At 41.0% G+C, this 48,999-nt stretch carries 39 protein-coding genes and 5 pseudogenes (1 of these 44 only partly in view); 27 read left to right on the top strand and 17 right to left on the bottom strand.

Translation table 11 applies throughout. The features are described 5' to 3' along the window. Positions 1-35 precede the first annotated feature (35 nt). The 6 genes and pseudogenes from QUD05_RS02670 (at position 36) to sigB (ending at position 7,788) form a co-directional block, all read left to right on the top strand. Entirely contained in the window at positions 36-680 is a 645-nt protein-coding gene (locus QUD05_RS02670; RefSeq protein ID WP_289794644.1) for an acetyltransferase, read from the top strand. An 88-nt stretch (positions 681-768) separates the two neighbouring features. After that, positions 769-915, top strand: a pseudogene (locus tag QUD05_RS02665) (IS5/IS1182 family transposase); the annotation flags it as partial. 30 nt (positions 916-945) lie between these two features. Beyond that, positions 946-1,122, top strand: coding sequence for a hypothetical protein (locus QUD05_RS02660; RefSeq protein WP_289794643.1), 177 nt, complete (start codon positions 946-948; stop codon positions 1,120-1,122). A gap of 210 nt (positions 1,123-1,332) precedes the next feature. Continuing rightward, a complete protein-coding gene (locus QUD05_RS02655) occupies positions 1,333-3,030 on the top strand; it encodes an efflux RND transporter periplasmic adaptor subunit (protein ID WP_289794642.1) in 1,698 nt (565 codons plus the stop codon). A 287-nt stretch (positions 3,031-3,317) separates the two neighbouring features. Next, entirely contained in the window at positions 3,318-6,473 is a 3,156-nt protein-coding gene (locus QUD05_RS02650; protein WP_289794641.1) for an efflux RND transporter permease subunit, read from the top strand. A gap of 316 nt (positions 6,474-6,789) precedes the next feature. Further along, entirely contained in the window at positions 6,790-7,788 is a 999-nt protein-coding gene (sigB, locus tag QUD05_RS02645; protein ID WP_289794640.1) for a sigma-70 family RNA polymerase sigma factor SigB, read from the top strand. Between the two features lie 29 nt (positions 7,789-7,817). Here the strand turns inward: sigB and QUD05_RS02640 are convergent, their stop codons facing one another. The 3 genes from QUD05_RS02640 to QUD05_RS02630 all read right to left on the bottom strand — a co-directional run bounded on the left by QUD05_RS02640 (position 7,818) and on the right by QUD05_RS02630 (position 12,012). Further along, complete coding sequence (locus tag QUD05_RS02640; protein ID WP_289794639.1) at positions 7,818-8,435, bottom strand: hypothetical protein; 618 nt, start codon at positions 8,433-8,435, stop codon at positions 7,818-7,820. An 84-nt stretch (positions 8,436-8,519) separates the two neighbouring features. Continuing rightward, entirely contained in the window at positions 8,520-9,194 is a 675-nt protein-coding gene (locus QUD05_RS02635) for a cation diffusion facilitator family transporter (protein WP_289794638.1), read from the bottom strand. A 343-nt stretch (positions 9,195-9,537) separates the two neighbouring features. Beyond that, on the bottom strand, positions 9,538-12,012 hold the full coding sequence (locus QUD05_RS02630; protein WP_289794637.1) for a heavy metal translocating P-type ATPase: 2,475 nt from the start codon (positions 12,010-12,012) through the stop codon (positions 9,538-9,540). A gap of 129 nt (positions 12,013-12,141) precedes the next feature. On the opposite strand from QUD05_RS02630, the gene QUD05_RS02625 reads away from it, so the two are divergent. The 6 genes and pseudogenes from QUD05_RS02625 (at position 12,142) to QUD05_RS02595 (ending at position 16,753) form a co-directional block, all read left to right on the top strand. Further along, the gene (locus tag QUD05_RS02625; RefSeq protein ID WP_289794636.1) at positions 12,142-12,537 is read left to right on the top strand and encodes an ArsR/SmtB family transcription factor; all 396 of its coding nucleotides are present in this window, start codon (positions 12,142-12,144) and stop codon (positions 12,535-12,537) included. A 380-nt stretch (positions 12,538-12,917) separates the two neighbouring features. Further along, positions 12,918-13,178: pseudogene (locus QUD05_RS02620) on the top strand (cation transporter dimerization domain-containing protein); the annotation flags it as partial. A 152-nt stretch (positions 13,179-13,330) separates the two neighbouring features. Next, entirely contained in the window at positions 13,331-14,458 is a 1,128-nt protein-coding gene (locus tag QUD05_RS02615) for an Nramp family divalent metal transporter (protein ID WP_289794635.1), read from the top strand. Between the two features lie 57 nt (positions 14,459-14,515). Beyond that, positions 14,516-15,711 (top strand): annotated as a pseudogene (locus tag QUD05_RS33910) (ISAzo13 family transposase). Beyond that, positions 15,711-15,983, top strand: coding sequence for a divalent metal cation transporter (locus QUD05_RS02600; RefSeq protein ID WP_502911376.1), 273 nt, complete (start codon positions 15,711-15,713; stop codon positions 15,981-15,983). Before QUD05_RS33910 ends, QUD05_RS02600 begins: the two are co-directional and overlap by 1 nt. Before the next feature lie 86 nt (positions 15,984-16,069). After that, the gene (locus tag QUD05_RS02595) at positions 16,070-16,753 is read left to right on the top strand and encodes a tetratricopeptide repeat protein (protein ID WP_289794634.1); all 684 of its coding nucleotides are present in this window, start codon (positions 16,070-16,072) and stop codon (positions 16,751-16,753) included. Between the two features lie 45 nt (positions 16,754-16,798). Here QUD05_RS02595 and QUD05_RS02590 read toward each other — a convergent pair whose 3' ends face one another. Beyond that, entirely contained in the window at positions 16,799-18,310 is a 1,512-nt protein-coding gene (locus tag QUD05_RS02590; protein WP_289794739.1) for an IS5 family transposase, read from the bottom strand. 575 nt (positions 18,311-18,885) lie between these two features. Next, positions 18,886-19,569 carry a HupE/UreJ family protein gene (locus QUD05_RS02585; protein WP_289794633.1) on the bottom strand — a complete coding sequence of 228 codons (684 nt, stop codon included), beginning with the start codon at positions 19,567-19,569 and terminating at the stop codon, positions 18,886-18,888. Positions 19,570-20,289: 720 nt separating this feature from the next. Here QUD05_RS02585 and QUD05_RS02580 point away from each other — a divergent pair. From QUD05_RS02580 to QUD05_RS02565, 3 genes and pseudogenes are all read left to right on the top strand, one after another. After that, a pseudogene (locus QUD05_RS02580) lies at positions 20,290-23,411 on the top strand (efflux RND transporter permease subunit). A 918-nt stretch (positions 23,412-24,329) separates the two neighbouring features. Further along, entirely contained in the window at positions 24,330-24,659 is a 330-nt protein-coding gene (locus tag QUD05_RS02570) for a DUF190 domain-containing protein (RefSeq protein ID WP_289794631.1), read from the top strand. 9 nt (positions 24,660-24,668) lie between these two features. Continuing rightward, positions 24,669-25,583 carry a cation diffusion facilitator family transporter gene (locus QUD05_RS02565; protein WP_289794630.1) on the top strand — a complete coding sequence of 305 codons (915 nt, stop codon included), beginning with the start codon at positions 24,669-24,671 and terminating at the stop codon, positions 25,581-25,583. Positions 25,584-25,836: 253 nt separating this feature from the next. On the opposite strand, the gene QUD05_RS02560 is transcribed toward QUD05_RS02565, so the two are convergent. The 3 genes from QUD05_RS02560 to QUD05_RS02550 all read right to left on the bottom strand — a co-directional run bounded on the left by QUD05_RS02560 (position 25,837) and on the right by QUD05_RS02550 (position 30,580). Beyond that, positions 25,837-26,808 carry an arsenic resistance protein gene (locus QUD05_RS02560; protein ID WP_289794629.1) on the bottom strand — a complete coding sequence of 324 codons (972 nt, stop codon included), beginning with the start codon at positions 26,806-26,808 and terminating at the stop codon, positions 25,837-25,839. 183 nt (positions 26,809-26,991) lie between these two features. Further along, entirely contained in the window at positions 26,992-28,626 is a 1,635-nt protein-coding gene (locus tag QUD05_RS02555; RefSeq protein ID WP_354666109.1) for a SulP family inorganic anion transporter, read from the bottom strand. Between the two features lie 727 nt (positions 28,627-29,353). Then, on the bottom strand, positions 29,354-30,580 hold the full coding sequence (locus tag QUD05_RS02550; protein WP_289794628.1) for an ISL3 family transposase: 1,227 nt from the start codon (positions 30,578-30,580) through the stop codon (positions 29,354-29,356). Positions 30,581-31,047: 467 nt separating this feature from the next. Here QUD05_RS02550 and QUD05_RS02545 point away from each other — a divergent pair, with 467 nt between their 5' ends. From QUD05_RS02545 to QUD05_RS02495, 11 genes and pseudogenes are all read left to right on the top strand, one after another. Beyond that, the gene (locus QUD05_RS02545; RefSeq protein WP_289794627.1) at positions 31,048-31,863 is read left to right on the top strand and encodes a CemA family protein; all 816 of its coding nucleotides are present in this window, start codon (positions 31,048-31,050) and stop codon (positions 31,861-31,863) included. Between the two features lie 126 nt (positions 31,864-31,989). Further along, complete coding sequence (locus QUD05_RS02540; RefSeq protein WP_289794626.1) at positions 31,990-32,454, top strand: DUF2808 domain-containing protein; 465 nt, start codon at positions 31,990-31,992, stop codon at positions 32,452-32,454. 363 nt (positions 32,455-32,817) lie between these two features. Continuing rightward, entirely contained in the window at positions 32,818-33,306 is a 489-nt protein-coding gene (locus QUD05_RS02535; RefSeq protein WP_289794625.1) for a DUF2808 domain-containing protein, read from the top strand. Between the two features lie 251 nt (positions 33,307-33,557). Next, positions 33,558-34,031: a DUF2808 domain-containing protein gene (locus QUD05_RS02530; protein WP_193915441.1), complete on the top strand. Its 474-nt coding sequence runs from the start codon at positions 33,558-33,560 to the stop codon at positions 34,029-34,031. A 110-nt stretch (positions 34,032-34,141) separates the two neighbouring features. Next, positions 34,142-34,621 (top strand): hypothetical protein, encoded by a 480-nt coding sequence (locus QUD05_RS02525; RefSeq protein ID WP_289794624.1) that lies wholly within the window; start codon positions 34,142-34,144, stop codon positions 34,619-34,621. Positions 34,622-34,696: 75 nt separating this feature from the next. Further along, on the top strand, positions 34,697-35,053 hold the full coding sequence (locus QUD05_RS02520) for a hypothetical protein (RefSeq protein WP_289794623.1): 357 nt from the start codon (positions 34,697-34,699) through the stop codon (positions 35,051-35,053). Positions 35,054-35,110: 57 nt separating this feature from the next. Next, positions 35,111-35,374, top strand: a complete 264-nt coding sequence (locus QUD05_RS02515; protein ID WP_289794622.1) for a hypothetical protein — start codon at positions 35,111-35,113, stop codon at positions 35,372-35,374. Positions 35,375-35,659: 285 nt separating this feature from the next. After that, positions 35,660-37,348 carry an iron uptake porin gene (locus QUD05_RS02510; protein WP_289794621.1) on the top strand — a complete coding sequence of 563 codons (1,689 nt, stop codon included), beginning with the start codon at positions 35,660-35,662 and terminating at the stop codon, positions 37,346-37,348. A 549-nt stretch (positions 37,349-37,897) separates the two neighbouring features. Beyond that, on the top strand, positions 37,898-38,650 hold the full coding sequence (gene rppA / locus QUD05_RS02505; protein ID WP_228042962.1) for a two-component system response regulator RppA: 753 nt from the start codon (positions 37,898-37,900) through the stop codon (positions 38,648-38,650). Next, complete coding sequence (gene rppB / locus QUD05_RS02500) at positions 38,637-40,052, top strand: two-component system sensor histidine kinase RppB (protein ID WP_289794620.1); 1,416 nt, start codon at positions 38,637-38,639, stop codon at positions 40,050-40,052. The genes rppA and rppB overlap by 14 nt, the downstream gene beginning before the upstream one ends. Positions 40,053-40,353: 301 nt before the next feature. Continuing rightward, positions 40,354-41,688, top strand: a pseudogene (locus QUD05_RS02495) (TolC family protein); the annotation flags it as partial. A gap of 23 nt (positions 41,689-41,711) precedes the next feature. Here QUD05_RS02495 and QUD05_RS02490 read toward each other — a convergent pair. From QUD05_RS02490 to QUD05_RS02475, 4 genes are all read right to left on the bottom strand, one after another. After that, on the bottom strand, positions 41,712-42,752 hold the full coding sequence (locus QUD05_RS02490) for a F510_1955 family glycosylhydrolase (RefSeq protein WP_289794619.1): 1,041 nt from the start codon (positions 42,750-42,752) through the stop codon (positions 41,712-41,714). After that, positions 42,749-42,928 carry a hypothetical protein gene (locus tag QUD05_RS02485; RefSeq protein WP_289794618.1) on the bottom strand — a complete coding sequence of 60 codons (180 nt, stop codon included), beginning with the start codon at positions 42,926-42,928 and terminating at the stop codon, positions 42,749-42,751. Before QUD05_RS02485 ends, QUD05_RS02490 begins: the two co-directional genes overlap by 4 nt. Positions 42,929-43,020: 92 nt before the next feature. Continuing rightward, on the bottom strand, positions 43,021-43,335 hold the full coding sequence (locus tag QUD05_RS02480) for a hypothetical protein (RefSeq protein WP_289794617.1): 315 nt from the start codon (positions 43,333-43,335) through the stop codon (positions 43,021-43,023). Positions 43,336-43,431: 96 nt separating this feature from the next. Further along, positions 43,432-43,920, bottom strand: a complete 489-nt coding sequence (locus QUD05_RS02475) for a heavy metal-responsive transcriptional regulator (RefSeq protein WP_289794616.1) — start codon at positions 43,918-43,920, stop codon at positions 43,432-43,434. A 278-nt stretch (positions 43,921-44,198) separates the two neighbouring features. On the opposite strand from QUD05_RS02475, the gene QUD05_RS02470 reads away from it, so the two are divergent. Further along, a complete protein-coding gene (locus QUD05_RS02470; RefSeq protein ID WP_289794615.1) occupies positions 44,199-44,450 on the top strand; it encodes a thioredoxin family protein in 252 nt (83 codons plus the stop codon). A 126-nt stretch (positions 44,451-44,576) separates the two neighbouring features. Here QUD05_RS02470 and QUD05_RS02465 read toward each other — a convergent pair whose 3' ends face one another. The 5 genes from QUD05_RS02465 to QUD05_RS02445 all read right to left on the bottom strand — a co-directional run. Then, positions 44,577-45,455 carry a DUF8832 domain-containing protein gene (locus QUD05_RS02465; protein WP_289794614.1) on the bottom strand — a complete coding sequence of 293 codons (879 nt, stop codon included), beginning with the start codon at positions 45,453-45,455 and terminating at the stop codon, positions 44,577-44,579. Between the two features lie 345 nt (positions 45,456-45,800). Further along, a complete protein-coding gene (locus QUD05_RS02460) occupies positions 45,801-45,995 on the bottom strand; it encodes a heavy-metal-associated domain-containing protein (RefSeq protein ID WP_289794613.1) in 195 nt (64 codons plus the stop codon). Between the two features lie 232 nt (positions 45,996-46,227). After that, a complete protein-coding gene (locus QUD05_RS02455) occupies positions 46,228-46,641 on the bottom strand; it encodes a heavy metal-responsive transcriptional regulator (RefSeq protein ID WP_289794612.1) in 414 nt (137 codons plus the stop codon). A gap of 109 nt (positions 46,642-46,750) precedes the next feature. Next, the gene (locus QUD05_RS02450) at positions 46,751-47,656 is read right to left on the bottom strand and encodes a cupredoxin domain-containing protein (protein ID WP_289794611.1); all 906 of its coding nucleotides are present in this window, start codon (positions 47,654-47,656) and stop codon (positions 46,751-46,753) included. Between the two features lie 11 nt (positions 47,657-47,667). Then, positions 47,668-48,999: the 3' portion of a heavy metal translocating P-type ATPase gene (locus QUD05_RS02445; protein ID WP_289794610.1), read on the bottom strand. 930 nt of this gene lie beyond the right edge of the window; only the last 1,332 of its 2,262 coding nucleotides appear in the window; its start codon lies beyond the right edge, outside the window — the gene reads right to left on this strand; the stop codon is at positions 47,668-47,670.

Here is a 48,999-nt window from a genome sequence, read left to right as displayed (position 1 = left end):
ACAGACAAGAGACTTAACTATTTAGATAAACCTTTATGCTTCCAAAATTGTTGGTATGGGGTGCTTCGGGACATGCCTTAGTAGTGGCAGATATAATCCGATTACAAGAAAACTATGAAATTGTCGGCTTTATTGACGATCTGAATCCACAGCGTCGTGGCGAAAAATTTTGCGGAGCGCCAATTCTTGGGGGACAGGAACAATTAGATATTTATAATAAAAGCATTAAGTACATAATTTTTGGATTTGGTAATTGTCAGGCACGATTAAATTTATCTCAATTAGTTGAGATAAAAGGTTTTACTTTAGCAAATGCTATCCATCCAAAAGCAACAATTGCTGCTGATGTATCTATAGGAGCGGGAGCCGTCATAGCAGCAGGAGCAATAGTTAATTCTCAAGCAAAGATTGGTCAAAATGTGATTATTAATAGTTGTGCGAGTGTTGACCATGAGTGCGTAATAGAAGATGGAGTTCATATTTCCCCAGGTGTTCATTTAGGAGGAAGAGTAACTGTGGGAAGTGGAACTTGGGTAGGAATTGGAGCGACAGTCATAAACAATGTGCGGATAGGTAGAAATACGCTGATTGGAGCTGGTGCGGTTGTCGTCAATGATCTAGTTGATGGTGTCCTGGCATACGGTGTCCCGGCTAAAGTAATAAGAAAAATCGAGTTATAAGAGCTGATTCGTAAACAAAATCTAAAGAGAACTAAATCTGCCTTGACTAAGGTTATAGGCTAAATCGAGTGTAGTTATGTTGTTGTCGATGAGCCGTCTACCTACAATTGAGAATCCGTATCGCAAACCCTACCCAAGCGATTTAAGCGATGCTGAATGGTTAATTCTCAAGCCTCTTCTACCTACACCTAAGGGGTTTGGGCATCCTGTAGAAGTAGATTTACGAGAAATCCTAAGAGGTAATTTAAAGTATTAAATACTACAAATGCTCTTTGAGCAAAGATATAATAGCGTTTTTTGTCGTATTTCTCGTTGCTTTTCCAGTGTTGATGGGTATTGCGATCGCTTCAGGAGTTTTTCGGCTCGTGGTTTGGTGACAGAAATACTTGGTGGAGTGGTTGTTGGGGATATTTCTGGATTAGCATTGCAAGTTAGTGGGTGAGCTTCATTGCTAATCTCTTGTCCTAATTTCATCCCAATTTCATATCTATGTGAAAAACTATTAAGTTAAGTGGTTAAGTTGGCTTCGTGAACAAATTACAAGAGTGAAACCGCTTGCTTGCCAAAAGCAGTTCTCGAAATCCCGCTTAAAAAGTCAACCAACGTCTAAGCACAAATCCAGACCATAGTAACTCAAGGACACAAAATAGCGATGGGAATCTCTAACAGTCTCCAACCACCTACAGTAATTCGTTGTGTTTCCGGCACACTCCTGAGCCTTTTATTACTGACAACTCCCACGGCTGTATTAGCTGGTGCTGGACACGATCATACCGGTGGAAGTTCATTTCAGGGTGGTGGAAGCGAAGCAAGTGGTTCTGTCGAAGTTGATGCCGAAACCGCCCAGAGGCTAGGAATTAAAGTCGAACCAGTGAAACGGCAACAGCTGGCTTTGGGTATTAAAAGTACTGGACAAATTGAAACCTTACCTAGCCAAAAAGTGGAAGTGAATACCCCAATTACAGGGGCAAAAGTGGTTGAATTGTTGGTGGAACCCGGTGCTGTAGTCAAAAAAGGTCAACCCCTTGCCGTTGTTACCAGTCCTGACTTGGTGGAGTTACGGGTTAGTTCCCAAGAAAAACGAGCGGAAGCTATAGCTTCTTTGCAGCAAGCGCAAGCCGATTCCAGATTAGCTCAACAAAATTATCAAAGGTATTTACAAATATCTAACGCCGACATTGCCCAAGCACAAAGCCAGGTAGCGTTTGCTGAAGAAAAATATAATAAGGATTTACAGTTAGCTAATGAAGGCGCTTTACCACGTCGCAACGCGCTCGAATCTCAAACACAATTAGCGGAAGCAAAAGCCAAACTCACCTCAGCTAACAGCAGACGAGATATCATTGAAAGCGAAGCCCAAATGAAACGCGCTCAGTCTGCTGTTCAAGTAGCACAAGAGCGTTTACGTCTTAGTGATTCTGCTTATAATACTAGACTACAACAAATAGGGAACCGTCCCAATGCCAAAGGATTGGTAACAGTGACTGCTCCCATCTCCGGTAAAGTTGCCGATCGCCAAGTTACCCTTGGTCAAACTTTTAATGATGCAGGTGGCACACTCATGACTATTGTCAATGATAGTCGGGTTTTTGCCACAGCCAATATTTATGAAAAAGATTTAGACAAAGTAAAAGTAGGTCAAAGAGTAAGTCTAAAAGTTGCTAGCTTACCAGACCGTACCTTTTCTGGAAAGATTACACAGATTGGTGCGGTAGTACAAGGGGAAACACGGGTTGTCTCAGTACAAGCTGAAGTAAATAACCCAGGCGGACAACTCAAACCTGGAATGTTTGCGGAATTGGAGGTACTAACAAACCAATCATCCGCACCTATTTTGGCGGTTCCTAGCTCGGCTGTAGTCGATGCGAATGGGAAAAAAATGGTCTACGTCCAAAATGGGAATGCTTTCCAATCTGCGGAAGTGACCTTGGGTCAAACCTCTGGGGACATGGTTGAAGTGAAGACGGGTTTGTTTGAGGGAGATGCGATCGTCACCCAACGTGCACCCCAACTTTACGCTCAATCATTGCGGGGTGATAGTAAACCAGAAGAAGAACACAACGAAGAAAGTGGTTCTCATGCAGAAGAAACTGAAGTTAAAACTAACAGTTTCCCACTACCTTTGTGGTTAACAGCAGGTGGAGGAGTAGCACTTGTAGTAGCTGCTTTCATGGGAGGTGCTTTCTGGTCTAATCGTCGTACCCGTTTAGTACCAGCAGGTAATTTAGAGTACGACGGGTTCAATTATGAAACAGAGGTTTATCTCGACAACCACAAGCAACCAACCCTGTCTACTTCTGATAAAAATCTTGAGGAGCATGATCGTCCTCGACATTCAGATGGTGGTTAGTGATTAGCGAAGTTGCAGATAATACCTGAAGTTTGGTTCTGTTAAATTTTCTAACATCAAACCAACCTACAGCAAGACTATTTAGATTGTGAACAGACAGTTTATAAATCTCACGCTCCAGACGTAAAGAGTATAAGAATGTAGTTTGTTCATATCCTATTTAGGAATAGTTCGCTTTGGGCTGATTTGGGGCTTAATGCTAGCAACAGCCACACCTAATATTTAAATTTACTTACTCGTTTATCACGAATAAATAAACCTTTCGTCATTTCTTAACCAAAAACCAAATGATTAGTACAGTTGCTAGATGGGTAATTTCTCGACGCTGGCTTATAGTAATTGCTGCGCTCATTTCCACATTAGTCATCATCTTTAATACCATTCCCAAAATGCCGCTGGATGTTTTTCCAGCCTTTGCACCTCCCCAAGTCGAAATTGAGACAGCAGCCCCTGGACTAGCGCCAGAAGAAATCGAATCTTTGGTGACATTACCAATTGAAAGTGCCATTAATGGAACTCCAGGCTTAACTACCGTTCGTTCCTCTTCTTCAGCCGGACTTTCTGTAGTCAGAGTTGTTTTTGGCTGGGGAACAGATATCTTTCAAGCCCGCCAGTTGATACAAGAACGACTGCAACAAGCCGTAAGCAAGCTACCAGAAGGAGTCGAAACCCCACGAATTGCTCCCACTAGCTCTCCCATCGGTACTGTATTAAAGTACGCCTTGACTGTGGAAGGAGAAGGCAATAATCAATCTGCCACTAAAATCGACCTCATGGAAGTCCGCAGAATTGTTGATTGGCAAGTGACGAATCGCCTTTTAGCAGTTCCCGGTGTCAGTCAAGTACTTGTGTATGGCGGTGATGTGCGTCAGTATCAAGTGTTAGTAGACCTCAACAAACTACAAGCTTTTAATGTATCTTTACAACAGGTAAGTGAAGCTGTACAGGCGGCAAATGTCAATGCTCCTGGTGGCTTTTTAACTACTCCTGATAAACAAACTTTAATTCGGGGAATTGGGCGGATTGAATCCCTTGATGATCTTCAACAATCTGTCATTGTCGCCCGTCAAGGAACGCCCGTCCGCCTGGGAGATGTCGCCCAAGTGCAAATTGGTGGTGCTGTGAAAATCGGCGATGGTAGTTTAAATGGGAAAGATGCTGTTGTGGTGATGGTGAATAAACAACCCCTAGCTGATACTCCCACCGTCACCCGCGCTATTGAAGCCGCAATATCTGAGCTAAAAGCAGGTTTACCGAAAGAAATTAAAGTAAATCAAACCTTCCGCCAAGCAGATTATATCGATACTTCGGTGGAAAATGTCAGGTCAGCCTTGGTGGAAGGTAGTATCATTGCAGCAGTTATCCTCATCCCTTTTTTAATGAATTGGCGGACTCTTGGAGTTGTGCTGTTGAATTTTGCCCTGACCTTTATATTTTCATTGCAAGTATTATCTTTTTTGGGCTTGGGGCTGAATACAATGACTTTGGGAGGATTAGCGATCGCCATTGGTACAGCGATCGATGATGCCATTGTCTATGCAGAAAATGTTTTTCGTTTATTACGACAAAATAAATACTCTCCCAACCCTAGTCCAGTACTGGAAATTGTTTTTGAAGGAGTACAGGAAGTCCAGGAATCTCTGATTGGGGCAACTTTAATTACTATTGTCGTCTTTTCTCCAATATTTGCCCTTGCTGGTGTGGAAGGTCGGATTTTTGGCCTGATGGGTCTTAGTTATCTGGTGGTAGTTGTAGTTTCTAGCTTAGAAGCGCTGCTTGTAAGTCCGGCTTTATGTGCAATTTTATTACCTCACAATAAAATGTCAGTCAGGGAACCCTTTGTACCAAGAGTTTGTAAAAGGATTTATTACCTTTTTCTCGATTTTGCTATCAGAAATTCGGTAATTGTTATTACTGTGGCTGCGGCGGGAATGATAGCAGCAATTATAATTTTCCCAACTTTAGGACGAGCATTTTTACCTGAATTCCAAGAAACAACTTTGGTAAATACTTTAGCACTTTACCCAGGTACATCTTTAGAAGCTACCAATAGTGCTGCTTTTGCTTTGGAAGATAAACTCAAAGACGACCCTAGATTAAAGTATATTCAATTACGCGCCGGACGCGCCCCCAATGATCCGGATGCTGCACCTGTGAATTTGGCTCACCTTGATATTGGGTTGAGTGACAAAGGAATGAAAAATCGCGGAGCTACCGTAGAATGGTTGCGGGAAGAGTTTAACAAAATACCAGGGGCTGCATCCAATATTGGTGGATTTATTGCTCACCGTATTGATGAAATTTTGTCTGGGGTCAGGAGTCAAATCGCGGTCAAAATTTTTGGTTCCGACTTGGAAGAACTTCGCAAGCTTGGAAAGCAAGTTGAAGACGCAATAAAATCTATTCCGGGAATTGTAGATTTACAACTCGAACCACAAATTCCTATTGAACAAATTCAAATTAAGTTTGACCGTGTTGCTGCATCTCGCTACGGTTTAACTATTGGACAATTATCTAATATTATTGAAACTGCGCTCAATGGAAGAGTAGTCTCTCAAGTTTTAGAGAAGCAACAAAGCTTTGATTTGGTTGTGTGGTTGCAACCACAGTATCGCAAAAATCTACAAACAATTGAGAATTTGTTAGTTGATACCCCTGATGGTAATAAAATTCCCTTAGCTAAAGTTGCTACGGTTGCCTATGGCACTGGGCCTAATACTATCAATCGGGAAAATGTTTCGCGTTTAATTGTGGTGTCTGCTAATGCTAAAGGTAGAGATTTGCGCTCTGTAGTGACAGATATTCAAAATAAAGTTAAGGCACAAGTGCAACTTCCTTCAGGTTATTTTATCCAATATGGAGGTCAATTTGAAGCAGAAGAACGAGCTTCACAAAATATTCTGGTTTTCGGTGCTATTTCCTTTGTTGTGATTACAGTACTAATGTATCTTTCTGTGAAATCAATCGCTTCAACAGCAATGATTATGATTAACTTGCCCATTGCATTAGTGGGTGGAGTAATTGCGGTAGCTTTTACAGGTGGAGTTGTTTCTGTAGCCTCATTGGTAGGGTTTGTAACTTTGTTTGGTGTGGCTACTCGAAACGGATTATTATTAGTAGATAATTACACCACAAAAGTTGCGTTAGGGATGTCTTTAAAAGAAGTATTAATTGCTGGATCAATGGAACGACTCAACGCTATTTTGATGACATCTTTAACTTCAGCTTTGGGTTTAGTTCCGTTGATAATTTCAGTGGGGCTAGGGAAGGAAATTTTGCAACCTCTTTCGATTGTAGTGTTAGGTGGGTTGTTTACTTCTACGGCGTTAACTTTGCTGGTTTTACCTGCTTTATATTCTAAGTTTGGTAGGTTTTTGTTACCTAAGCGAAGTGCGGCTGTTGTGGAAAATGGGAAGGTAGTAGGATCTGTGTTGGAAAATTGATTTGGGCGATAGGAATGAAATGTGAATTTTATAGTTTTCACCTTCTAAAACAATCAACTGTCAAAAATATTCCCCCTCCTTCTGATTTGTAAAAATTAACAATATTAAAAGCTTTGATAACTATGTCTCTTGTTTAATGAGCAACTTTACAATTTTTCAAACTTTAATAAATTTAGTAAACCGTCAATAGAAGGTGCTTCAGATGGATCTGGTGAGGAATCTTAGAATATTTCTCATCTCATTAATTTATGTTTATTTATAATTTTTTAAACTTTTGAATTTATTCAATATTGATTCAATGGAGGCTAACCTATTCATGCCTAATTCAGCATCCCAAGTAACTAAACTTAAGAGCAAGAATAACGATTTTTCATCTACAGCAGATATAGTGCGTATCTATCTTCATCAAATTGGACGTATACCTCTGTTAACCCATGAGCAAGAAATTTTTTTTGCTAAACAAGTTCAGCAAATGATGGCAATTATTACTGCGAAGGAAGAAGTATCTGAAAAATTACAGCGTGAACCTACTCTGCAAGAATGGGCTGACAAGATGCAATTGAAAGAAAATGTGCTGCTGCAACAACTAAGTCAAGGACAAATTGCCAAACAGAAGATGATTCAGGCTAATCTGCGGCTAGTGGTATCTATTGCTAAAAAATACCAGAAACGCAATATTGAGTTTCTAGACTTAATTCAAGAAGGTACATTGGGGCTAGAACGAGGGGTAGAGAAATTTGATCCAACTCTTGGATACAAGTTTTCTACTTATGCTTACTGGTGGATTCGTCAGGGAATTACACGAGCGATCGCACAACAATCCCGCACCATTCGTTTACCCATTCACATCGCTGAGAAGCTGAACAAAATTAAGCGTGTTCAACGAGAGTTATCTCAAAAGCTTGGTCACACTGCCGACGTGACTGAAATCGCCCAAGCGCTTAATCTGGAACCCAGTCAGATTCGAGAATGTTTGCAGTTTGCTCGTCAACCTGTTTCCTTAGATATGGGAATTGGGCCTGAGCAGGATACTCAATTGCAGGATATGCTGGAGGATGATGGAATATCTCCCGAACGCTACGCCGAGCGGGAATTACTCTATCAAGACATTCACAACCTATTAGCAAAGCTGACTCCCCAGCAAAAGGAAGTATTAATCTTGCGCTTTGGTTTAGCAGGTGGACACGAACTTACCCTGGTACAGATTAGTCAACGTATGGGCATTTGTCGGGAACGAGTGCGACAAGTGGAACAACAAGCTCTCACACTTCTACGAAGATATGGGGTTAACTCACGTAGCTATCTAGCTGGCTGATGCTCCTTAATTTTGAAAGTTTGTAGTAGTTATTTGACTTTCGTCCTTTGCTTCATCCACCAAAAGGTTCCCAAACCTGCAATCATGACACCGAGCGCCATAGCTCCAGGAAACCATTGATTTCCAGACTTGGTTGACTGACTGGATGGTAATTCTTGCTCAGTTTTTTGATAACTTGTAACTGGTGCTGGTGTCGATGCTGCTACACCACTAGCTACTACTACCTCATACTGCATCTGGAAGGGTTTAAAATTACTTTCGACTTTGGGAGTGCAACCTAACTCTAACTGATAAGCTCCTGTTTTAGGAAAAACAACATCTGCACCAGGAATACCTTGATATCTCTCAACTGAAATCGCTTGCACCGTAGGCTGTAGCACAGGCGAATCTTTCTGTTTACGAGGTTGAGAGTAGACAGCCATTTGGCAATTCGCCTCCGACACTGGCAAGATTTTACCTCCCTTGCGGGTAAGTGCAATCCAGACTCTCGCTGTTTCTCCTGCTTTGGGACTGTGATTTGGTTCAACGTGCCAAGTACCAGCCACATCCCCCGATAGTTGAATGTTATGTGCTAACACTGGGGTGACGAGCAGTGACAGAAATACCGCTCCCATCAAGCTTATATTAATCTTTGATTGGTGTGACATTGTGGTGCATGGCAGCTGGTAGTCGAATTCTTAACTATGGCGATCGCTTCTGTCAAGAGACAAGGTGTCAAACTGAAGCGAACGTCATAGCTTGCAAGTAAGTTGAAACTGCCTCAGACTATCTTTAATTAGAGAAATAGCACTGATGCTCAAAAACAAGGCAACCAGTAAACTAGCTACTGCATCTGCCCATAGCCAATTAAAAAAATAAACACAACCAGCAGCCAAAATTACACCGATAGAACTGCCAGCATCAGCAATCCCATGTAAGAAAACTCCCCGCAGATTCAAATTATGATGACTATGTTTGTGCAATGGTTGGATAGTTAAGCCGTTAATTACTATGCTCAAGGTAGCTACAGCCAGCATGGGTAAGCCTGATACAGGTTGAGGATTTTGAAGACGTTCCACAGCTTCTAAAGCAATGAAACCAGCTAAAGTTACTAAACTCACCCCATTTAGTAATCCTACCCAAGCTTCTATTTGCTGGTACTTAAAATTCGTTTCACCCGAAGATTGACGCTCTGTTAACCAGACTACTAACACTGTCAATCCCAAAGTCACTACATCAGAAAATAGGTGTCCCGAACCTGCTAAAAGTGACAAACTACTATCCCAAAGTCCAACTCCTAATTCTATTAGGAATAGGCTACTTCGCAGCCCTAAAATAACCCAAAGTAACTCTAAGTTTTGTGTACTCTCTACAGCTTTAGTGTAGGGATAGTGGTAATGTCCCAATTTTTGGTTAGTGAAATTCATAATTATTTTTTTTTGCATTCAACGCCTCTAATGCGAAAGTTGAGGAAATTTGAAGAAATGGAACATATTTTAAAAGTAAAAAATGGGATATCTAAGACAATTTAAAGCTACTAAAAGTTTTACTGTCTGTGCATATTGGGTATGTCACCTAATCTGACTCAGCAATAGATATACAGCAGTTTGCAAGTAGGTGAAGTATAAATGCAGGACTCAAAATCAAATATACAAACTTTCTGCCTCCTGCCTCACAACCTGTAAATTTGTACTTCATGCACACGAAAACTGCTGTATCTTTAATTATGGCGTTCGCGTAGCGGCTGCTTTGCAGCATCGCCCGCTAATATTAATCCTTGACAGCCTTGGTTCTAAATAGCCGCATTCCATTTGCAGTAACTAATAAGGAAGTCCCTGTATCTGCTAAAACAGCTACAGCTAACCCAACAAACCCAAAGGTTCCTAATAGCAGAAATAAACCTTTTGTTACTAAAGAAAAGACAACATTCTGTTTAATTACAGATACAGTGCGACGGCTTAGTTCTACTGCATAAGCAAGTCGTCTCAGGTCACTTCCTACGATCACGACATCTGCTGTCTCCAGAGCAATATCTATTCCACCAACTGCAAAACTAATATCCGCAGCAGCAAGCGCAGGAGCATCGTTAATACCATCTCCAACCATACCTACTACTCCTGTTTGACGCAGAAGTTGAATTTCTTCAAGTTTATCTTTTGGTAGCAGTTCTGCCCGGTACTCTGTAATTCCAACTTGCTGGGCAATCTGTTTAGCAACGGCAGTACGATCGCCCGTTAGCATTACTAATCGCTTTAATCCAACCCGCTTCAACTGTCGCAGGGCTTCCGTCGCTTCCAAGCGAATACCATCAGAAAGTGCGATCGCTCCTAATAACCCTTCATTTGTTCCTACCAGCACCGGAATTTGACCGAGTTGTTCAATAGAAGCTAACAAATATTCAGCTTCACCAGATAAGCGAATACCTTGGTCTAAAAACAACCGTTGATTGCCTATGAAGTATAACTGCTCCTTAAAGTTCGCCTGAATCCCTTTCCCAGGTAGTGCAGTAAAGTTAATAGGTGTTTCTAACTCCATCCCTTGATCGTGAGCCTTGGCTACAATTGCCTTGGAGAGGGGATGCTCAGACTGTTGCTCAACTGAAGCTGCAATCAGTAATACCATGTTTGCGCTTACCTTGCCAAGGTCATAAACCTTCTGTACAACGGGTAGTCCTTGCGTAATCGTACCAGTTTTATCAAAAGCAAAAGTAGTCAAACGTCCAGCCGTTTCCAGCGCATTACCCCCTTTGAACAAAACGCCCTTACGAGTTGCTGCACCAATGGCGCTAACAATCGAGACAGGAGTAGAAATTACTAAAGCACAGGGGCAGGCTATTACTAACATCACCAATGCCCGGTAAAGCCAGACGTTGAACGATTGAGCAAATGCCAACGGTGGTATTAAAGCAATGGCGATCGCTGCTAAAATGACTATCGGTGTGTAAACCTCTGCAAACTTATCCACCCACTGCTGCGAGGGTGCGCGGCTTTCTTGAGCTTGTTCCACAAGATTAATAATTTTGGCAACAGTTGTATCGCTAGCAGTGTGAGTAACTTTGACTTCTAAAAAGCCTGTCTGATTCAGTGTCCCAGCAAAGACATTATCACCTGGAGCTTTATCTTCTGGAATTGATTCTCCTGTAATTGGAGACTGATCGATGGCGCTTGCGCCAGAAACAACTACACCATCCAACGCCACACGCCCTCCTGGTCGAATTGTCAAAGTTTCACCTAGCTGAATACTTTCGACGGAAACTGTCACCTCCTGACCATTCCGCTTGACGGTAGCAGTGGGCGGAGTCAAATCCATCAGGGAGCGAATGGCATTGCGAGTGCGACCAAAGGTGAAAACTTGCAGTGTTGTACCAAAAGTGAACAAAAAGACGACTAGCGCCCCTTCAAACCAGTCCCCTAAAATTACAGCCCCAATCACCGAAATCGTCATCAGCAGATTCATATCGGCGCGGCGCAAGCGCAATTCAAATAAACCAGCCCGTGCGATCGGATAGCCAGTAATTACTATGCCGATGCCATAGAAAGCCCGTGCTACCCAAATAGGTAGCGCTAGATTTTGAGAAATTAAGCCCAAAACTAAGCCTATACCTGCAAGTATGACACTCTGCCCCCGGCGATTTTCAATCCAGAATCTCCAGCTTGCCAGGTCTGACTTTTGTTTTGGCTTGTTTATTGGCTTTTCGTGTTGGTGTTCGTACTCACGATCGCTTACGGCGGGCGTTTCGCCATCGCAAGAATCAGTATGATGATGGGAACTTGCCTCAACACCCTCCTCAACTGTATAACCCAAACTTTTAATCCGATCATAAATTGCCGTCTCATTTACCAGTTGCGGGTCATAGGATACTTGCAATCGTTCGCTGGCAAAGCTGACCGATGCTTGTTTTACGCCTATTATCTTCTGCACCCCAGCCTCAATCGTCTTGGCACAGCTGCCACAATCCATCCCGCCGATTTGTAGTTGTAGCATTTTCACAGGAGTTACATCGACGTTATGGTCATGACTCTGTTCAACCGCATAACCCAAACTTCTAATTTGGTCATAGATAGTCTTTTCACTCAAGACTTCTGGGTTATAGGAAATCCTGGCTTTGCCTGTCGTAAAGTTTACTTTTACTTCTGTAACACCATTTAACTGCTGCAAACCGACTTCAATCGTCTTGGCGCAGCTTCCGCAGTCCATACCACCAATTTGCAAAGTTTGGCTTTTGAGAGAAGGAGTTTGAGTCATGGCATTACAACCAAGGCAAAAAAGTTAACTGCCAATATTCTAATACAACAATTGAATAGATGTTCAACTGTACAATACTTTAATTTTAGTTAAAATTGAAAGTGATAACCATTGCCTATACTTAATGCCATGAACAAGCGCCAAAGCGAAGAAGAGTTGGTATTGCTTCAAAATGCAGGCGTACCAAAGTGTGATACCCATTTGGTGCATCTGGATAATGTGCGGTCAATTCAAACACAAATCTTGTCTATAGACAAGGCAAAACAAATGGCAGAAGTCTTTGGAATACTTGGAGATCCGAATCGTCTGCGGCTGATATCAGCTTTGGCCTCCCAAGAATTATGTGTTTGTGATTTAGCTGCATTGATGAAAATGACGGAATCAGCTGTTTCTCATCAATTGCGATTATTAAAAGCGATGCGTTTAGTCAGTTATCGTCGAGAAGGTAAAAATGTTTATTACAGCTTGGCTGACAATCACATCATCAATTTATATTCCTCTTTGGCAGAACATTTAGATGAGTGAAATGAACCAACAATGGCGTATATAAAAATACTTACCAAGCATATAGCGCTGATGAGTGTAGAAAACCAGCCCTTTCAAGGTGATGAAATTTGGAACAAAGGTTAGTGATTTCAACCTTCAAAAAGCGCAAAATCTGAGCAGAGGATTCAAGATGGTAGCACTGAANACACATATCTTCGTTGGTCACTTTGAAAGGGCTAGTGTATAAAACTTGAATTTTGGCGTTTTTACTTAAAACATTTTAGTATAATTTATTACCATCACTGGTTTTAATGGCAACTAATTAGCAAAGTACGGTGACGTAGAGAATGTGACTTATCATGATCTGCGGGATGAGAGTAGCGATCGCTTCCAGCTTCGGCAAAGCAAAAAATATGGATATCTTTGCTACTTATGAAAAGCAGAGTATTCAATTCCATGCCCTAAGAACGCGAGTAGCAGGGGCGCGTAGATTTGTCTCATTCCACGTCTTAGTGCCAGGAGAGTGGTCATGGTATCATGCACTGTGTGAGGAGATAGAGCTAACGATTATGCGATCGCTGCCAGAAACCTATGTCCTTACCCATCTTGAACCATTGGAAGACCCAGTATCGTGGTATGACCAGAACTTAGATAGGACAATTAATATTAGTAGGGATTGAGCCTGAGCAGAATCCGAAGGCTAGGGAACCTACTAGAGCTTAAATTGCAACTTCCCCGCAAGGAAGGAAAAATTTTGCCACTACAGATTGATGTTTAGTCCAGATTTTCTGACATTATGAAAAGAATATGAAAGAATTTCCCTAGAAAATAAATGACTCGCCCCGAAAAGCGCCCCAGTCTCCCTGAAGTTCACCGCAGTATTAAAATTCCCAACAGTAAGAGCTTTTGGCCCAAGATGTTGGCTTATGCAGGGCCAGGGTATCTGGTTTCAGTCGGATATATGGACCCTGGCAACTGGGCAACAGATATCGCTGGGGGGTCTAAGTTTGGCTATACCCTGTTGACAGTAATTCTGCTGTCGAACCTGATGGCAATATTACTGCAATCGCTATGTGTGCGTTTAGGTGTTGCCACAGGACGAGATTTGGCACAGGCTTGTCGAGACTATTTCAATCCAAGGGTGAGCTTTTGTTTGTGGGTACTGTGTGAGATTGCGATCGCAGCTTGTGACTTGGCAGAATTACTGGGAAGTGCGATCGCCCTGCAACTTTTATTCGGTATTCCCTTGCTATGGGGTGTGTGCATCACTGCGCTGGATGTCTTGGTATTGCTATTCCTGCAAAGTAAAGGCTTTCGCTATACAGAAGCTTTGGTAATAATGCTGGTAGCAACCGTAGGCATCTGTTTTACAGCGGAAATTCTCTTCTCCCGACCTGATATGGGCGGAATTTTGTTAGGATATCTGCCTAAAAAAGAAATTTTACAAAACCCAGAAATGCTCTACATTGCCATTGGCATTTTAGGCGCAACAGTAATGCCTCACAACTTATATTTACACTCCTCTATTGTGCAAACTCGTGATTGGCAACCTAATACTGAAAAAAAATGGGAAGCGATTAAGTTTGGTACAATTGATTCAACTTTTGCTCTATCGTTGGCACTATTTATCAACTCAGCCATTTTAATTGTGTCTGCCGCCACATTTCATTTTTCTGGGAATCAAAATGTAGCAGAAATTCAAGAAGCTTACAAACTGCTTTCACCATTATTAGGCGTTAGTGCTGCTAGCGCCATCTTTGGGATTGCCTTACTTGCTTCTGGGCAAAGTTCGACACTAACTGCAACCCTGGCTGGGCAGATTGTCATGGAAGGCTTTTTACAATTTCGCCTTCCATCCTGGTTACGGCGTTTAGTTACCCGTCTGCTTGCTATCATTCCAGCGTTGATTACAATTAGGGGCTTGCAAGAAAATAAAATACCAGTCATTCTAGAAGAATAGGAGGCGCGGATCTGCCCGCGTTTGCTCTGAATTTCTAGAATTGGAATCACAGGGTTCATGCTTACCGACACCATAAAATCTACCTTCAAAGATGCAGCCAAGAAACTAACTGGCAGCTGTAAAAGAGACTTCATGGCAAAAGTTACTGAAGATTACTTCGATAGTTCAGCACGCATTGCAGAAACAGTTTTAGGATGGAATCGCTCCTGTGTACAACTTGGCTTGCATGAACGGCGGACAGGGATAGTCTGTGTGGATAACTATCATGCAAGGGGACGACATAATAGTGTTGAGATTCTGCCCAATTTAGAAGCAGATATTTGTTCTTTGGTAGATGCTCAAGCCCAAGCAGATCCAAAATTTCAATCGACCTTTCTATATGCTCGTATCAGTGCCAGAGCGGTACGAGAAGCATTAATCAGTGAAATAGGTTATGACCACAGTCAATTGCCGTCTCGTCAAACTCTGGGGAAGATTCTTAATAGCTTGGGGTATCGCCTAAAAAAACACAAAAAACAAAGCCCTTGAAAAAGATTCCGCAAACAGATGCCATTTTCGACAATGTGTTTCAGGAAAATCAGGCATCGGATGAGAATCCCAAATCGTTGCGAGTCTCTATCGATACTAAAGCCAAGGTGAAGATTGGCAATCTTTCCAGAGGTGGTAAAGCTCGGACACTGGAAGCAAAAGCTGCGGATGACCACGATACACAGTGGGAGGCAGTCTTAGTTCCTTTTGGCATTCTCAACACACACAGTGAAAAGCTTACGATTTACTTAGGTCAGTCGGCTGAAACCAGTGATTTTATTGTCGATTGTTTAACTGCTTGGTGGTATGAGAATCAACACGATTACCAAGATTATGATGAATGGGTGATTGACCTTGATGGTGGTGCAGCAACTCGCAGTAACCGCACACAGTTTATCAAACGTATGGTTGAACTGTCTCAAGCAATTAATTTAAGAATCCGACTGATTTACTATCCTCCGTACCATAGCAAGTACAATCCCATAGAGAGGTGTTGGGCAGCCCTAGAGAACTATTGGAATGGCGCAATTCTGGATTCGATTGAAGTTGCCATCAAGTGGGCTTCCAATATGACTTGGAAAGGGATTGCACCCATTGTTCACCGTGTTGAAGCAACCTATGAAAAAGGAATCAAGGTTCTCTCACAAGAGTTAGAACACTACCAAACCTTCTGGCAACCTTCCGAAACTCTACCTAAATGGGATATCACAATTTTCCCCGTTTAATTGGTATCTTATTTTCTTGCAAATCCCTTATTATCTTTGGGGAACATAGTACAAGTCGCCTTATAGTTTTAAGTCAAGTTATCCTCAGTTTGCAGTTACCGTTTGCAGTGATTCCTTTAGTGATGTTTACAAGTAACCGTCGCTTAATGGGAGAATTTGTAAATCCTTTGTGGCTCAAATCTCTAGCTTGGCTGGTTGCTATTATTATCGTCGGGTTAAATGTTTGGTTGCTATTACAAAGTATTTTGATTTGGCTGGGTTTCAATCTCTAAATCTCTCGAAACCGCTTAGGATGGATCTAGTTGAGAAAAATCTCGTGTATCTGTCTTGATATATCTATCAAGGAGAAAGTCAAGCCATGAACCATATTCGCAAAGCTGTTGCCATTCTGGGAATAACGAGTAGCGTACTGAGTGGAATACCTGTTGCTGTCCATGCTGCACAGGAAGCACCAACGCGCATCCAACAGATGAATTTTCAGGAATACCATAACCAGGGAGTGCAAAAGCTTGAACAAGGCAACTTCAACGGCGCAATAGAAGATTTTAGTCGGGTAGTACAGTTAAATCCCCGATACTACGAAGGTTTTTGCCTCAGAGGTTTAGCAAAGTCTCAATTAAGAGATTTTAAAGCAGCCGTTAGCGACTTCGATCAAGCACTGCGACTAAACCCCAACCATACAGATGCTTACAACGGTCGAGGAACTGCTCATGCGGAACTAGGAAGTATTGAAGCGGCCATTACCGACTTTAACCAAGTACTAAGAATTGATCCGAAGTCTGTAGATGGTTACTACAATAGGGGCTTTTTGAATTATAGACAGGGAAATCACAAGCTGGCGATCGCAGATTTTACCCAAGCACTACAAATCAACCCTAACTTAGCTGATGCCTACGGCAATCGAGGACTTTCTGAATATGCTTTAGGCGATCGCAAAAGTGCTATTACTGATTTACAGCTTGCTGCAAGTCTGTTTCAACGGCAAGGAGATACTCTTCGGTATAAGCAAACACAAGCTCTCCTTCAGCAGATTCAGCCCTAAGTAGGGCTTGCTGAAAAAGTCATAAAAAAGCAAGATCAGGATTGGTCAGTTATTCAAGCAAGCCCTAAATATAAGTTTTTGTTGTTTTTGATTGGCTAAACCATAATTTTCAATAATATTAGAGGGAAAAAAAGGTGTTATTTTCAAAAATAGACATAAAAAAGTACTCTTAAAGCGTGACAGTTGAGTAGAAAGATTCATTACTAAAAAAGTAATAGCAATTGCAGTTTTAGAAGTATGAGACAGTTTCGCCATCACTCTACCCAGGCTAAATCTTCTTTTAGCTTGTCCAAACTTTCCCTCAATAGAATTACGAATTCTTTCATCTTCTAAAGCTTGCTTCTTTTTTTCCTTACTTACATTGGCTGGAGGTCTGCCTAAAGGGTTTCCACTAATTCTAATACCTCGTTCTTTACACCAAGCTCGATTCTCTCGTGTCCGGTAAATTTTATCAACATGAACGGATTCTGGATAATAGCCAGTGTAGTTTTTAAATGATTCTACTTGTGCTTTTAAGTCTCCTGATTCATTAAAATTATCCCAACTAATATGGTCTAAAAATATAAACCCATCAAAGCAGCTAGCCGACAATTTTGCTCCAAATTCCACGGATTTACCAGCTTTTCCTCGGACAATGGGACGGATATGTGGTTGAGTTAAACTGACGATACGATCATCAATACTTTGTTTTTTATTTTCATATAACCAGAGCATTTGACGATAGACTTCTCCGACTACAAGTAACATCTTATATTGTCTGTTTATTAAATTTTCTAGAGTTGCTCCTGAACTGATTAGCTGGTCAATATGAAATAAGTTTCTTTTAATATATTGAAGCTGTTTTCTTATAGCTTTTCTCCGGTCTTTTTGGGAAACACGACGTTTTTTAGCTACTTCTAGATAATCTTTTCTTGCTACCTGCCGATATGTTCTAGGTTTTTTATCTAATTGACCCAGTACCTGTTCATAAAGAAAGTCTATAATTTTTTCTGTCTGCCTTCTGGCTTGATTTAGTAGCCCTAAATCTGTTGGATAGCTAATATCACCTGGCGCACAAGTGGCATCTAATATTAATTTCCCCAGATTTTTTGGACTAGTTACTTCTTTTTCTGATTCTTCTGTTTTTTTTTCATTGTCAATCGAAGATGTTGTCTCAAGCATCTTCTTCACCATTTTTTGATTAACTTTGTTAACAAAATCAGCACTAATTCTTTCACGAAAGTGTACTAACATTGATGCGTCAAATGGAGTTTCATTACTATAAGATGATATGCCTATAAAATACTGTAGATAAGGGTTCTCTTTGATTTGCTCTACTGTTTCTCTGTCACTTATGCCTAGTTTCTCTTTTATTATTAATGCACCTAACGCCATCCGAAATGACTTTGCTGGTGCCCCCATCTCTGCGGAGAACCCGGAAGAATATTCCGACTCAAATTCTGTCCAGGGTATGAAATTTGCCATAAGTACCCAACGATTATCTGATGATAACTTTCCCTCAAATGGAAGTTCAAAATTTTCTGGTGGAATTGGAGTTGATTCTTCTTTTCGGTACATGGTTACATCGGATACACGCTTATCTCGTCTGACCACAGTCATGCAAGGATTTTGGGCTATTTTACCTTCAAATCTTGCACCGGAATATACTTCTTTGGTCTGATAATCTAGATACTGCAACCTTTTCTTTTTTTTCAGCAAGCCCTAAGTAATTCAAAATAATTGTCAAACCCAACTTTTCAACAAACCTTACGGAATAGTTGGGTTATTCAATTAAGGATTTAATGTTTCGCCGTTCTACACCTATATCGACAGTTAACTCGGCACAGTCATGTAATAAGAAAATTGCAATGCTAGACTTTACCGAAGAAGAAAGCAATGCAGCTATTTGGTTGCGACTGCCCATATTGTATGAATTGTCTACGCGTCCTGCGCGGTCAAGCACCAATGGTTTACTAGTATTTTGATTGTAAGGAAAGTTAGGTGTATTCTATTTGTTATGTGTCTGCTGAGTTTGGCATCAAGATTTTAAGTAGTAATACTATAAAAAATTCACAACTTTTATAATCTATTGAGGTGGGTTAGCGTGATTCATAACCCACCAATCTGCAAAATTTTAATTAAAGCCTTTGCTCTTAACCAACGAGAGAAGTGGTCAAGAAAACAACTCCTATTGAACAAATAGCCAAACCAATAAATTGCAGTATCTTTAAGAATTGATTGGCAAATTTTTCGCTTACAACTTTACCAATTAGTAACGCACCGATAGCAATCCCATATTGTATTAAAGTGAAGCCTGCTAGGTAAGCTACTAGCGGTGTCATTTGTGCGCCGACAATGGACTCACCGTAAGCATAACCATGAAATAAACCAGCAACTGCTCCTAACAAAGCTAGCACAAACCAATTAGGTTTTTTCGATAGCAGTAACATTGCACCAAAAGCAATCACCGAACTAGCGATGACGATCTCACTTAAGGGTAAATCGAATTTCAGTATATGAATTCCAGTTCCAGCCATAGCTGTCAAAACGAAAGCTACTGGAATTAACAATCCATTTTGTTGTCTAGCACTAAGTAAACCAATAGCAACCACAAAGGCAAAATGGTCAAGACCAATAACGGGGTGGGCTAACCCAGACAAAAACCCTTCAAAGAAATTAGACGGTGTTTTACCACCAATGGCATGATGTGCTAAAGCTGGATGAGCAGCACTTAAAAGTCCTATGCAAGTTAAGAAGGCAATTCCTAAGTAAAACTTTGTTGAAGTTACCGTTGATGATTTTTGTTTGTAGTTAGCAACAAGCTGGATTTTTAACACTGTGTATCTCCCAATATTAGAGTTTAAATAGATCAATAAACATCGTGACTCAGCAACCAGAGCGTGATAGTCGTTTAACATTAAAGTCTCCCTGTTAACGCTGGTAACTAACTCCTCCAGAACCGATGTAGCATTCAGACAATATCGGATTGTGTACGGTTGCACTGAATATATTGGCAATAAATTCATATTTTTTAACTATTTTATTATGCAAGTTATCAATTCTCTTAACCGCCCTTCAAAAAGATCCTTTTTGGGAATATGATATGCGGCAAAGATAGAGAGAATAGGTTAAAAACTATGCCCAATATATATTGCAACGTTCTCCAGCAACGGCTAACGAGATAAGTTCACGATTTGGAGGGTTAAGTCCTCAAAACACCCCGAAAACCTGTTTCTCCGTAGAAACAAGCGTCAGGTATAGGCTCTAAAGCCCTTGTTCCATAAGGCTTCCAAAATTACCTTCCAAGTCGTGATTGCAACCTTCTGCCGGGTTCCCATTGGAATTACCAATTGCGAATTAGATTGACTGTTGATGGTTTAGTAACAATGCTCAAAAATTCATCCCACGCTTCCTGAAGGGACAGACGTGAGGCAACTTGAAGTTTAAGCTAAAAATTTCATCTCAATTTCATCTTCATTTGGGAGAGTAGGTAAAGTACTTGATCTTTAAACTTACTTAGCTGCACAGCAAGCAGACATCCCTTAAAACATTTAAAAATGCTTAATTCTATTGTTAAATGGTCGATTGCTCAACGCTGGCTAGTAGTTATTGCTTCCATCCTCATATCTGTTTGGGGCTTTCTCGGCCTTACGCAAATGCCACTGGATGTATTTCCCAACTTTGCTCCACCCCAAGTGGAAATTATGACCGAAGCCCCAGGACTTGCCCCAGAGGAGGTTGAATCCCTAGTTACTCGACCGATAGAAAGTTTGATTAATGGCACTCCCGGACTAGAAGCATTGCGTTCTTCCTCAGCTGTAGGTCTTTCGGCTGTGAGAGCGACTTTTAGCGTGGACACAGAAATTTATCGCGCTCGTCAATTGGTGACAGAACGGTTGCAACAAGCACGCAGTCAACTACCGCAAGGTGTAGACAACCCAGAGGTTCTGCTTGGTTAGTTCCCCCTTGGGATGGACTGTCAAATATGCCTTTACTTCTGAAACCACTCCGATGATGGAGGTCTGGCGGATTGTCAACTGGCAAGTGAAAAACCGCCTGCTTGCTGTCCCTGGTGTAAGTAATGTCGTCATATTTGGTGGGGATGAGCGTCAGTATCAAGTACTGGTAAACCCCGATAAACTGAAGGCGTTTAATGTTTCTCTTGATGATGTCACCAAAGCAGCACAAGCAGCCAACGCTAATGCACCAGGGGGATTTTTAATTACTCCCGACCAAGAAACTTTGGTGCGAGGGGTAGGGCGGATTGAATCTATTGAACAGCTGAAGAAATCAGTAATTAAAGCCAAAAATGGCACGCCAGTATTGTTGGAACAAGTGGCGGATGTACAAATCGGTGCAGCACTCAAACGCGGCGATGGCAGTTTTGCGGGTAAAAAAGCGGTAATTTTGACAATCAACAAACAGCCAACAGCAGATACGCCAAAAGTGACGAAGGCGGCTGAGACAGCAATGGAGGAAATTCAAGCTGGTCTGCCTAAAGATGTCAAAATTACAACTACTTTCCGTCAGGAAGATTTTATCGAAGCCTCGCTCAAAAACGTTGAAGAAGCTCTGCGTGATGGCACAATCATCGTTTGTGTCATCTTGATTTTATTTCTGATAAATTGGCGCACGGTGATCATTACCTTGAGCGCGATTCCCGTGTCTTTATTGTTGGGAATGTTGATCCTGAATTGGACGGGACAAGGCATCAATACGATGACTTTGGGCGGGCTGGTTGTTGCGATTGGTTCGGTGGTGGATGATGCAATTGTCGATATGGAGAACGTCTACCGCCGTTTGCGAGAAAACCAGACAGCAGGCAATCCTGTGCCACCACTGCAAGTTGTTTTTAATGGCTCAGTGGAGGTGCGGGTGAGCGTGTTATTTTCGACAATTATTATTGCAGTCGTCTTTGCACCAATCTTTGCGCTTTCTGGGGTGGAAGGTCGGATTTTTACACCAATGGGTATAGCTTATTTGCTGTCAATTGGCGCTTCTACCTTAGTAGCACTGACATTGACTCCAGCACTGTGTGCCCTTTTGCTAGTAAATCGGCGTTTACCAAGTACAGAAACTTGGGTTGAACGATTTTCTCACCGTCTGTATCGCCCGTTTTTGAAATTTTCTCTACGTCGCCCCAAGATTATTTTGACAGGTGCAATCGCTAGTTTTGTGGCTTCAGTCATGATATTACTCTCCTTAGGGCAAGTTTTTTTACCAGAATTCCAAGACCGCTCTTTGGTGATCGCCGCAGTTTTAATGCCTGGTCAATCTCTGAATGCCACTAATCAAGTAGGGTTAGCGATCGAAGAAGCCCTGAAAAACAATCCTGCGGTTGAAACAGCTCAACTGCGCTCTGGACGGGCTGTGGGGGATACTGAGGTAGCTGGTGTAAACGGGGCGGAAATAGATGTTCAACTCAGCGAGGAGGGGGCAAAAGATCGAGAAAAAACAATTGAAATGATTCGTCAAGAATTTGATAAAATTCCCGGAGTCGTTCCCAATATCGGCGGGTTTATTTCGCATCGGATGGATGAGGTACTCTCAGGTGTACGGAGTGCGATCGCTGTGAAAATTTTTGAGCCCCGATTTGGAACAACTCCGCACCCTTGGTCAACAAGTACAATCAGCTATGGGCCAGGTTTCGGGTCTAGTAGATTTGCAACTTGAACCGCAAGTACCAATTAAACAGGTACAAATTCAATTCGACCGCGATGCAGCAGCCCGCTATGGTTTAACTATTGGCGAATTGTCAGAGGTAGTAGAAACTGCACTGAATGGGCGAGTCGTTTCCCAAGTATTGGAGGAACAACAGACCTTTGATATGGTGGTTTGGTTGGAAGAAAAATACCGTAACAATATTGAAATTATCGGTAATTTGCTAGTTGATACACCCAACGGACAAAAAATTCCCTTAGCTCAAGTCGCAAAAATCAATTATGGTACAGGCCCCAATACCATCAACCGCGAAAATGTCTCCCGCTATATTGTCGTATCCAGCAATGTGGCTGGACGAGATTTAGGTTCTGTAATTAAGGATATTCGGGAGAGAGTTAAGCAACAGGTGCAATTACCCTCTGGATATTTTATTGAATACGGTGGTCAATTTGAAGCACAAGAAGGAGCGACAAAAACTTTACTTTCGGCTGGTGGATTAGCTTTTGTTGCGATCGCAGTCCTGATTTACTTTGCTGTCAAGTCGATTCCTGCCACCATCATGATCTTGCTAAACTTGCCTTTAGCATTAGTGGGTGGAGTCATTTCCATCGCCTTAGCTGGCGGTATTCTCTCTGTAGCTTCGATGGTAGGATTTATTACCTTATTCGGCGTTGCTACACGGAATGGGCTATTACTGGTTGAGAACTACAATTCTAGGATGGCAGAAGGACAGCCTCTGCGGCAGGCTTTGATGGAAGGGTCGGTAGAAAGGTTGGCTGCTATCTTAATGACGGCGCTAACATCTGCTCTGGGTATGGGGCCCTTGGTAATTGGTAGTGGAGCTGGAAAAGAAATCCTCCAGCCACTAGCCGTTGTAGTGTTAGGTGGATTGTTTACCTCAACCGCTTTAACCCTGTTAGTGCTTCCGGCTTTGTATGTACAGTTTGGTAGATTTTTGGTGCCAAGAAAGGCTGAACCAATTATTCAGCCAGAAATTGCAGGAGAAGCCAGAGCCTAGCACAACAAGGCAAAAGTCAAAAGAAATAATAGTCATACCACAAGCTTTTTACAAATCCCAGATGGTAGGTTTATTTCCGCGCCGATGCACTAGTTTTTAATTTACAAAACATCAAGGAGTTTGAATTAATGAAATTTCTGAAGACCAGTTTAGTAATTGTTAGCAGTGTCGGATTAATCTTTTTGGGTGCTTGTAATGCTGGGAATCAAGCTGCTAACTCGGAAAGTGCTACCAAGACTGCAACTACAGAAACAGCTGCAAAACTGAACCCGTTGCTAAAACTGGGGAAGCGCATAATGAAAACGACGGTCATGGCCATGATGAANAAAGGTGGTCACTCCAATAGTGGAGAGAAGCGTAGCAGTCAAGTTGTAAATTCGGGCAAATATCATTTAGAGTTCACACCAGATATAGAACAAGATTCTACTCATTTAGATATAAGCGTACACGGAGAGCAGGATCAAGCAATTACTGATGCCAAGCTCACGGCTCAAGTTCAGCTACCAGATGGCAGTAACAAAACCCTACAAGTTCCTTATAATACCGAGGAAAAGCAATACACAGCAAAGCTGCCTGCAACTGCAACGGGAGAGTATAAAGTTGTTATTCAAACGGATGTAAAAGGTGAAAAATTTAATGGCCGCTTTACCTTTAAACGATAATCCGAGCAATTGAAGAAGAATGCAGAATTCAGAATGGGCTACGCCCCGCTGCGCTAACAGAATTCAGCAATCTTGACGCTCTGGTGCGATCACTGCCCGTAGCTTGCTTCTCGGCAGAAGTACGCAGACTCGCTCTAAGCGTTCGCGCAGCGTCTCGTAGAGAAGCTATCAGTGGGGGATTCAAACCCGCCACTGATTGTTCGTGCTTGCGTCACGTAGTGTTCGCAAAGCGTCTCACCAGTATAGGAAAAGCTATATGACAACATGGAAACAATTAACAATTTATGTTAGCGAGTTGGATTGTTGGGAACATCAACCCCTTCATCAAGTTCTGCTCGGAATGGCTCGCAGACAAGGATTAACAGGGGTAACGGTAGTGCGGGCAATTTCTGGATATGGCAAACATGGCGTTTTTCGTACTCAAAATGAGCTAGACCCTTCTACTGAGTCCTCTGCACTACCGCTTCTCGTTACGGTTATTGATAGTGAAACTGCAATAACCGAATTTTTTTCCTTAGTCAAACATCTGCTTAAAGACAAGTTTGTTACTTGTCAAACCATAGAAGTTTTCTCTACTGGAGCGTGAAAGGTAGTCATGTCCCATAATCATAGTCATGGACACGACCACGGTGGCAGTAATTACAACCGTGCCTTTGTTATCAGTGTTGCCCTCAACACAGGATTTGTCGTCATTGAGGCAACCTATGGCATTGTTGCTAACTCCCTTGCCTTGCTTGCTGATGCGGGTCACAATTTGAGTGATGTTCTGGGTTTACTACTTGCTTGGGGCGCAAGCATCCTCGTCCGTCGTCGCCCGACATCACGTCGCACCTACGGGCTGCGTCGTTCTTCAATTTTGGCTGCGCTTTTAAACGCTGCTTTTCTCCTAGTTGTTTCTGGCGGTATTGGCTGGGAAGCAATTCAACGGTTTCGTGAACCTGCTCCGGTAGCAGGAGGAATAGTAATTACAGTAGCAGCTATAGGAGTTTTCATTAATACAGTAAGTGCTTTAATGTTCTTGTCGGGGCGTAAAAGTGACTTGAACATCAGAGGCGCATTTTTGCATCTAGTTGCAGATGCTGCGGTATCTGTAGGGGTTGTACTAGCTGGTATTGCAATTATTGCTACAGGTTGGCTGTGGTTTGATCCAGCGGTGAGTTTGATTGTTACTGTGGTGATTGTAGCTGGCACTTGGGGACTTTTACAGGAATCCTTGAATTTGATTACAGATGCTGTACCAGCAGGAATAGAACCTTTGGCTGTCCGTACTTATTTAACCGAACTCCCTGGCGTGGCTCAAGTTCACGACTTGCATATTTGGGCAATGAGTACCACAGAAACAGCACTCACTGTTCACCTTGTCATCCCAGCAGGTTATCCCGGTGATACTTTTTTAGCACGGGTAGTCCGTGAGCTTCACGACAATTTCAGCATTGAACACCCAACCATTCAGGTGGAAATAGGCGATCCGAGTTACCAATGTCCTTTTGCTCCTGATAACCTAGTTTAATTCAATTGTTGGGTATTTAGTAACGGGTACACTCTTCTACACTCTTAGCTACATCTACTAGTTATGGTGAACTGCAACTGTTCTAATCTCGATGAATGTGTTGCAACTGTTGGTGCAAGGAACTGCAAACTATAACGTCATGGACGCTAATTCCTCTTTTTATGCAACACTCTAACTGTCAATCTTTTACGAACGATGTGGGCTGAACAAAATCATAACTGGGTCAGGTAGGGAGATTATAACGCCAATTTAGCTATCTCTCCATCTGAGAATACTGCCCTTTACGACGCAGAAAGAGCAACAACTGGGAGACTAGCACCATGACAGGCAGTTCGATAAGTGGTTCAATAGCCAAAACAAGGATAATCAAAGGACGCTCAGGAAAAACAGATGTAGCGATCGCCAATGCAAGGGGTGAATTACGTGCAAGTGTTGTGCAACTGAAGCAAGCAAAGTCCTCATAACTAAAGTTGCCGAGCCGTGCAATCACTTGAGTCAGCAAAAAGGTAATTCCATAGAAAATAAGGATAGGTGGTAACATTTTTAGCAGCACATCTGGACGCTGAATTAGGGTTTGCCCCTGCGAGGCAAATACCGCTGTAATTGCCAAACACAGAAATAGCGTTTGCCCTGCTGCTATTTTCAGTGGAATTTCACGCCAAAACCCGTTTACCTTTGGTATTAGCCACTTAGCGATAAACGCTAAAAGCATAGGAACAGCTAAAACCAGCACAATGCTTTCGAGAAAAATTGCTGTATCAATCTTCTGTACCATTTTTCCAACAAAAACTAACAGATAGAGGGGCAGGAGAACCACTTGCAAAATCATGTTCCAAGGAAGTAAGGTTGTAGCTAAAGCAACATTTCCTTTGGCAATCCCTGTAAAAATGAGATACCAGTCAGTACAAGGTGTGACCATCAGCATAATTAGCCCAACCCAAAGATCGGGAGAGTCCCGTAGGAAAATAGCTCCCAATCCCCAAACAAAAACAGGTGTCCAAAGGAAGTTCATCCCCAAAATAAGTCCGGTCATTTTGTAGTTTTGAAATGCCTGACCTAAACGATTAAGTGGAATATTTAGAAACACCCCATAAAGCATGGTCATCAAGGATGGAACAATCAAAGATACAGCATTTTCCTCAACCCATTTGATTTGTCCCAGTATCAGCCCAATTAAGATAGCAATGATGACAAATACAGATTGGAGTTTTTCAGTCAAACTCATGTTGAGATGTCTTGATTAAGTCTTTGAAGAAAACAATAAATACGCTTTAGATATCGAACAGCAATATTGAACAATCTATTCCTAACCGCATTTTCTAGATTATACTATGTCCCAATCTTAACCATGCTTGGAATCTGATGCTGTCTAGCACCACTCTCCGGAATAAGCAGACAGCGAAGATTTCTACGTCGCTCTTTGCGATCGCCCAATGACAAACGGTTGGCGGTAGCGCTCCACCAAACCATCCCACTGCACAACGAGGGTGCTTCCCGTCTGCTTCTGTTGCTTCTCCCACATTGAGAACAAGTCGAGGCAAGAGTGGTCAATGTAAGATAGCTTTTCTAGGTGCAGATGCAGTGCAGTTCTTGGTGGAACCTGTTCTAGGGCTTTTGCAAGCATTGGCAACCGAATAAATGTTGCCGCCCCTTCTAAGTACATATCAATCCGTTGATTTTTTTCATCTTTTTCAAAGTGAATTTTCAGATGAGATACTTTGTAGATCAGCTTGACCGCTGACAGTACAATGCCGATTAGCACGCCAGTAAGCAAATCGGTAACGACAATACCGATTAAGGTGGCAAAGTAAATCGCCAGAGGAAAGCGCCCGTACTGCTTTAGCTTGCGGATTTTCTCTACTTCCACCAGCTTGTAGCCCGTGTAAACTAGAATCGCTGCCAGACTGGAAGTAGGAATTAGCTTTAGAACATCCGGTGCAGCAATCACCAGAGCCAGTAGCCACACGCCGTGAAACATCGTGGCAAGTCTCGTTTTACCCCCTGCTTCCACGTTAACGGAACTGCGGACAATCACCCCTGTCATTGGTAGCGCCCCCAGCACTCCACAAATCATGTTACCAAAACCTTGCGCGGCCAGTTCGCGATCAAAATCCGTTTTTTGTCCCTGGTGCAGTCGGTCTACTGCGGCGGCTGAGAGTAGGCTTTCTGCACTGGCGATTAAGGCGATCGCTATTGCTTCCATAAGCAGTGGTGCCTGAAGCAGGCGCATTAAGGAACCAGGCGTTGGCAATTGAATTGCAGAAGCAAGATTAGCAGGCACATCGATGTATTTAATTGGCAGCTTCATGATGGCGGCGATCGCAGTTGCTACCACCACAGCAATCAGAACACCAGGTAGCAAGTTCAATCTTCGAGGCTTAAACTTATCCCAAACTACGAGGGTGAAGATGCTAACCAGACCTATAAGCGCAGCAATTTGATGGCTGGTTCCAGCAATTTGATGATTGTTGGCGTCGCTGAAAAAGATACCCTTGTAGATGGCGTTGGGAATAGAAATTAGGTTCTCAATTCCGCTCGCGCGTGGCAAGTCATCGACCATTACGTGGAATTGAGAAGCGAAGATCAGTACGCCTATACCTGCAAGCATTGCATAGATCACTGCCGGAGATATGGCGCGGAACACCTGACCCAGCTTGAATACTCCCGCCAGCAATTGGATTAATCCTGCCAGCAGAAGAATAGGCCCGAGCATTTCAATGCCGTAATCGCGGATCAGTTCTGCGACAATGACAGCCAGTCCAGCAGCCAGGCCGCTGACTTGTAGTGGGGAACCTGCGATCGCGCCAACAATAATTCCGCCTACCATTCCTGTCACTAAGCCACGAGCTGGAGGCACTCCCGAAGCGATCGCAATCCCCATGCACAGAGGCAGTGCGACAAGAAATACAACTATAGATGCCAATAGGTCGTCGGTGATGAATCGTTTGTCAAAGATGTCTCTGATTGCCATTTTTTTAGTTGTAGGTACGTGGACATAAAAAAACAGCCAACCAACTGAAATGCCTTTAAAGGGCTGTGCCACCCACACAGACGAGTTACAATCGTTTGGAAAATTGCCAACCTTTTTGGATGGATGTCTAACTCCATCATTTACGCGTAGGAATCCAACCTCAAGGGTTGAATACCAAAGCTAGCAATTTCTTTAAACGTTTACGCCTTGATAATCTTTGCGGCACACAGATAACTTATTAAAATTGACTGTTTTTTTCGGATAATCTACTTATCTGGCAAACTTGGTAATACATTTCTCAAATTCAGCATAGAGTCCTGTTCCTCGCCATAACTGACCCCAACCCTCTGAGTATATTGGGGTGGTTTAAAGCAGATAAAGTGCCCTATTATCAATAATTGAACCTTTAGTTTATATCAAAGTTTTAACTTTGAGTCAAGCAAATTTAGTAGTTATATCTCCTCATGGAAAATGATAATTATTCCTGAATTTGGAAAAAAATAATAATGCATATTTATCAATAAAAAAGTTTCACTAATTATTAAAACTCCCAAATATTTTGACTCTATCCAGGTTTTTATGGAAAATTCAATCTTATAGCTTAACCTGACTTGCTCTCCCGTTATAAGATTTAAATTTAGGAATTTATCCCAGCATTAACTTCTGTCTACAGGAGTAAGTTTTTTATCTCAAATCCTCTAAAAATTTCATGTCAATTTCATAATTTTGTAGTAAAACTTAAGCCAAGCAATCTACTTAATAGAAGAAAATTTGGCTCTCCCAGACTAGATATGTTAAATTAACAACAGAAATACCAATTGAGTAAAATCCTTCTTCTAAAATTATTAAAGTTAGTTAAGCCATAAGCCCTTCTTTTAATGAGCTTAATTTTCTGATTAATCCCCTCAACAATACCTTGAGTAGTTCTGTGATCAAAATAAGCGAGAATCTCATCTATCCATCTACTAATGGTTCGACAACTTTTTGGGAAAAATTTATAAGCCTTTTCTGTCCATTCCAGGAATTTATATAATGCTTCATCACTGGTTATGTGACTTTCAAATATATCTCTAATTGCTTCTTTATTTCGATACATTTCTCCTAATTCTGGAGCGAGTTTTTGCAGGGAATTTATCTTGACTTTTTCCTCATCATTGAGGCTTTCTTTTTTCTTTAATAAAGGGTATTTACTGTGAGTTAACCCTGCTAATTTCTCCTCTCTCTCTTGCCGATTTTTAATTTTGACTGCTGCCCGTTTTTCCTGCTTTCTTCTTTCATCTAACTCCTGATTTATTTGTTTCATTACATGGAATCTATCGGCTACTACTTGAGCATTTGGTAGCATTTCTTGGATTAAACTTTTATAGGGTATCCATAAGTCTATACTGACTTCTTCTATTTGATTTAATACCTCCGAACCCAGGCTTGACAAGTATTCTGCTATGACGGTTTTATTTCTTTTCTCCAACAACGTTATTGGTTTTCTTGTTTCTAAATCTACTAATACAGCCGCATAGTTTTTTCCTCCTTTTAGCTGGGTTATTTCATCTATACCTAACTTTTTTAGCTGAAGAGGTTTTTCTTTGAGTAAATCAGCTTCTTGTTCTTTTAATAAGGTTTCTACCTCCGATGCTGTCATTCTATTTCTGATGGCTGCACTCTCTACATTCGTTTCTAATACTTCCTTAATTACTTTCATCGCTAGTCTTTTTGTATAGGTTCTTCTAGTTTTTATAAAATCTAGTGACTCACTGAAGACTTTGCGACATTTTGTGCATCTCAATTGCCGACGATTTACCTTTAACAATACTTGATAATCACTCAGAGGTATATCTCTAACTGTATACCAATGATTTTGATGGATTTTATCAGTTGTATGTCCACACTGTGGACATTGACCAACTTTTAGCTTATTTTCGACTTCTATAACTATTTCATCCTCAGTGATAAAGTCATAATTAATAACCTTGATATCTTCAAGATTAATAACTTTAGTAATAAAGTGCAGTAAGGGATTAGATGGCATATTTATTAAATTACTAATTTTATTTCAACCTTTTTTATATTTTCTAGTTCTAATTATTTTTGTATATCTACCCCAGACTCGCTTTGAGATGTTTTTTATGATAAAAATATGGGCAGTTATCTATTTTATTTATAGTATTTTATCATAACCACTCTAGGAGAGCCGAAAATTTGAATCTATTGCATATCAATGTAATTAAATTGTCTATACTAGATTTTAGTTTCATGCTCCTTATTTTTAAAGCTTAATCAGACTTTTGGTCATACAGTAACTAGTTATGACCAAAAGTTTGATTTTTTATTATTGAATATTTAGTTTTCGATGATTTATTTCATCCTAATTTCATCTTGATTATATATAGTAAATTTTAGGAGCTTATTCCTTGGCTTTGCTCCACACTATTTTCAGGCTTTTTAGTTCAGCCACAACGGTAATACTACTAGCCTGACTTTATCGAACAAATGAGAATGAAACCTAATCCAAAATATCAAAAAGCTAGCTTTGTTCCTCGGTCGATAATACAAACTCTGGAAAAGCTAAAACAAGCACTAGAGCCAAATGCAGAGCATAAGGTTGTTGAAGAGTTTCGCGCTTCTCGTCAGAGAACAATTAGTTCTCTCCGTTATTTGTTAATTCTATTTATTGTTCCATTATTAGTGAATAATCTGTTTAAAACATTTGTAATTCAACCTTTGATTTATAAATACTGGAGCCAAGAAGCATCAGAAATTTTCTTAAATTCTTCTCAGGAAGAAAGAGCCTTAAGTGAATTGAAAAGATTTGAGCGAAAAATTCAATTTGAAGCACTGCTAGGAAAAGCTCCAGAACTTTCTTCAAATATTGTAGAACAGAAGGTCAAAGTTCAGGCTATTGCGTTATCCCAAAAATATAAAACTGAAAGTATTGATGCAGTTGCTAATATCTTTGCTGATATACTTTCATTATTGTCATTTATTATATTATGTGTATTTGGTAAGCAGCAGCTTACCACTATTCAATTTTTTAGTGCCGACTTAATGTATGGCTTAAGCGATTCCGCGAAAGCTTTTTTCATTATTCTTGCTACTGATATCTTTGTCGGCTATCACTCTACCTATGGTTGGGAAATAATTTTAGAAAACACCTCAAAGCATTTTGGTCTTCCAGAAAACAAAAGTCTGATTTCACTATTCATTGCTATTGTCCCAGTTGTCATGGATACAATTTTCAAATATTGGATTTTTCGCTACGTCAACCGCAGTTTTCCTTCAGCCGTGGCTACCTACCATAGCATGAATGAATAATTTTCCCAAACCAGCCAAAATTTCATCTTGATTTCATCGTGACCTGTCAAACTCATAATGTAAAGGTTCGTTCAATAAGCAAAAATATGTAGCTTATTTTACATAAAAATTACTTATAAATTCCAGATGAAGAAAACATTGATTTACACAAGTACAGTGTTTGCTCTTGCCACTACAGCTTTCATTTCCCTTAGTCATGCAAGTGCTAAGGAGACTAATATTGATAATGATTTGCAATATCCTGCTAATAGTTGGCGGCTTGTCAAACATACTTTTCGGTTAAACATCCCTCAAAATAACAACCCTCTTTCCCAACTTATTATTGAAACTCCATCTACTGTAGCAGTGAGTAATAACATTGATGTCTTCGATGCGAATGGTCAGAAAATTAATACTAATATTTCCGTCAATGGCAAACAGATTATTATAGATTTCCCTGAAAAGGTTATTTCTAACACTAAACTCTTAGTTAATTTTAATCAAGTTCAACAACCAGTGACAGGCCCAGCTTCTGTATACCGCTTTTCAGCTAAGGTTGTTGGTAGTGAGGTAGAGATTCCCGTTGGTGTAGCTCAATTCCCTACATTTTAATCCTTAAGTTTTGAAATTCATCAAAAATTTCATCTTGATTTCATTCCGACCTGTCAAACTGATCAATAAAGGTAGTATACCTTTTGAACTTCAAACGGTAAACAAGTCAACGGTAATATTTCTAACTTCCTTTAATTAACGTGTAAGCGTAGACTGACTTTTCATGGAAATTTTTGAAAATGTTGGTATTCCGAGGTGTAAAAGTGTAAAAACTTAAAACCTTTACACCTAATCTTTTTTTCACATTGTGAAAAGTAAGAAACGTAGAAAGTAGTTAAATTTAGTTTTACCAGATTGTTACGTATTGATTTATCACAGGTTCATTTTGATTTGCTGACATTAATGATTAAGTGAGGAGTAAACATGAAGAAAGTGTTAGTTTATGTTGCTATATCTACTTTAGCTGCTGCACTTTTAATTCCTGCCAACTATGCAAGTGCTAATGAAGAAGATGGTAATGTTCCTCATATTGATGGTAACTCTCAATTTCCTCAGACTCGCTGGTCGCGTGTTAGACATACTTTGCGAGTACACGTTCCCAAAAATAGCAAGAGTGTTTCGCAGTTAAAAATTGAAGTTCCAAATACTATCAGGTGGAGTGATAATACTAATGATGTTGTTATAAACGAAGATAATGGCAGAAAAATTAACACTAATGTTTCTGTAAATGGCAAAACTATATTACTAGCTTTTGCTGAACCAATTGTTCCTAATACTAAGCTAAAGATTGATATCAAGAATGTCAAACAACCATTTCTTGGTAATGGCCCCGTCTACCATCTATCTGCTAATCTTGTTGGCACTAATGCAGAAATACCTATAGGTGTAGCTAGATTTCGTATAAATCCTTAAACTTAGCGCTATTCAATCAATAAAGCTCCTGAAATTTAACTTATCTCTAAGTTAAATTTCAGGAGCTTTTGTGATTTTTTAACCCCATTTTTTTAAATATTATTAATCATTAATAATTTTAATTGTTGCATCTAATAACTATATTTTAAATTTTACTTAACATAAAAATATTTCATCTCTATTTCATCAATACCTTTCACAATTATAGATATAGAGGTAATTAACCGATTAACAAAACAAGGAGAATATTGATGAAAAAGCTGATTTACACATTTGCTTTTACCTTAGTTATTGCATCTTCAGTTCCTACTGCTTGGGCGAAAAATCCAAACGATGCTAAATTTTCCCATCTCGGAAATAGTGCTGCTGTTCCTAATGATGCCCGTACCATAGATGCTACTCATAAGTTTGATGTTCATGTCCAAGGTAAAGCTCTTTCAGAATTGGCGATTGATTTACCAGAGGGGGTAAGTATTGATAAAGGAATTGAAGTCCAAAATAAATTAGGTCAAAAAATTCCGACAACGGTTTCCATTAACAACAGAAAAGCTACAGTAGCTTTTTCGGAACCAGTAGCCCCTGGTACAAGCATATCAATTCGTATGAAAGGAGTTAATACTCCAGGTTATGAGGAAACTTGGCATTATCCAGTATCTGTCAAAAAGGTTGATATGAAAGAAGAAATTCCACTTGGTTTAGCCCGGATTCAGACTTACGGTGGCTAGGCTGAATAACTGCTGTTAATTTTAGCTGTGGCTGTTAACTAAATTAATCGGTAGCTATAGGGTGGGATGGTGGATCTTCCTTACCCTACATAATCTTGCCGGAGTTAGTTATGAAAAAGTCAATTTATGCGGGTGCAGCATTTTTTCTAATAGTAACTTCTTCATTTCCATCTGCTTGGGGAAGCGAAAACAAGGACAATTTCAAAGTCTCCTATATTGGTAATGGCGTAGCATTTCCTAGCACTGTTGGGTTTTCAGGTGCAACGCATGAGTTTCAGGTTCATGTTCAGGGACAATCTCTATCAGAACTGGCTATTGATTTACCCGATGGTGTAAGCATTAACAAGGGAATTGAGATTCAAAATCAATCTGGTAAGAAAATTGATGCTCAAGTTTCTGTAAATAACCAAACAGCTACAGTGATTTTCTCCCAATCTGTGGAACCGCAGACAACGCTCTTAGTTAAGGTGCAAGGTGTTAATACATCATTTCGTAACCACGTTTGGTTGTACCGAGTGTACGGCAAAATGCCTAATCTAACAGCACAAATTCCTCTTGGTACAGCTCGAATTCAAACTTACGGTCGTTAGGTACTCAAACTTGGCTTCCTAAGATTATTTCATCCATTAGTAGCATAAATTGCTTATTGTTTGAGGATTTTAGCTATGAAGATACCTGTCATCCGAACTGCATCTATTTTGGCAATTCCCTTGGGAATAGCTTTACTTCACGTATCGTTGGGTTCTGCTGCTTATGGAAATGCAGATACCTCAAAAACAGGAGTTTGTGAAAACATTCCCCCAGCAAGACCCACTGGTGGAGCTAGTTTAGCAAGACTACAAGCTTTACAAAAATGCTATAAAGGGCTTCCGCAAGGCACAGTACAACAATCCAGTAAAACAGGAGCCTGTGCAAATATCCTACCAGCAGAACCTACTGGCGGAGCAACTTCAGCAAGACTCCAAGCCTTGCAACGATGCTATGAGGAAATTTCGCCGCAAACCACCATTCTATCTAAATAGATAGTATGTGAGCCTGTAAATTTATTCTCTCGGCATGTCTTGCTAGAGGAGATAACTATGAGCAGGCTCCTAGTTTGGGTCTGTTTTTCTTTAATAGCGGTAAATGAACAACATCGCCGCCGTTCATGCGCTGGCATTCGCTTCAATACACAATTAGCTTTACAGTTCAATCCTTTATCTAATTCCCATGTACTTGCTGTTACCTCTCCAACCACATTTTTAAAGCTAATGCCGATCTACGTTGCTCCAATACGCGATTTTTTTAATCCCCAGTGGCTGAGTCCACTAGAGTTAGCCACTGTGTATAATTTAGTGTTTTGATGTTTGTTTAGATTGAACTGGGAAACTTGTTTCTCAAGTGGTTTTTACTCGTTAAATTTATTTGATTAAGTAAGTTGTAATTTCATCCTAATTTCATCATACTATGCTTTGATTTTTCTGAAAAATTGACTTGACAACTATCTAATACAATGCTCAATATACTTGCTAAGTTTGTTTTATTCAAAATTTGAAATTTCATCTTAATTTCATCTTCCTCTGAGAATCTAGTTATAGGGGTATGCCCTATCATTACTTATTACTTTTTGGTGTGAAGAGCAAACAGTCATGTCTAAGTTATTTTGGAAATGCCTACTAATTAGTCCTGGAGTTTTATTAGCCAACTTAGTTTTTTCAGGAGCAACAATAGCTGCTGAAATTCCTGTTCCGACTGAAGTTAAACAAGAAGCAAACTCTCTTCCAAAAGATTCTTCTTTAAGCCAAATTCAACAATACAGTGGTGAGATTGGCCAAGTCACATCCGTTTCGCAGTTTTCTGACGTACAACCAACAGATTGGGCATTCCAAGCTTTACAATCACTAGTTGAACGTTACGGTTGTATTGCTGGTTATCCCAATGCCACTTACCGAGGTAATCGTGCTTTAACTCGTTATGAATTTGCTGCTGGTTTGAATGCTTGTTTAGATAGAGTTAATGAACTGATTGCTACTGCTACTGCTGACTTAGTAACAAAAGAGGATTTGGCTACCCTACAGCGTCTGCAAGAAGAATTTTCTGCGGAACTAGCTACCCTGCGTGGTCGCGTAGATGCTTTAGAAGTACGCACTGCTGAGTTGGAAGCCAATCAGTTCTCGACTACCACCAAGTTAATTGGGGAAGCAATTTTTAACGTATCTAATGTTTTTGGTAGCGATCAAAGGGCAGTTCCTTCTGGTGTAGATCCAAGTACTGCTCCTGACCTAGATTCTAATACTATTCTAACTGACCGGGTTCGTCTGAGATTGGAATCAAGTTTTGTTGGTACAGACCTGTTGCAAATCCGCTTGCAATCCCGGAACATCACTCCCTATGACACAAATGTGACGGGTACTAACATGACCCGCCTCGGTTTTGACGGAAATCAGAACAATGAGACTGTCATCGATAAAATTAACTATGCTTTCAACCTGAGTAATGCAGTGCGGGTAAAAATTGATGCGGCAGGCGGTAACATATACGACAACATCAACAACTTCAACCCTGATCTTGCCAGTGATGGTAGGGGCGCTTTGTCTCGCTATGGTCGATTTAGCCCCATCTATCGCACTGGTTTCGGTGGTGCAGGTGCAACCATAACTTTGAATCCTACAGGAGCTTTCACTGCATCTGCGGCTTACATAGCTCGCACAGCTAGCAATCCTGGTTCAAATGGAGGTCTGACAAATGGTGCCTATACAGCCCTTGGTCAGGTAGCTTTCAGGCCTAGTGATGCATTTAATATTGGTCTTACCTACGCTCACAGCTATCAAAATAGTTTATCCAGTGTAAACATGTTTGAGGGTACAGGTAGTGTATACGCAGGTAATCCCTTCAATGGAGTTGCTACTACTGCCAACCATTACGGTATAGAAGCTACCTTCAAACCCAGTTCCAAGTTGACTATTGGTGGTTGGTACGGTTACAGCAACGCTGAAGCCAAGGGAAGTGGTACGGGTGTAAATCAAGGTGATGAAGCATCAATGAACTACTGGGCTGCAACCCTAGCCTTCAAAGACTTTGGTAAAGAAGGCAACTTGCTTGGCCTGATCTTTGGTCAACCACCTAAAGTAAGTGATAATGATGCATTCACTTCCGCCGCAAGAACTACTAGGCGTGAAGATAACGACACCTCTTACCACCTAGAGGCTCTGTACCGCCTACAGATCAACGATAATATTTCCGTCACTCCTGGTTTATTGGTTATCTTTAATCCAGAGCATAATAATAACAATGACACCATCTACGTTGGTACACTGCGTACCACTTTTGCTTTCTAAAACGGCTAACAGATAATGGTTAATATTTCTTAGCTATTAGCTATTAGGTATTCTCATTTGGAAAAATCTTAGCTCGCCTGCGGGCGGGCTTTTATATGGAAAAATGAGCAATTTATTGAGATTTATAATTTGATATAAATAAGGGTTGTTTTGTCTAGGGTGGTATATCAAAACTAATACTTATTTGTTAGTACATGAACGAAGTCAAAACCCTAGCTTTTTATTTGTGTATTGTGGTTGGGGTTAAGTGCAATTAGAGATTTTCTAAGCTGACTTAATATTTCATCTTGATTTCATCTTTACCTGTCAGAATAAAAAATAACTCGGTATATCTCTTGCAATTAGTTAGATTTGTTAACTTCTCTAACTGAGTATCACTCACACCAATTGAGCAATGGGATGTACTGAGTTTTTCTTATAGATTATCTACTGCCAAGGCGTAGCATCTGTTTATGATCTTAGATAACTTGCTTGTATACATGATTGAATAACTCAGAATTTCATCAACTTCTGTCAATCTATTTCTAAGGGATTACCCTGTTATTAACTATGCTGATTTTACAAAATTGCCACGAACCTCTAACTTTTCAATTTGATATGCGGGTACTGCTAGTCGAAGATGAGTCAGATTTGGGCGCTGCTATTAAGCGAACGCTGAAGCAACAAAAATATTTAGTTGACTGGGTAATGGATGGTAATGAAGCATGGGCATATTTAGAAAATAGTTCGGCACAATATACAGTGGCGATTTTAGATTGGATGCTCCCAGGATTTACTGGTTTGGAATTGTGTAAAAAGCTGCGTTTAAAAGGAAATTCTTTACCTGTCTTGATGCTCACAGCTAGAGATAGCATGGAAGATAAAGTTGCTGGCTTAGATGCGGGTGCTGATGATTACTTGGTGAAGCCTTTTGGAATGGCAGAATTACTGGCAAGGTTGCGGGCATTGCAGCGGCGTTATCCCCACTTACAACCTCAACAATTAACCGTTGGTAACTTTACTTTAGATTACAGCAATAGTACAGTTGTCGGTCAAAATACGACGGGGGAAAAACAGGAAATTTCTTTAACTAATAAAGAATTCCAACTGGTGGAATATTTGATGAAGCACCCCAATCAAATTGTTACCACCGAACAGATTCGCAATCAGCTTTGGGAAGTGAGTGCAGAACCTGCTAGCAATGTGGTAGCAGCACAAGTACGTTTGTTGCGTCGCAAACTAGCCTGCTTCGACTGCACCAACCCGATTGAAACTTTGCACGGTATGGGATATCGTCTTAATGTGACTAATGAATCAAAATAAACTGTTTCGAGGAACTCGTGTTCGTTTAGCTCTGTGGTATGCCCTCGTCATGGGTTCAATTTTAAGCGTTTGTGCTTTCGGTGTCTACAGAGCTGTTTTCCGTGCCCATGTGGTAGCCTTGGACAGTGAAATTGAGTCTGTAGCCGGAACACTCCATGACACTATTGAATTTAAGCTCAGGCAACCTGGGAGTTTGGAACCTGTTATACAGCAGCTATTCCCAAATATAAATCTATGTAGAGTTGANAGCAGCTGTACTCAACAGCAGTCAGATACTAAACGCCATTTTCTTGGTGTAGTTAACAAAGATCACTACTATGTGCGTTTTTTTGATATTTCAGGACGCTTGATTGCTACTACTGGCAATTATCCAGAAGGGCTATCTACTGTCTTCAGCAATGAAAAATGGTTATTTCTCAAAGACAGCAAAGGCAATGATTATCATCAAAATTCTTTAATACTACACACCCAAGATAATCGGGATTGGGGCTATATGCAAGTGGGGCGAAGTCTTGAAGAATTTAATCGTTATCTGGATAGTGTGAAATTAAGTTTAGGTTTGGGATTGCCGATCGCAATGGGTATGGTTGCAGTTGCTAGTTGGTGGCTATCAGGATTAGCTATGCAGCCAATTTATCAATCTTATCGACAAATTCAACAGTTTACAGCAGATGCAGCACACGAATTGCGAACGCCTTTAGCTGCAACAGGCGCAACGGTGGAATCAGCGCTTTTAATGTCGCAACTGGATGAAGAAGAAACGCGGGACATTCTGCGAACTATCCACCGTCAGAATCAGCGACTTATTACTTTGGTTGTAGATTTATTATTATTGGCTCGTTTAGATAGGCAACACTTGCCAGTACAACTAGAACAATGTTGTCTAAATGATATTGTCAGCGATTTAGTCGAGGAATTTGAAGCAATGGCAGCCGCGGCAGGCGTAATGCTGCAATCTAGCATCAAGGTAAATAAGCCAGTAAATATTGTCGGTGATAACGACCAGCTTTATCGTTTGGTTTCTAATTTAATTGTCAATGCAATTCAGTATACACCCAAAGGAGGGGAAGTTACGGTTTGCCTGGGTTGTAGCGACCATCATGCTGTGGTTAGGGTTCATGATACGGGTATTGGTATCCCAGAGAAGGAACTTCCGCGAATTTACGATCGCTTTTATCGCGTGAATAGCGATCGCTCTCGCAGCACTGGCGGTTCTGGATTAGGATTGGCGATCGCCTCTGCAATTGTTCAGGTACACCACGGTAGTTTGAATGTGCAAAGCGAATTAGGTAAAGGTAGTACTTTTACTATCGAACTACCGTTTAATGTTATCCACCTAAATAGCGATCGCTCTTTTTCGCCATTTAAATCGCTGTTTCGCCGCTTACGCCAATCTAAATAAAAGATTTCGTATTTAACCTATAGGTTTTCTATCTTTTGTTACTACCCCTGCTTTTAGAGTGTAGTCATTTTTTGCTGTGTGATGTGAGTTATAGGAGTTTAAATAATATATGTCAAAGTATCGTTATCTAGTAGTTGCAGGTATCGGTTGTGTATTTACCTTAAGTAATTTTGCTGCTAGTTCAGCTCAACCTGTACGTGCTTTGACTCAGCCTCAGAGTAGTCAAACAGAAAAAGTTCCTTCTCAAGCTGACTCATCACCAACTGCTCAGTCTGCATCTCCCACTCCGACTTTACTCGATAACCTCAACCCTAATCCCAATTCTCTCCAGTTTCCTACCAAACCAGAAGATGTCAAAATTCAGATAACTCAGCCAATCACTCTGCAACAAGCTTTGGAACTGGCACGGCGGAATAATCGGGAGCTACAAGTATCAATACTGACTTCAGAACGAAGTCGTGCATCTCTACGTGAAGCACAAGCTGCTTTGTATCCCAATGTTAGTTTAAACACTGACATTTCTCGTCAACAATCTGCTAGCGGTCAGCTTTCTACTGAACTGCGTTCTAGAAGTGGGATACCTTCTACAGAACAAGCTCCAAGTACAAACTTTTCTGGAGCGGCACAACTGAGTTATAACATTTACACCTCTGGCTCCAAGTCGGCTCGCATCAGAGCAACTGAGGAACAATTACGTTTTGATGAGTTGGATGTAGAGCGTTTGTCACAGGAAATTCGGCTGAATGTTGCCACTGAATATTACAATTTACAACAAACAGATGAACAAGTACGAATTAATCGTGCTGCTGTAGAAAATGCCCAACGAAGTTTAAAGGATGCTCAAGCATTAGAAAGGGCTGGAGTTGGTACGAGATTTGATGTTCTTCGTTCTCAGGTAAACTTAGCAAATGCTCAACAAGAGCTAACTAATGCTATTAGTCAACAGCAAATTGCTGCAAGGCGGTTGGCGACGCGGTTGAATTTACCACAATCTGTAAACATCAGTGCAGCAGACTCCGTGAAATTGGCGGGTTTGTGGAATCAGACACAAGAAGAAAGTATTGTGCTTGCTTTTCAAAATCGTGCAGAACTTCAACAACAGTTAGTACAACGCAATATTAGTGAACAACAGCGACGTTTGGCGCTTTCTGAGGTTCGTCCCCAAGTTAGTTTGGTTGCTAGTTACAACTTGTTGGACGCTTTTAATGATAGTGTTGGCATTACAGATGGCTATTCACTGGGAGTTAGAGCCAACTGGAATTTATTTGATGGTGGAGCAGCTAAGGCTAGGGCTGCTCAACAGAAAGCCAACATTGCTATTGCCGAAACTCGTTTTGCAGAGCAACGCAATCAGATTCGCTTTCAGGTGGAACAGGCTTATACTAGTTTGCAATCTAATTTAAGTAATGTTCAGACTGCTACCGTTGCTCTAGAACAGGCTCAAGAGGCTTTACGTTTAGCAAGGCTGAGGTTTCAAGCTGGTGTAGGTACTCAAACAGATGTTATTGTTTCTGAAACTGAGCTTACAAGGGCTGAGGGTAATCGGGTTACGGCTATTTTGGATTACAATCGTGCTTTAGCTAATTTGCAACGTGCTGTTAGTGCTAGTTTTTCTACAGCTACATCACAACCGTAAGATATTACGTAGACAACAGACAGTTAATTTAACTCTTTCCAGCTATTGCCTTCATTCTGCGATTGAAAGACAGTATTGTTCTCATTCACTGCATATAATATGTGGGGAGTGTTGGGAGCGATCGCTAGTTTCACAACTACACCATTAGTTTCAGTCCAAAGTTTCTCCCACGTTTTACCACCATCACTACTGCGATAAACACCGGGTGCTGACTTGAGAAAACGATACCCATACATTACAGTGCTGTTACCCTCTTTTTGCAGAGCTAGACTGGCAATAGGAGCTTCCTGTGTATTAGCTACTAACGTCCAGTCATTGCCGCTGTTAGTGCTTTCATACATTCCCGAACGGGTAGTTGCAAACAAATGCTCAGGGTTACGGGGTTCAACCACAAGGTTAAAAGGAGTATCGCCTAATCCAGTCATGCGGACTTTGACCCAAGTTTTGCCACCATCAGTAGAAGTATGCAGCCCTTGCGCCCCAGAAGCAGGCCATCCATAAAAAACGTTGGGGTTACTCGGTGCGATCGCTATTGCATGAAAATCTACCCCAGGCATGGAAATCTGTTTCCAATCTTGCCCTTGATTCTCACTTATCTGGAATCCTAGATTACCTCCTGTGTGTGGATGTCCGCTGGAATAAAAGCGAGCGCTGTTAATTGGATCGGCAGTAAAGCCCATATAATCAGCTCGCTCTTTTCCCATCCAAAACCATTCCCCAGTTTCAGAACGTTGCAACAGTCCGTTATGACTTGCAACATAAATAATGTTGGGATTATCTCGATTCACAGTCAAACCATGAACGTGATTATTTGCTTGCCAATTGCCCGCTTTCTCTAGGGAAACATTTACAGCCTTTAGTTGAGATTGATTGGTTGATTGGTTGGCAGAGAGTGGCTGGTTGGTTGACTGATTGCTAGTAGGTGGCTTGATAGAACGACCGAACCACACCCCCAAGCCTCCGCCCAAAAAGAAGGAAACTCCTATGGGCAAAGCACAGCAAGCCACCATAGCAATTCCCATCCATTTCATCATGTTGTGGTCTTTTGAGTCAGGCTGACTCATAATTGTGTTTCTCCTGAGTAAGTTTTCTGCTGTAGTAAAGCTGTTGACCTATGATGAAACGCAAAAGCAAGTGCGATTTGAGCTTCTGGATAAAAGGAACGAGTCCGATAGCCATCCTGGTTTAGCTTAAGTTCCTTAGCCAAACCATAAGATGGCTTCCTTAGCAATGAGTTCATTAGCCTTTTTCGGCCAGACTTCTCTAAATATTTCTAGTTTTTTCTGACATTTCAAATTCAAATGTGTTTCTCGCTGAGGGATTTATCAAGCCCTATTTTGACGGACTGTTTTGGTTATTCATCATTCCCGGCATATTGTTCATCATTCCTGGCATCTTATTCATCATTGCTTGGCAACACTTACATCCCGTTTGGTTTGGCTGCTGTGGCGTTTGATTCGTTGGGGCTGTTCTTTGACTGGTCAGCACTTGAATTAGTTTTGCTTCGTTTATAGCCCTGGCGGATTGATTCGGTGTCACAGTTCCCTTGGGAGTGTTGGCAAAGGAAGCAGTAGTGGTTAACGTAAGCAATGCAAAACTAGCTACGGCTCCGCTCAATACTGTCTTAACGCCTGTACTAATGTTCATTTTGTACTCTCCATTATTCTGTTAATTTAGTAGTTTTTGAGAAACTAAGGCCATTCTAAAGTCTCTATTCGGGTATAGAGTCAAGTCATAAATTTACTAGTCTCGGAAATTGTGAACAGGTATATCAGAGCAAGCAACTTCCTCGATCAAGCTACAAAGCTCTTTATTACAGGGATTATCCAAAGGTCGGTTTTCCCAACGCTGTTGATATGCCTCTAGCTCATCCTTCAGTTCTTTCATGCGATAAATCTGCTCCTCAAGATGAGCAATTTTCTGTTTGAGTAAGTCCCGAACTAGGGGACAAGCAGGGTCGCCTTGGGAACGAATGCCTAGCACTTGTTGAATTTCAGACAGGGAAAACTGTAAAGATTGGGCTTTTTTGATAAATTGCAGCCTGTTGATTGCCTCGCAGTCGTAATAACGGTAGCCACTTTCACTTCTTTCAACTGGTTTTATCAAGCCTAAGCCTTCGTAATACCGAATTGTTCCCACTGCCACATCAGTTTGCTTCGCCAGCTCACCAATTTTCAGCAGCTTTTTTGGGGATGATACTTCACAGCAAACTTGTTTCACGACAGCAATCATAGTTATTTACTACTATGTGTTGTTATAACTTTAAAGTCTATAGTCGGCTAGAGAGTCAAGTGATAATTGTCAATTTTTGTGTAAAGTTTAATTACAATACTTGTGGGCAAAAATATTAGCTTAAAACTTGATGAGCCAGGGTTACAAATTTGAGGAGATGATATGTCCAAATGATTTGAATTGAGGTTATTTGGAAAATAATATTTACCTATGGGGTTGACTCTATAGTCAGCTAGAGGATTCAGAATGAATGAGTCAAAAGAATTTTGGTGGACACCATGACAAAACGTCAAATTGAGATTTTTACGGCTGACTGTCCTCTTTGTGATGAGACAGTGCAAATGGTGCAAGAACTGACTTGTCCTGACTGTGAAGTATCGGTCTATAACCTGCGACATGAGCAGGAGAAAGCCCAGCAGTATGGAGTAAATGCAGTGCCAGCGATCGCAATCAATGGAAAACTTGTCTTAACTGGTAAACCGAATCTAGAACAGTTGCGAGCAGTTGGTGTAGGTCAACCCCTAAATTAGAAGTAGTAAGAAGGAGGAATTTACCACCCAAATGGGTGGTAAATTCGCATAGCATACTGTGCATATACAAAGTTAGAAGCACGGGAGTTCGGCACTTCTCGTTTTACTAATAAAACATCAGCTAAATTAAACAGCATTTATCCAAAAATCAGCTGTGACGATTTTGCCATTGCGATTAAACTGACCCCAGAGCTTATACTTTCCTGGTTGAGGAAAGCTAGTCATAAAATGAACCTGTCCAGCAGGAGCATCTTTTAGTGCGTGAGCATGAATGTAATCTGCTGCTGTTAATGAGGTTGACTGTCGCAGGATAACTAAATGTCCTCTTTCTCCTAAGTATGGCTGCAAGTCTGTAAGCGGTTGATTGTTAGAAGCATCTTGTAATTCAAACATTAAACTGACTTCTTTACCCGCTTTCACAGTAGGTTCAGAAACAGCAAGATTGACTTTAATATCATTGAACGTTTTACTGCGATTTAGGTCAATTTCTGGAGCAGCAATACTGTTTCCAGAAACTTGTGTTTTCAATACTGAGACTTGTTCTGTTTGACCAGCAGGTTTATAGTCACTAAAAAATGTGTAATTGCCTGCTTGCGGAAAACGGGCTGCAACTTCAAACTGCCCATTTTCTTTATATGTGGGATGAAGATGACTAAAAAACTGAAGATCATCGCTGACAAGAATGAGGTGCATTAGCTTTTCTTGGAAAGTGTCAAAGTTAGCGATCGCTTTCCCATCGGAATCTTGAACGCCAATCACTATTGGAATATTTTTATTAGAGGTAATGTTACTGGTAACTTTGAGTTTTGCCTGAGCAAATGCTTTCTTCTTATCACCCGCGCCACTTGTTGAATGTTCTCTGTGATGGCTCCCACTCATTGAACGCTCCTCATGCTGATGTGTGGTAGCAGATATTGGTTTCCCTTCGTCTCTAGGTAATAAGGAGCAACTTTGAGCCAGTATCAAAGTAGTAGTTATAGCAATTGCATTCATAAATCGATTCATTGATTTTGCTCTATTTTTTAATAATTGAAGTTATTCAAAAGTCTCAATTCATCTGGTGAGTCAAGATGGCAAACATTAAAACCACAATCTTTATTTGCCAAGGTGCTAAGATTAAACTGACAATTAGGCAACCAACTGTAAATAAACTTGTTAGTTCCGCCATATCGTCAGTAGAATTTTTCAAGAGATAACTAACTCCTAGACCAATCGTTAGTGGGAACAGAAAAAGCAAGCCCATATAAGTCACATCTCTTGCTCAAAGCAGAAGGACTTTTCTGAAATGAATATTATACTATCAGCAATTAGCATTTGACTAATTGCTGATAGTATAAAAAACTCAAAAGCCTAAACAGATGGATAGCCGATAGCAGCTATTAGTTCTTTAATTTTTGTTTTAGATGTTTGAGTTTCTATACTGACAAGTTTTGTGTTTGGATCTGCTTGCACTATGGCTGTAGAATCAATTGATTGAATTGCTTTGGTAATAGTATTCGCGCAAGCAGAACAAGCCAGTTTGGGAACCGTTAGTTGCAGTGTCATAGTGTTAAATTCCTTATTAGGAATAACTAATTTTCTGAAAACCATTGAGTAAATATACGATTAATCTACTCAACTAAAATTAGTTTAAGTTCTCCAGCTTACGGGAGAGTCAATAGGTAAAATCAAAAAATAACTAATTTATTTATAAATGACTAATTTAATTAGTAAAAATCAGCACATTAAGTTCATCCGTTGATGTGCTGATAAAAAATTAAATAAACAGCTTGATTGTTTAATTTTTTTCAATAATAGGACAAATTGTTTGTTCAGGATTTTCAGGTATTGTTTCCCAACCAGAAACTAGTCCTGATAATTCTTGCCTCAGAATGAGTAATTGCTGAATTTGTTCATCAATAGCTGTTATCTTATCTTGCAGTTTAGCTTTTATATGTACGCAGGGTAATTCACCTCCGTCGTGAACATTCAAAAAATCCTTAATTTCTGATAAGGTCAATCCCAGACTTTGGGCACGTTTGATAAAGTGCAAGCGAGCCAAAACATCAGAGTTAAATAATCTAAATCCACCCTCGGTTCTCCCTAATGATCTGAGTAGACCTAGCTCCTCATAATAGCGAATAGTTTTAATTGGTACACCGCTAGACTTGGCAACATTACCAATGAGTTTTGGCGCTTCTTGGACTAACATACTTAGCTGCTTTCATGCTAGATAAATTTATTTACCTTATCTTAAACTCTCCAGTCAACTGGAGAGTCAAGTGGGAACAGAATCATCTTGCTAATTATTTGCTACTTGATTATGTGGCAGGCTTTACTTCCATAACACCACGATACATTTTCATACCGCAGGTGAACTGATATTCACCAGGATACTTAGGAGTAAATTCCACTGAAGTGGTTTGGTTAGGAGCAAGGTCAACGGCTAAGTCAAAGTCCGGTATAAGCAATTTATCAAAGCACTTGCTCAGATTGTGACGTTGGAAGTCCAATCTTACTGGTTGTCCCGCCTCTACAATTACTCGTTCCGGTTTGTAACCCTTTTCAACCGTAACAATCGCTTCTTGAGTACCTTCTGGTGTTTTCACTGCCTTTGTTGCTGACTCTGTAGGCAAAGAAAGCTCTGGTTGGATCTGGTGAGTAGATTGAGAAGTAGTTACTGGGGTTGCTTTTACAGTCGAGTCAGTAGGTTGAACTTCTATAACTCCTCGGAACATATTCATACCACAGGTGAAGGTATAAATACCTGGTTTGTCTGGCGTGAACCCAATTGATGTAACCTCGTTGAGTGGTAGGTTTTTGGCGATATGGAAATCAGGTAGCCGTATTTCTTCAAGACAACTACTAGGGTCACGGCGTAGGAAGTTAAGGCGAACTCTTTGACCTGCATTGACTAGAATTCGACTAGGTTCGTAGCCTCCATCTACAGTAATATCAATTTCTTGAATACCATCATGGGCTTCAGCTTTTTGGGACTTTGATTTACTTAGGAGAAACCACCAAATTTCTAATCCGATTAACCCCAAGCCGACTGTTGTAACTGCACCTTTTACCGAGAATGGTTGCTCAATACGGCGGAACTGAGTTGTCTTTGATCGCTCGGTAGTTGGCATTTCATGATTCATCTGTGCAACTACTTGATCTGAAGCAACACTGAATGCCAATCCCAAGCTTGCTATACTGCCAATAATTACTTTACTCAACATTTGCTACCTCCTTATACTACTGCTTTAGCTTGAAATTTCCGCAGACGTAGGGCATTTGTCACAACTGAAACCGAACTAAATGCCATTGCTGCACCTGCAATGATGGGGTTAAGCAACCAACCGAAGATAGGGAAGAGAATACCAGCGGCGATTGGAATGCCAGCAACGTTGTAAATGAAAGCAAAAAATAAGTTTTGCTGGATGTTACGAATCGTAGCGCGGCTGAGTTGAATGGCAGTGACAATGCTTCGCAAGTCACCGGAGATGAGTGTGATGTCACTAGCTGCGATCGCTACATCTGTACCAGTGCCAATTGCCATTCCTACATCGGCTTGGGCTAGGGCTGGTGCATCATTAATACCATCACCAACCATAGCCACAATCTTTCCTTCTGATTGTAGTTTCTGCACTGTAGCGGCTTTTTGGTCAGGGCGAACTTCTGCCAAAACACGCTTGATACCAACTTCACGGGCAATGGTTTCTGCGGTGCGACGATTATCACCTGTGAGCATCACCACCTCTAAACCTAGTTTTTGCAAAGCGCGAACTGCCTGTATGGAGGTAGGTTTGATGGCATCAGAAATCCCCATTAATCCCTGAATTTGCCCGTCAACTGCAATCCAAATCGCAGTTTTGCCTAGATATTCCAAACGCTCTTTATCTTGTTGTAAGGCTTGGGTGTTGATGCCTAATTCTGACATCCAGCGTTGCGTACCAATTTGCACAAGATGACCAGAAACTATACCTTGTACACCACTGCCTGCGATCGCTTCAAACTCTCTGATATCTGCTAACGCCACTTCTTGAGATTGGGCGTATCTCACAACCGCTTCTGCCAATGGATGTTCGGAATTGCGTTCCACAGATGCCGTAAGTTGCACCAACCTGATTTCGTTACTATTAGCAGTACCATTGACGGTGACAAAATCGGTGACTGTTGGTTTACCCTGAGTGATTGTTCCAGTTTTATCTAGCACGATTGTTTGGATTTTATGTGCTAGTTCCAAGCTTTCGGCACCTTTAATCAAAATGCCATTTTCTGCACCTTTACCCGTTCCTACCATTACAGATGTTGGTGTAGCTAAACCCAGCGCACAAGGACAGGCGATAATTAGTACCCCAACAGTGGTAATCAGCGCTAAAGTAACGTTGCCTGTAAAATTAAACCAAATAATGAAAGTGAGTAGAGCGATCGCAATCACCGCAGGTACAAACCATCCAGTTACTTGGTCTGCTAATCTCTGAATTGGGGCTTTGGAACCCTGTGCTTGCTGCACTAATTGGACAATCTGCGCCAGCACAGTATCACTTCCGACTCGTGTCGCCCGAAACTTGAAACTCCC

Origin of the sequence: Nostoc sp. GT001 (genome assembly GCF_030382115.1) — a bacterium.
GTDB lineage: Bacteria > Cyanobacteriota > Cyanobacteriia > Cyanobacteriales > Nostocaceae > Nostoc.
This window is presented reverse-complemented; position numbering and strand designations above follow the sequence as displayed.

Coding starts and splice junctions, on each gene's coding strand:
- QUD05_RS02670 (WP_289794644.1), top strand. CDS start 36: ATGCTTCCAAAATTGTTGGTATGGGGTGCTTCGGGACATGCCTTAGTA.
- QUD05_RS02660 (WP_289794643.1), top strand. CDS start 946: ATGCTCTTTGAGCAAAGATATAATAGCGTTTTTTGTCGTATTTCTCGT.
- QUD05_RS02655 (WP_289794642.1), top strand. CDS start 1,333: ATGGGAATCTCTAACAGTCTCCAACCACCTACAGTAATTCGTTGTGTT.
- QUD05_RS02650 (WP_289794641.1), top strand. CDS start 3,318: ATGATTAGTACAGTTGCTAGATGGGTAATTTCTCGACGCTGGCTTATA.
- sigB (WP_289794640.1), top strand. CDS start 6,790: ATGCCTAATTCAGCATCCCAAGTAACTAAACTTAAGAGCAAGAATAAC.
- QUD05_RS02640 (WP_289794639.1), bottom strand. CDS start 8,435: ATGTCACACCAATCAAAGATTAATATAAGCTTGATGGGAGCGGTATTT.
- QUD05_RS02635 (WP_289794638.1), bottom strand. CDS start 9,194: ATGAATTTCACTAACCAAAAATTGGGACATTACCACTATCCCTACACT.
- QUD05_RS02630 (WP_289794637.1), bottom strand. CDS start 12,012: ATGACTCAAACTCCTTCTCTCAAAAGCCAAACTTTGCAAATTGGTGGT.
- QUD05_RS02625 (WP_289794636.1), top strand. CDS start 12,142: ATGAACAAGCGCCAAAGCGAAGAAGAGTTGGTATTGCTTCAAAATGCA.
- QUD05_RS02615 (WP_289794635.1), top strand. CDS start 13,331: ATGACTCGCCCCGAAAAGCGCCCCAGTCTCCCTGAAGTTCACCGCAGT.
- QUD05_RS02595 (WP_289794634.1), top strand. CDS start 16,070: ATGAACCATATTCGCAAAGCTGTTGCCATTCTGGGAATAACGAGTAGC.
- QUD05_RS02590 (WP_289794739.1), bottom strand. CDS start 18,310: ATGTACCGAAAAGAAGAATCAACTCCAATTCCACCAGAAAATTTTGAA.
- QUD05_RS02570 (WP_289794631.1), top strand. CDS start 24,330: ATGACAACATGGAAACAATTAACAATTTATGTTAGCGAGTTGGATTGT.
- QUD05_RS02565 (WP_289794630.1), top strand. CDS start 24,669: ATGTCCCATAATCATAGTCATGGACACGACCACGGTGGCAGTAATTAC.
- QUD05_RS02560 (WP_289794629.1), bottom strand. CDS start 26,808: ATGAGTTTGACTGAAAAACTCCAATCTGTATTTGTCATCATTGCTATC.
- QUD05_RS02550 (WP_289794628.1), bottom strand. CDS start 30,580: ATGCCATCTAATCCCTTACTGCACTTTATTACTAAAGTTATTAATCTT.
- QUD05_RS02545 (WP_289794627.1), top strand. CDS start 31,048: ATGAAACCTAATCCAAAATATCAAAAAGCTAGCTTTGTTCCTCGGTCG.
- QUD05_RS02540 (WP_289794626.1), top strand. CDS start 31,990: ATGAAGAAAACATTGATTTACACAAGTACAGTGTTTGCTCTTGCCACT.
- QUD05_RS02535 (WP_289794625.1), top strand. CDS start 32,818: ATGAAGAAAGTGTTAGTTTATGTTGCTATATCTACTTTAGCTGCTGCA.
- QUD05_RS02530 (WP_193915441.1), top strand. CDS start 33,558: ATGAAAAAGCTGATTTACACATTTGCTTTTACCTTAGTTATTGCATCT.
- QUD05_RS02525 (WP_289794624.1), top strand. CDS start 34,142: ATGAAAAAGTCAATTTATGCGGGTGCAGCATTTTTTCTAATAGTAACT.
- QUD05_RS02520 (WP_289794623.1), top strand. CDS start 34,697: ATGAAGATACCTGTCATCCGAACTGCATCTATTTTGGCAATTCCCTTG.
- QUD05_RS02515 (WP_289794622.1), top strand. CDS start 35,111: ATGAGCAGGCTCCTAGTTTGGGTCTGTTTTTCTTTAATAGCGGTAAAT.
- QUD05_RS02510 (WP_289794621.1), top strand. CDS start 35,660: ATGTCTAAGTTATTTTGGAAATGCCTACTAATTAGTCCTGGAGTTTTA.
- rppA (WP_228042962.1), top strand. CDS start 37,898: ATGCTGATTTTACAAAATTGCCACGAACCTCTAACTTTTCAATTTGAT.
- QUD05_RS02490 (WP_289794619.1), bottom strand. CDS start 42,752: ATGAGTCAGCCTGACTCAAAAGACCACAACATGATGAAATGGATGGGA.
- QUD05_RS02485 (WP_289794618.1), bottom strand. CDS start 42,928: ATGAACTCATTGCTAAGGAAGCCATCTTATGGTTTGGCTAAGGAACTT.
- QUD05_RS02480 (WP_289794617.1), bottom strand. CDS start 43,335: ATGAACATTAGTACAGGCGTTAAGACAGTATTGAGCGGAGCCGTAGCT.
- QUD05_RS02475 (WP_289794616.1), bottom strand. CDS start 43,920: ATGATTGCTGTCGTGAAACAAGTTTGCTGTGAAGTATCATCCCCAAAA.
- QUD05_RS02470 (WP_289794615.1), top strand. CDS start 44,199: ATGACAAAACGTCAAATTGAGATTTTTACGGCTGACTGTCCTCTTTGT.
- QUD05_RS02465 (WP_289794614.1), bottom strand. CDS start 45,455: ATGAATCGATTTATGAATGCAATTGCTATAACTACTACTTTGATACTG.
- QUD05_RS02460 (WP_289794613.1), bottom strand. CDS start 45,995: ATGACACTGCAACTAACGGTTCCCAAACTGGCTTGTTCTGCTTGCGCG.
- QUD05_RS02455 (WP_289794612.1), bottom strand. CDS start 46,641: ATGTTAGTCCAAGAAGCGCCAAAACTCATTGGTAATGTTGCCAAGTCT.
- QUD05_RS02450 (WP_289794611.1), bottom strand. CDS start 47,656: ATGTTGAGTAAAGTAATTATTGGCAGTATAGCAAGCTTGGGATTGGCA.